General features: G+C 59.8%; 48 protein-coding genes and 1 pseudogene (1 of these 49 running past the window's edge). 30 read left to right on the plus strand and 19 right to left on the minus strand.

The window, feature by feature from the left end:
• Positions 1-358 precede the first annotated feature (358 nt).
• Positions 359-1,645 (minus strand): OprD family porin, encoded by a 1,287-nt coding sequence (locus ORL50_RS26035; protein ID WP_266019250.1) that lies wholly within the window; start codon positions 1,643-1,645, stop codon positions 359-361.
• A 382-nt stretch (positions 1,646-2,027) separates the two neighbouring features.
• Between ORL50_RS26035 and ORL50_RS26040 the strand changes: the two genes are divergently transcribed.
• Positions 2,028-4,121 carry a TonB-dependent receptor gene (locus ORL50_RS26040; RefSeq protein ID WP_266019251.1) on the plus strand — a complete coding sequence of 698 codons (2,094 nt, stop codon included), beginning with the start codon at positions 2,028-2,030 and terminating at the stop codon, positions 4,119-4,121.
• A gap of 228 nt (positions 4,122-4,349) precedes the next feature.
• Here the strand turns inward: ORL50_RS26040 and ORL50_RS26045 are convergent, their stop codons facing one another.
• From ORL50_RS26045 to ORL50_RS26060, 4 genes are all read right to left on the minus strand, one after another.
• Positions 4,350-4,562: an HAD family hydrolase gene (locus ORL50_RS26045; RefSeq protein ID WP_266019252.1), complete on the minus strand. Its 213-nt coding sequence runs from the start codon at positions 4,560-4,562 to the stop codon at positions 4,350-4,352.
• A 244-nt stretch (positions 4,563-4,806) separates the two neighbouring features.
• Entirely contained in the window at positions 4,807-5,913 is a 1,107-nt protein-coding gene (gene aguA, locus ORL50_RS26050; protein WP_266019253.1) for an agmatine deiminase, read from the minus strand.
• Between the two features lie 5 nt (positions 5,914-5,918).
• Positions 5,919-6,797, minus strand: coding sequence for an N-carbamoylputrescine amidase (gene aguB, locus ORL50_RS26055; protein WP_266019255.1), 879 nt, complete (start codon positions 6,795-6,797; stop codon positions 5,919-5,921).
• 319 nt (positions 6,798-7,116) lie between these two features.
• Positions 7,117-10,029, minus strand: a complete 2,913-nt coding sequence (locus tag ORL50_RS26060; RefSeq protein ID WP_266019257.1) for an aminotransferase — start codon at positions 10,027-10,029, stop codon at positions 7,117-7,119.
• Between the two features lie 143 nt (positions 10,030-10,172).
• Between ORL50_RS26060 and ORL50_RS26065 the strand changes: the two genes are divergently transcribed.
• Genes ORL50_RS26065 through ORL50_RS26075 form a run of 3 tightly spaced genes read left to right on the plus strand, consistent with a single transcriptional unit; the run spans position 10,173 to position 13,867 of the window.
• Complete coding sequence (locus ORL50_RS26065) at positions 10,173-11,981, plus strand: sensor histidine kinase (RefSeq protein ID WP_266019258.1); 1,809 nt, start codon at positions 10,173-10,175, stop codon at positions 11,979-11,981.
• The gene (locus tag ORL50_RS26070; protein WP_266019260.1) at positions 11,978-13,372 is read left to right on the plus strand and encodes a sigma-54-dependent transcriptional regulator; all 1,395 of its coding nucleotides are present in this window, start codon (positions 11,978-11,980) and stop codon (positions 13,370-13,372) included. Before ORL50_RS26065 ends, ORL50_RS26070 begins: the two co-directional genes overlap by 4 nt.
• A gap of 39 nt (positions 13,373-13,411) precedes the next feature.
• Positions 13,412-13,867 (plus strand): thioesterase domain-containing protein, encoded by a 456-nt coding sequence (locus ORL50_RS26075; RefSeq protein ID WP_266019262.1) that lies wholly within the window; start codon positions 13,412-13,414, stop codon positions 13,865-13,867.
• A 22-nt stretch (positions 13,868-13,889) separates the two neighbouring features.
• Here ORL50_RS26075 and cysQ read toward each other — a convergent pair whose 3' ends face one another.
• Positions 13,890-14,717, minus strand: a complete 828-nt coding sequence (gene cysQ / locus ORL50_RS26080; protein ID WP_266019263.1) for a 3'(2'),5'-bisphosphate nucleotidase CysQ — start codon at positions 14,715-14,717, stop codon at positions 13,890-13,892.
• Positions 14,714-15,280, minus strand: coding sequence for an ADP compounds hydrolase NudE (nudE, locus tag ORL50_RS26085; RefSeq protein WP_266019265.1), 567 nt, complete (start codon positions 15,278-15,280; stop codon positions 14,714-14,716). Before nudE ends, cysQ begins: the two co-directional genes overlap by 4 nt.
• A gap of 90 nt (positions 15,281-15,370) precedes the next feature.
• On the opposite strand from nudE, the gene yrfG reads away from it, so the two are divergent.
• A complete protein-coding gene (gene yrfG, locus ORL50_RS26090) occupies positions 15,371-16,033 on the plus strand; it encodes a GMP/IMP nucleotidase (RefSeq protein ID WP_266019267.1) in 663 nt (220 codons plus the stop codon).
• Between the two features lie 105 nt (positions 16,034-16,138).
• Here yrfG and lysM read toward each other — a convergent pair whose 3' ends face one another.
• Complete coding sequence (gene lysM / locus ORL50_RS26095) at positions 16,139-16,588, minus strand: peptidoglycan-binding protein LysM (protein WP_266019269.1); 450 nt, start codon at positions 16,586-16,588, stop codon at positions 16,139-16,141.
• Between the two features lie 138 nt (positions 16,589-16,726).
• Between lysM and ORL50_RS26100 the strand changes: the two genes are divergently transcribed.
• From ORL50_RS26100 to ORL50_RS26115, 4 genes are all read left to right on the plus strand, one after another.
• Entirely contained in the window at positions 16,727-17,614 is an 888-nt protein-coding gene (locus ORL50_RS26100; RefSeq protein WP_266019271.1) for a LysR family transcriptional regulator, read from the plus strand.
• Between the two features lie 91 nt (positions 17,615-17,705).
• Positions 17,706-18,545, plus strand: a complete 840-nt coding sequence (fdhD, locus tag ORL50_RS26105; protein WP_266019273.1) for a formate dehydrogenase accessory sulfurtransferase FdhD — start codon at positions 17,706-17,708, stop codon at positions 18,543-18,545.
• Positions 18,542-20,890 (plus strand): FdhF/YdeP family oxidoreductase, encoded by a 2,349-nt coding sequence (locus ORL50_RS26110; protein ID WP_266019275.1) that lies wholly within the window; start codon positions 18,542-18,544, stop codon positions 20,888-20,890. The genes fdhD and ORL50_RS26110 overlap by 4 nt, the downstream gene beginning before the upstream one ends.
• A gap of 348 nt (positions 20,891-21,238) precedes the next feature.
• Positions 21,239-21,724: a glycine zipper domain-containing protein gene (locus tag ORL50_RS26115; protein ID WP_266019276.1), complete on the plus strand. Its 486-nt coding sequence runs from the start codon at positions 21,239-21,241 to the stop codon at positions 21,722-21,724.
• A gap of 66 nt (positions 21,725-21,790) precedes the next feature.
• Here ORL50_RS26115 and ORL50_RS26120 read toward each other — a convergent pair whose 3' ends face one another.
• From ORL50_RS26120 to ORL50_RS26130, 3 genes are all read right to left on the minus strand, one after another.
• Positions 21,791-22,210: an acyl-CoA thioesterase gene (locus ORL50_RS26120; RefSeq protein ID WP_323055273.1), complete on the minus strand. Its 420-nt coding sequence runs from the start codon at positions 22,208-22,210 to the stop codon at positions 21,791-21,793.
• A gap of 90 nt (positions 22,211-22,300) precedes the next feature.
• Positions 22,301-23,527, minus strand: a complete 1,227-nt coding sequence (locus tag ORL50_RS26125; protein ID WP_266019279.1) for a 3-hydroxyacyl-CoA dehydrogenase — start codon at positions 23,525-23,527, stop codon at positions 22,301-22,303.
• A gap of 107 nt (positions 23,528-23,634) precedes the next feature.
• On the minus strand, positions 23,635-25,575 hold the full coding sequence (locus ORL50_RS26130) for a RecQ family ATP-dependent DNA helicase (RefSeq protein ID WP_266019280.1): 1,941 nt from the start codon (positions 25,573-25,575) through the stop codon (positions 23,635-23,637).
• A 251-nt stretch (positions 25,576-25,826) separates the two neighbouring features.
• Here ORL50_RS26130 and ORL50_RS26135 point away from each other — a divergent pair, with 251 nt between their 5' ends.
• Both ORL50_RS26135 and ORL50_RS29205 read left to right on the plus strand, forming a co-directional pair.
• Complete coding sequence (locus ORL50_RS26135) at positions 25,827-26,900, plus strand: S8 family peptidase (RefSeq protein ID WP_266019282.1); 1,074 nt, start codon at positions 25,827-25,829, stop codon at positions 26,898-26,900.
• A gap of 20 nt (positions 26,901-26,920) precedes the next feature.
• Positions 26,921-27,031: pseudogene (locus ORL50_RS29205) on the plus strand (EamA family transporter); the annotation flags it as partial.
• 61 nt (positions 27,032-27,092) lie between these two features.
• On the opposite strand, the gene ORL50_RS26145 reads toward ORL50_RS29205, so the two are convergent.
• From ORL50_RS26145 to ORL50_RS26155, 3 genes are all read right to left on the minus strand, one after another.
• The gene (locus ORL50_RS26145) at positions 27,093-28,634 is read right to left on the minus strand and encodes a phosphoenolpyruvate carboxykinase (RefSeq protein WP_266019284.1); all 1,542 of its coding nucleotides are present in this window, start codon (positions 28,632-28,634) and stop codon (positions 27,093-27,095) included.
• A gap of 181 nt (positions 28,635-28,815) precedes the next feature.
• The gene (gene hslO, locus ORL50_RS26150) at positions 28,816-29,718 is read right to left on the minus strand and encodes an Hsp33 family molecular chaperone HslO (protein ID WP_266019286.1); all 903 of its coding nucleotides are present in this window, start codon (positions 29,716-29,718) and stop codon (positions 28,816-28,818) included.
• A gap of 145 nt (positions 29,719-29,863) precedes the next feature.
• The gene (locus ORL50_RS26155; protein WP_266019288.1) at positions 29,864-30,271 is read right to left on the minus strand and encodes an RNA-binding S4 domain-containing protein; all 408 of its coding nucleotides are present in this window, start codon (positions 30,269-30,271) and stop codon (positions 29,864-29,866) included.
• A gap of 116 nt (positions 30,272-30,387) precedes the next feature.
• Here ORL50_RS26155 and rimA point away from each other — a divergent pair, with 116 nt between their 5' ends.
• The 3 genes from rimA to rimK are packed head-to-tail and all read left to right on the plus strand — an operon-like array spanning position 30,388 to position 32,566.
• Positions 30,388-31,167: a S6 modification regulatory phosphodiesterase RimA gene (gene rimA, locus ORL50_RS26160; RefSeq protein ID WP_266019289.1), complete on the plus strand. Its 780-nt coding sequence runs from the start codon at positions 30,388-30,390 to the stop codon at positions 31,165-31,167.
• 17 nt (positions 31,168-31,184) lie between these two features.
• A complete protein-coding gene (gene rimB / locus ORL50_RS26165) occupies positions 31,185-31,664 on the plus strand; it encodes a retropepsin-like aspartic endopeptidase RimB (RefSeq protein ID WP_045061319.1) in 480 nt (159 codons plus the stop codon).
• Positions 31,661-32,566, plus strand: coding sequence for a 30S ribosomal protein S6--L-glutamate ligase (gene rimK, locus ORL50_RS26170; RefSeq protein ID WP_045061318.1), 906 nt, complete (start codon positions 31,661-31,663; stop codon positions 32,564-32,566). The genes rimB and rimK overlap by 4 nt, the downstream gene beginning before the upstream one ends.
• A 64-nt stretch (positions 32,567-32,630) precedes the next feature.
• On the opposite strand, the gene ORL50_RS26175 is transcribed toward rimK, so the two are convergent.
• Both ORL50_RS26175 and ompR read right to left on the minus strand, forming a co-directional pair.
• Complete coding sequence (locus tag ORL50_RS26175; RefSeq protein WP_266019292.1) at positions 32,631-33,944, minus strand: ATP-binding protein; 1,314 nt, start codon at positions 33,942-33,944, stop codon at positions 32,631-32,633.
• 102 nt (positions 33,945-34,046) lie between these two features.
• On the minus strand, positions 34,047-34,787 hold the full coding sequence (gene ompR / locus ORL50_RS26180) for an osmolarity response regulator transcription factor OmpR (RefSeq protein WP_045061316.1): 741 nt from the start codon (positions 34,785-34,787) through the stop codon (positions 34,047-34,049).
• Positions 34,788-35,148: 361 nt separating this feature from the next.
• Here ompR and ORL50_RS26185 point away from each other — a divergent pair, with 361 nt between their 5' ends.
• From ORL50_RS26185 to tauD, 7 genes are all read left to right on the plus strand, one after another.
• Complete coding sequence (locus tag ORL50_RS26185) at positions 35,149-37,473, plus strand: Tex family protein (protein WP_266019296.1); 2,325 nt, start codon at positions 35,149-35,151, stop codon at positions 37,471-37,473.
• Complete coding sequence (locus ORL50_RS26190) at positions 37,473-37,856, plus strand: PaaI family thioesterase (protein WP_266019298.1); 384 nt, start codon at positions 37,473-37,475, stop codon at positions 37,854-37,856. Before ORL50_RS26185 ends, ORL50_RS26190 begins: the two co-directional genes overlap by 1 nt.
• Before the next feature lie 258 nt (positions 37,857-38,114).
• A complete protein-coding gene (gene gshA / locus ORL50_RS26195) occupies positions 38,115-39,698 on the plus strand; it encodes a glutamate--cysteine ligase (RefSeq protein WP_266019299.1) in 1,584 nt (527 codons plus the stop codon).
• Between the two features lie 198 nt (positions 39,699-39,896).
• On the plus strand, positions 39,897-40,874 hold the full coding sequence (tauA, locus tag ORL50_RS26200) for a taurine ABC transporter substrate-binding protein (protein WP_266019301.1): 978 nt from the start codon (positions 39,897-39,899) through the stop codon (positions 40,872-40,874).
• A 15-nt stretch (positions 40,875-40,889) separates the two neighbouring features.
• Positions 40,890-41,684, plus strand: coding sequence for a taurine ABC transporter ATP-binding subunit (tauB, locus tag ORL50_RS26205; RefSeq protein WP_266019302.1), 795 nt, complete (start codon positions 40,890-40,892; stop codon positions 41,682-41,684).
• Positions 41,681-42,514 (plus strand): taurine ABC transporter permease TauC, encoded by an 834-nt coding sequence (gene tauC, locus ORL50_RS26210; RefSeq protein ID WP_266019303.1) that lies wholly within the window; start codon positions 41,681-41,683, stop codon positions 42,512-42,514. The genes tauB and tauC overlap by 4 nt, the downstream gene beginning before the upstream one ends.
• 41 nt (positions 42,515-42,555) lie before the next feature.
• Positions 42,556-43,398 (plus strand): taurine dioxygenase, encoded by an 843-nt coding sequence (gene tauD / locus ORL50_RS26215; RefSeq protein ID WP_266019305.1) that lies wholly within the window; start codon positions 42,556-42,558, stop codon positions 43,396-43,398.
• A 156-nt stretch (positions 43,399-43,554) separates the two neighbouring features.
• Here the strand turns inward: tauD and mgrA are convergent, their stop codons facing one another.
• From mgrA to epsC, 3 genes are all read right to left on the minus strand, one after another.
• Positions 43,555-44,592, minus strand: coding sequence for an L-glyceraldehyde 3-phosphate reductase (gene mgrA / locus ORL50_RS26220; RefSeq protein ID WP_266019306.1), 1,038 nt, complete (start codon positions 44,590-44,592; stop codon positions 43,555-43,557).
• Between the two features lie 95 nt (positions 44,593-44,687).
• Positions 44,688-46,643, minus strand: coding sequence for a choline transporter BetT (gene betT / locus ORL50_RS26225; protein WP_266019393.1), 1,956 nt, complete (start codon positions 46,641-46,643; stop codon positions 44,688-44,690).
• 426 nt (positions 46,644-47,069) lie between these two features.
• The gene (epsC, locus tag ORL50_RS26230; RefSeq protein WP_266019307.1) at positions 47,070-47,996 is read right to left on the minus strand and encodes a serine O-acetyltransferase EpsC; all 927 of its coding nucleotides are present in this window, start codon (positions 47,994-47,996) and stop codon (positions 47,070-47,072) included.
• 189 nt (positions 47,997-48,185) lie between these two features.
• Between epsC and ORL50_RS26235 the strand changes: the two genes are divergently transcribed.
• The 9 genes from ORL50_RS26235 to ORL50_RS26275 all read left to right on the plus strand — a co-directional run.
• Positions 48,186-49,178, plus strand: coding sequence for a D-cysteine desulfhydrase (locus ORL50_RS26235; protein WP_266019309.1), 993 nt, complete (start codon positions 48,186-48,188; stop codon positions 49,176-49,178).
• A 208-nt stretch (positions 49,179-49,386) separates the two neighbouring features.
• The gene (tcyJ, locus tag ORL50_RS26240) at positions 49,387-50,181 is read left to right on the plus strand and encodes a cystine ABC transporter substrate-binding protein (protein ID WP_266019311.1); all 795 of its coding nucleotides are present in this window, start codon (positions 49,387-49,389) and stop codon (positions 50,179-50,181) included.
• Positions 50,181-50,846: a cystine ABC transporter permease gene (tcyL, locus tag ORL50_RS26245; RefSeq protein WP_266019313.1), complete on the plus strand. Its 666-nt coding sequence runs from the start codon at positions 50,181-50,183 to the stop codon at positions 50,844-50,846. The genes tcyJ and tcyL overlap by 1 nt, the downstream gene beginning before the upstream one ends.
• 4 nt (positions 50,847-50,850) lie before the next feature.
• A complete protein-coding gene (gene tcyN, locus ORL50_RS26250) occupies positions 50,851-51,606 on the plus strand; it encodes an L-cystine ABC transporter ATP-binding protein TcyN (protein WP_266019316.1) in 756 nt (251 codons plus the stop codon).
• Between the two features lie 477 nt (positions 51,607-52,083).
• Positions 52,084-52,830, plus strand: a complete 747-nt coding sequence (locus ORL50_RS26255) for a hypothetical protein (RefSeq protein WP_266019318.1) — start codon at positions 52,084-52,086, stop codon at positions 52,828-52,830.
• A gap of 216 nt (positions 52,831-53,046) precedes the next feature.
• Positions 53,047-54,294: an SfnB family sulfur acquisition oxidoreductase gene (locus ORL50_RS26260; protein ID WP_266019319.1), complete on the plus strand. Its 1,248-nt coding sequence runs from the start codon at positions 53,047-53,049 to the stop codon at positions 54,292-54,294.
• A 38-nt stretch (positions 54,295-54,332) separates the two neighbouring features.
• Positions 54,333-55,526 (plus strand): SfnB family sulfur acquisition oxidoreductase, encoded by a 1,194-nt coding sequence (locus tag ORL50_RS26265; RefSeq protein WP_266019321.1) that lies wholly within the window; start codon positions 54,333-54,335, stop codon positions 55,524-55,526.
• A complete protein-coding gene (locus ORL50_RS26270; RefSeq protein ID WP_266019323.1) occupies positions 55,526-56,884 on the plus strand; it encodes an LLM class flavin-dependent oxidoreductase in 1,359 nt (452 codons plus the stop codon). The genes ORL50_RS26265 and ORL50_RS26270 overlap by 1 nt, the downstream gene beginning before the upstream one ends.
• Positions 56,885-56,958: 74 nt before the next feature.
• Positions 56,959-57,671: the 5' portion of a MetQ/NlpA family ABC transporter substrate-binding protein gene (locus tag ORL50_RS26275; protein ID WP_266019325.1), read on the plus strand. 97 nt of this gene lie beyond the right edge of the window; 713 of the gene's 810 nt are visible here — the first part of the coding sequence; it begins with the start codon at positions 56,959-56,961; its stop codon lies off the right edge, out of view.

Here is a 57,671-nt window from a genome sequence, read left to right on the forward strand (position 1 = left end):
TCCTACTGCAATTGGCGGTAATTATGGCTGGCCAATAATTATTGCCCAGCCATAAAAATCACTAAACCTCGAAGCTCCCTTCGTAGCGTCTGAATTCATTGCTGTCACGAACCAGCAATTGCATCAGTTTTGGACGTCCTGATCATTTGTACGTTTTTTGAGCAGAAAAGGCTTCACTCATGTCGCCAGTGTAGACATGAGCCCATAACGTGTCGCCGCCGACGACATGTTGGCGAAACGTGTTCTCGAAAGCCGGTTTCGACGACATGACACTCCCCCAGACAAAAATCTCCCACCCAGAAATAAAAAAACCCCGAACCAGTCGGGGTTTTTTCACACACGAAAACTCAAATCAGCATCAGAAGATGTTGATCGGGTAATCCACAAACACACGCACTTCGTTGCCGCTGACGTTGTACTCGCTCGACTTCTGCGAGACACGCAAGATCGAGCTGCGCAGTTTCACGCTGAGGTCTTTAGCCGGGCCGCTTTGGACGACGTATTTGAACTGGTTGAAGATTTCGCGCTCGGTACCGCCTTCGCTGGTGGAAGTGGTGATGTTGTCACCGCGCACGTAGGCGAAGTTGTAGCTCAGGCCTGGCACGCCGAAGGTGCCGAAGTCGAGGCCGTAGCCCAGCTGCCAGCTGCGTTCGTCTTCAGCGTTGAAGTCGGACCAGTAGGAGTTCGCCAGGTAGATGGTGTTACCGCCGTCGCCAACACGACCTTGGCCGCGCTGATAGCCGCCGTAGGCGTAGCCCAGGTTGCTGTCGCCGGTGCTGCGCTGGTGGGCGATGGTGAACGAGTGCGGGCCGGTGGCGAAAGTCGCCGCCAGGCTCCAGATCTTGTTATCGTCGCCGGTGGCGCCGCTGTCACGGACGTAGGAATCTTCCAGCTTGGTGCGATAGCCGTTGAAGTCCAGGGTCAGGGACTGATCTTTGTCGATCGGGAATACGTAGTTGGCGTTGAGGTACTGTTTCTTCAACACGTCTTCAACGTCGGACGCGTAGACCGCTGCCTTGAATTGCTCGGTGAACTGGTAGCTACCGCCCAGGACGTTGATCGACTTCAGGCCACCGCTGTCACGACCTTCAGCGCTCTTGCGCGATTCGGCAGTAAAACGGCCGGCGTTCAGCTCGAGGCCCTTGATCTCCTTGGAGGTGATCAGGGTGCCGGTGTAGCTTTCCGGCAGCAGGCGTGAGTTGTCGTAGTTCAGCACCGGCAGGGCCGGCATCTGGTCGCCGTAAGTCAGCGTGGTGCTGGAGAGACGGAATTTGACCGCTGCGCCGCCTTTGGACAGGTCATCCGCCGCGTTGCCGCTGGCACCTTGTTTAAAGAAGTCGATACCGCCAGCGCCGCTGCGGCCTTTGCCGCCATCCAGGCGCAGTGCGTACAGACCGAAGGCGTCAACACCGACACCAATGGTGCCTTGGGTGAAGCCGGACGAGAAAGTGCCGATGGCCGCTTGGCCCCACTCGGCCTTGTCCGGGTTGCCATCTTTGTAATCACGATTGATGTAGGCATTGCGCAGCAGCACTTTGAGGCTGCTGTCTTCAACAAAACCCTTGGACTCGGCCTGGTCGTTAGCCATGGCCTGTGTAGCGCTCAACATCCCCAGAGCGATCAGGCTGATTCGCTTATTCAACATTTTGTTCTTTTCCTTATTACCGGTTGATACGCGCTGTGCCGAACGGCTGAAACGGCGCTGTTGCGCTCTTTTTTCAACGCAAAACAAAAAGGCCCGCCCACGAGAAATCGAGGCGGGCCTTTTATTATTTTGTCAGTCATGGCGGTTGGCCACAGGCGTTGGGGCGAATCCTAGCCGCGCCCATAACTATGTGTCAATTTCAAGAATCGTCTGTAAATAGGCGAAAAAAGTCTAAGGAATCATCAATGTATGATTTTTGACATGATTGGTAACAATCGGGCGTCGGAACTTATCAGGAATAAATATCGGAAGTAAATAGCACGCATTATCATTCGCGCCGTTTTAGCTCCATCCCAAAAAATCCTACGGACGCGTTCATTAAATGCCTGCCCCTCTTCGCCTTGTGCCCTTCAGCTTGGGTCTTTCAGCTGTGCTTTCTGCCGGTTTTTCCTACGCCGCACCTACCACTTTACCGGCGACTTCCATCAGCGCCGAAGCTGAAGCCGATGATCCGCGAGTGAAGGAAACCAGCACGGCGACCCGCACGGCGACACCGGTGCGTTACGTTCCCCAGGCCATCGACTCGGTAAAAACCGCGAACGTGATGGACTACGGTACCAACGACCTGGGCACTGCCCTTAGCGGCATTCCGAACGTCAGCAGTGGCGCCGACACTCGGTTCGACAGCCTGCGCATTCGGGGTTTCGACGCCAGTAACGACTTTTACCTGGACGGCATTCGCGACGACAGCCAGTACGTGCGCGACCTGCACAATATTGAAAAGATTGAGGTACTCAAGGGCCCGGCAGCGGTGCTGTATGGCCGTGGTAGCCAGGGCGGGATCGTCAATCGGGTCAGCAAGCAGCCTGAATTCGGGCGCCGCTCCACCATCGAAGCCCAGGGTGGCAGCGAAGATCTGCGCAGCCTGTACGCCGACCTGAGCACTGATCCAACCGACAACATCAGCCTGCGCCTGAACATGGGCAACATGGACGAGAACAGCTTCCGCGATGGCGTCAGCGGCAACCGTCAACTGTTCGCGCCATCGATGAGCTGGCAGCTGACGCCGGACCTCAACTGGCTGGTGCAGTACGAATACAGCCGTTACAACCGCACTCCGGATCGCGGCATTCCCGGGGTGAACGGGCGTCCGGCGGATGTAGGCCGGGATACGACCTACGGCAGTGATCACGATTTCATCGACGACAAATCGCAATCCCTACGTTCAAAACTCAGTTATGAACTGAGCGACAACTGGCAACTGCGCCACACCCTTGGCGTGTTCAAGCTCAACAGCGATTTTGATAACACCTACCAGACCGGCTACAACTCGACGACCAATCAGGTCACCCGCCAGCATTGGCAACAGGACCTGAGCACTCGTAACGTTTTCAACAACGTCGAGCTGGAAGGTGGATTCGATACTTTCGGCCTGGAGCACCGTTTGCTCACAGGTATTGAAATTGGCAGTCAGCGCCGCGATCCGACGCTGTACAACGCGGCGACTTCGGGGCCAGGAAGCTCCCCGGTGCCGGCACTCGATCTGTTTAATCCCAACCGTGAATTGCGCCATACCGGGCGCATGCAGGTGTCGAGCAACAACCACACCGAAGTCGAAAGCCGCGCGGTGTACGTGCAGGATCAGCTGCGCCTGAACGATCAATGGCAGATTCTGGCCGGTCTGCGCTACGACACCTTCGACATCGAATCGACCAACCAGCTGCGGGACATTTCCGAAGACCGTGACAGCCACAGCACCAGCCCGCGCGTTGGACTGGTGTGGACCCCGCTGCAGAATCATTCCTTCTACGCGTCCTGGAGCAAGACCTTTTCGCCAGTGGGTGGCGGGTTGATCGGCATTACTCCAGGTGCCACCGGTAACGGCAATGACCTGAGCCCGGAGCTGACCAAGCAGAAAGAGATCGGCGTGAAGTCCGATTGGCTCGACGATCGACTGAGCACCACGCTGGCGATCTACGAACTGGAACTCTACAACCGCCGCACCAGCGACCCACTGGATCCGACCATCACCCTGCTTACCGGCAAACAGCGCTCCCGCGGGATCGAGCTGACAGGCACGGGCCGGATTATCGGTAACTGGTATGTGCGCGGTGGCGTGGGCATCCAGGATGCAACGGTCGAGAAGGACAACAACGGTTTCGAAGGCAATCGCATCAGTGACGTCGCCAAGCGCAATGGCAGCCTGTTCGTGACCTGGAAACCGGAGATGGGTTGGTACGCGGAGACCGGTTTGACGTTGGTGGGTGATCGCTATGCCGACAACCTCAACACAGTGATGCTGCCAGGCTATGGCCGCTGGGATGCGTTGGCCGGGTTCCGGCAGAAGGATTGGGATTTGCGTGCGGCGTTGAACAATATTGCGGACAAGGAATATTACGAGTCGGCGACCAGTCAGTATCAGATTCAGCCGGGGGCGCCACGGAGCCTGGTTGTGACCGGAACCTACAGCTTCTGATCACCGCACAACCTTGTAGCAGCTGCCGAAGGCTGCGTTCGGCTGCGCAGCAGTCGCAAGGACCAGACCCACTGCGGTTTGTCTGAAGAATGCAGATACACGGTTTACGACTGCTTCGCAGCCGAACGCAGCCTTCGGCAGCTGCTACAGGTGGTCGGCGACCTTTGGATTTGGCAAAAAAAAGCGCCGCCATCCCGGCAGCGCTTTTATCAATCCGTTGTTTTCTTCTTATCCTTCCATCACATCCCACAACGCTTCCAGTTCCGCTTCGCTGAATAAACCAGCGGGGTAGCGCTCGATCATCATCCGGCGCGGATCAGGTTCCCTGATCTGACGCGTTCCATTGGATTTCAACCAGTGCGCCAGGAGCTGGAGCGATTCGTTATTGACTGCCAGGGGATGCGACGCCTGCTCGCTCAATACGTTTACTTCGGCGTTCATCTCCGCGCTCTCTCCCGGTTTGTGAGCGGCTAACTTATCCAAGGTTTGTGACAGAACATCGCAGTTCTCTCCTCCCTGTTTAACCCAATGATCGATACAAGAGCTGTGCCAATGTGTTGGCGTTTGCGATAAGTGGATACAAAAAGGCCCGCAGTCCTGATGGGCTGCGGGCCTCGCGTATCGGTAAACAGCGAATCCACTGAGTCAAAAAATTTTCAGTTAACTCAATCTGTTACAACCTCACTCATTCGATGTGCGGCGCCGGCTGCTGTTGGGTAAGGCAGTGAATGTTGCCGCCGCCCAGTAACAGTTCACGGCCGGGCACCATCACCACTTCATGCTGAGGGAACAGGCTCTGCAGGATTTCCCGCGCAGGACCATCCAACGGATCGTCGAAGCTCGGGGCGATGATGCCGCCGTTGACGATCAGGAAGTTCACGTAGGAACCGGCGAGCCGCACGGTAGGATTCCGTTCCTGGGTGCCGTCGACCGGATCCACGCCCGCGCACTCTTCCTCAGTCGCATACAGCGGCCCAGGAATCGGCATTTTGTGCACCGTGAATGGGCGTCCCTTGGCATCAGTGGCACTTTCCAGCACTTTCATCGCAGCCTGGCAGCGCGGGTAGTTCGGGTCCTGCGGGTCGTCGGTCCAGGCCAGCAGCACTTCACCTGGCCGGATGTAGCAGCAGAAGTTATCCACATGACCATCGGTTTCGTCGTTGAACAAACCGTCCGGCAGCCAGATGATTTTATCCACAGCCAGGTTGGCGCTGAGCACCGCTTCGATTTCAGCGCGGTCCAGGTGTGGATTACGGTTGCGATTGAGCAGGCACTCTTCAGTGGTGATCAGCGTACCTTCGCCGTCGACATGAATCGAACCGCCTTCCAGCACAAAGCCTTCGGTGCGATAGCGCGGGCTGCGCTCGATCTCGAGGATCTTGCCGCCCACCTGCGAGTCGCGGTTCCACGGGGAATAAAGGCCGCCGTCGAAGCCGCCCCAGGAATTGAAGTCCCAGTTCACTCCGCGAACTTCGCCGCTGTTATTGATCACAAAAGTAGGACCGGTGTCGCGGACCCAGGCGTCGTCGCTGGACATCTCGACCACACGGATATTCGGCACATCCAGGCGCGCACGGGCGTTTTCATACTGGCCGGCGGATACCGCCACGGTCACCGGCTCGAAACGGGCGATGGCCTTGGCCACTGCCACATGGGCGGCTTGCGCGGGTTTGCCGCCCAGACGCCAGTTGTCCGGGCGCTCTGGCCAGATCATCCAGGTTTGGGTTTGTGGCGCCCATTCGGCCGGCATGTGAAAGCCATCGGCGCGGGGCGTGCTGTTTAAAGTGGTCATGACGATCAGGACTCCAAGGCACCGTCTAAGGTTTTGATAGCACCATACAGGTTCGGGCGGCGGTCACGGAAGGAGCCCCACGCACTGCGGGTATGTTCCAGCTGGTCGAGGTCGAAACTGTGGACCAGTACGCCTTCTTCCGTTTCGTTAAGTTCCTGGACCTTTTCGCCGAACTGGTTGGCGATAAACGAAGAGCCGTAGAAGGTGATGTCGTACCCGTCCTGCTCCTCATTGCCAATGCGGTTGCTGGCGATCAGTGGCATCAGGTTGGCGCCGGCATGGCCTTGCTGCACGCGCTGCCAGTGGTCGCGCGAAGAAATGGTTTTGTCGTGCGGTTCGCTACCGATGGCCGTCGGGTAGAACAGGATTTCCGCACCCTGCAGCGCCATGCTGCGCGCGCACTCGGGGAACCACTGGTCCCAGCAGATGCCCACGCCGATTTTCGCGTAGCGGGTGTTCCACACCTTGAAGCCGGTATCGCCCGGGTTGAAGTAGTACTTTTCATGGTAGCCAGGGCCGTCCGGGATGTGGCTTTTCCGATAAATCCCGAGGTTGCTGCCGTCTGCGTCGATGATCGCGATGCTGTTGAAACGCGCGCGGCCGGCCAGTTCGTAGAAGCTGATTGGCAGCACGACTTGCAGTTCCCTGGCGACTTTCTGGAAGTGCTTGATGGCGACGTTGTCTGCAACGGTGGTAGCCAGTTGCAGGTAATCCGCGTTTGGCTTCTGACAGAAGTACGGCGCCTCGAACAGCTCCTGGATCAGGATGATCTGCGCGCCCTTGGCTGCAGCCTCGCGGACCAGCTTTTCAGCGTTTTCGAGGTTGGCCTCAAGGTCCCAGGAACAAGCCATCTGGGTAGCGGCGACGGTAACGATACGACTCATGAATCATCTCCTGGGCAAGCGGCTGGGGTCGAGTGTGACAGCGACCCGTGACAGAAATCGGAAGCCCAGGCGAAGTTGCACCATGCCGAGGCGATGGCGACTTTATAACCGATAAAAATCGGCTTTAGAAGCAGAGATTTGTAGTTCTGCCGAATTTATATCCTTTAAAGCCGATAAGAATCGGTATTACTTGCCGATCCCCAATCCCGTAGGAGCTGCCGAGTGCAACGAGGCTGCGATCTTTTGATCTTAAAAACAAAATCAAAACATCGCAGCCTCGTTGCACTCGACAGCTCCTACACAGCAATGGGCATCAGGTTCAAAGGCCCTCTGCAAGCACCTTCGAAAGCATATCCACAAAGAAATCCACACTCCTGCGCGAAGTCACCATCGGCGGCTTGATCTTCAGCACGTTCAAATAATCCCCTGTCGGCTGCATGAAAATGCCCAACTCGCGCAGTCGATCACACAGCGCCGTAGTCTCCTGCGTCGCCGGCTCCAGCGTCTCGCGGTTACGAATCAGCTCCACCCCAAGATAAAACCCGGAACCATGCACCGCCCCCACCAGCGGATGAATATCGATCAAGGCCTCAAGACGTTCCTTGAAATACCCACCCACGACCTGGGCGTTCTCCCAGAGTTTTTCCTCCTCCATCACATCCAGCACTGCCATGCCGACCTGGCAGCTCACCGGACTGCCCCCGGCGGATGAGAAGAAATAGCCCTCGGCCTCCAGCGCCTCGGCGATTTCCCGGCGAGTGATCACCGCACCCAACGGCTGCCCGTTGCCCATGCCCTTGGCCATGGTGATGATGTCCGGCACCACGCCCTGCTCTTCAAAACCCCAGAAGAAATGGCCCATGCGCCCGTAGCCAACCTGCACTTCATCGGCGATGCACACGCCCCCCTGAGCGCGCACCAGGGCGTAGACCTGTTTCAGATAACCCGGTGGCAGGGAGATCCCGCCGGCGTTGCCATAGACCGGTTCGCAAATAAACCCGGCGAGCTGGCGCTGCTGCGCAGCGATTTTCGCCAGGTTATGCTCGACGCTACGCACGTAGTCGGGAGCGCTGTCGGGACCACGGAATTCGCCACGATAGGTGTTCGGCGCAGTCACTGGGTGCACCCAGTCCGGACGGCTGCTCAGGGCTTGCGGATTGTCGGCAATCGATGTCGAAACCGCGTCCGCACCGACTGTCCAGCCGTGATAGGCCTCCAGCACGCTCAGCATGTCGCGCCCGCCGCTGTAAGCCCACGCCAGGCGGATGGCCAGGTCATTGGCCTCGCTGCCGCTGTTGACCAGGAACACCCGGTCCATGGAGTCCGGCGCCAGCTTCAGCAACCGCTCGGAAAACTCGGCGACCGCCGCGTAGTTGAATCGTGAGTTGGTATTGAGCAGCGACCACTGGCGACTGGCGACCGCTGCCATGCGCGGGTGCCCATGCCCCAGGACGGCGACATTGTTGAGCATGTCGAGATAGGAGCGGCCCTGCATGTCGATCAGGTGATTACGCCAGCCGCGCTCGATGCGCGGCGGGTCAACGTAATAGTGTTTTTGCGTGCGGGCGAAACTGGCGTCGCGACGCGCCAGCAGGGTCTGCGAGTCGAGCTCATGCTCAGCATCGCAGGCCAGCCCGAGCAGACTCGCCGGCGACGGGCATAGCGCCTGCCAGGCGGCAGCACGAGAAGGCGTACAGAACAACGGCGCATTTAACGAAGCGCCGCGGCACAGTTGCACCCGCAACGGCCCGCTCACCGAACCCAGCACCTGGCCTTTGACCAGCGCCGCGCCAGTGTGCAGCGAAGGCTTGACGCCCCACAGTCGCAGGCTCAGCTGCGGACCGTCGAGCTGCAGCACACCCGCTTCGGGTTCATGCACCATGCCGGCAAATGGCGACTCGACTGCCGTGCCCATGGGCACTCTTAACTCGACGTGCAGCGGGCAAGTGTCCGGCTCGCTGGACGAATCCGGCTGGGTGCGCGACAGGCGATATTGCCCGTAGCGACTGGCCGCCAGCTCATGCACTGCGGCGGCCTCGTCCAGCAATCGCTGATCAATCCCCGGCTGGTCCCAGTTACCGGCTTCGAAATGTGGACTCAGGACGCCCAGGTCGATCAGGGCGAATTCGCGCCCGACCAAGCCCGGCAGCAGCGGCGCAAAACCTTCACTGCCAATGCCCGGCAAGTGCTGGCCAACCGCAGACAGGATCGCCGCCTCCATCAATTCCAACGGCAAGGACGTGGCCACACGAAAGATTTCCCACTCGTGGGTCAGGTTGTCACGGCTGTAGGCATTGCCCGGGTCGATACTCACCTGCTGCTCGCCACTGAGCACCAGCACGGCGGCACGGGCGACGATCAGCGGCCACAGCGCCAGCAGTTCTTCGTGGGTCAGTGGATTCACCGAGTGATACGCCTGCACTGCCGGCAGGATATAAAACGGATCGCCAGCGGCATGGTGCAGCAACGCTGCGCAGGTCACCGACAGATCGGTGATGCGCCAGGTGCGGATCAGGTCGCCGAAGTCGATCACGCCCTGCAACTGCCAGACGCGATCGTCATCGCGTTGCCAGACCACGTTGTCGTCGGTGATGTCCATGTGGATGGCCTGCACCGGGAGCTTGTCCACCAGAGGCTGCAGGTGCCGCTCGGCGCGTTCGGCGACATCGGCGATTTGCCGACGCTGGCTGTCATCCTTGATCACCGGCAGCAAGTGCGCGATCAGCGAGTTAGCGTGACGGGCGTCCCATTGCAGCGTGCGAGTCAGGCCGGGATGCTCGAAGCCGGCCAGCGCCAGATCCATTTCGCCGCAAAGCCGCCCGAACCCGGCGACCACTGCCCCAGGCAGATGATCGAGGTCTGTCAGCGGCTGGCCTTCGATATACCCCAGCAGGCGCACATGCACGGTCTGATCGGCCACTTGCAGGGTCAGCAAATCGGCGCCGGTCCTCGCGGTTATGACCTTTGGCACCTGCACCATGGCATGTTCGGCCAGGTGCCTGAGGCCTGCATGCTGGGCTTGCAGCTCTTCTAAAGCGTAGTCGCCGCGGCAGATTTTCAGGACAAAACGGCCCTGATCGCTGTCCACGCGGTAGTTGAGATCCTGCTGGCTGCCCAGGGCGTGCAGCTTTCCAGTCAACCCGTAATGCTCTTCGAGCAGCTCGAGCGCAAGCTCGGCAGGCACTTGTGGGCTAGGTAAACTGGCGCGATGAATCAACGTGGCGAGCGGCATACAACAACCCCTGAGAATTTGATCAGGCGCTTATATCGCCACTGCTCGGGGCGATACGCAACCCCCTTGAATGACACACCCCTCGCGCCATCCGGCACTTTGCGCAAGAATGCCGACCATCAACGCTACAGGCGCTCGACCTCATGACTCCGACTCTCCCCCGCAGACCCCGCTGGCGCAGCCTTGCATTGCTCGCGCTATGCCTGGCGCCGCTGCTGTGGCCGCTGGAGCATCTGGCCGAACGCTATTACCGCAGCGAACTGGCCGGGCAGAACCGTCAGACCCTGGATCTATACGTAGCCAACCTGCTGGGTACCCTGCACCGTTATGAGGTGCTGCCGCAGATCCTCGGCGAGCTTCCCGCCCTGCGCGCCGTTCTCGGCGCGCCGGACGACGGAGTCACCCAGGGCAACGCCAACCGCCTGCTGAAAAACATCAGCGCGCAGACCGGCGCCGAAGTCATGTACCTGATGGACACCACCGGCAAAACCCTGGCGGCGTCCAACTGGGACAAACACGACAGCTTTGTCGGGCGTAATTTCTCCTTCCGGCCGTACTTCAGCGAAGCCATGGCCGGACGGCTCGGGCGTTTCTTCGGCCTGGGCACGACGTCGGCCAAGCGCGGCTATTTTTTCGCCGCGGCCGTTCGTCAAGGCGAAAAGGTCATCGGCGTGCTGGTGGTCAAGGTCGACCTGGACCACACCGAAAGCCTGTGGGGCAATACCCCGGAACAACTGCTGGCGACCGATCACAACGGCGTGGTCATCCTCACCTCACGGCCGGAATGGCGCTTTCGTTCGACTCGAACGTTGAGTGAGGCGGAGAACAAGGCCATCACGGCGATCCAACCCTATCCCACTCGTGATCCCCAGCCACTGAAGCTCAACCCCGACGCATGGCTGACTCAATCCCGACAGATCGACGAGACGGGCTGGACGGTCAACATCCTCGCACCGCGTACCCTGATCGACCGACCAGTGCGTACGGTCGTGGCCATCGGCGGCGCCACCCTGCTGGTGTTGATGCTGCTGCTCGGCCTGATGATGCAGCGTCGGCGCCATTACCTGGAGCGCATCGCGTTCGAAGCCAAAGCCCGCCGCGAACTCGAAGGCCGGGTAGCCGAGCGCACCAGTGACCTGGAAGGCCTCAACCGGCGCCTCAAGGAAGAAGTGCTGGAGCGCGAGCAGGCCCAGCAGGAGCTGGTGCGCGCCCAGGACGACCTGGTGCAGGCCGGCAAGCTGTCGGCGCTGGGCACAATGTCCGCCAGCATCAGTCACGAGTTGAACCAGCCCCTGGCGGCGATTCGCAGCTACGCGGAAAACGCCGAGGTGCTGCTTGATCACCAGCGCACCGACGACGCCCGCGGCAACCTCAAGCTGATCAGTGAGCTGACCGCGCGCATGGCCTCGATCATCGCTCACCTGCGCGCGTTCGCCCGCCGCGACCGTCATGCGCCGGAAAGTGTCGCCCTGCAACCGGCGCTGGACGACGCGCTGGCCCTGCTCGCCAAGCGTCGCCGCAGCATGGAGGTCGAACTGATCCGCGATTTGCCGGCCGCCACCTTGTGGGTCGAAGCCGGAGAAACTCGCCTGCGCCAGGTGCTGGGCAATTTACTGGCGAACGCCCTGGACGCACTCACGGAAAAAGGCCCGCCGCGTAAGCTGTGGTTGAGTGCCCAATCCACTGCTGACAGCGTCACCCTGTACATTCGCGACAACGGCCCGGGTTTTTGCATGGAAGCCCTGGGCCGCGCCAGCGAACCTTTCTACACCACCAAGACCCGCACCCAGGGCCTTGGGTTGGGGCTGGCGATCTGCGAAACATTGATGCGCGCTTTCGGTGGCGAACTGTCGTTCGCCAACCACAAGGAAGGCGGCGCCCTAATCACCTTGAAGTTGCGCGCAGGCGCACCGGGCGTAAGCCTGCAACCGTCCGAGGACCGAAGCGCATGACCATCGACAACCGCATCCAGGTGGTGTTGATCGACGACGATCCTCACTTGCGCCAGGCGCTGAGCCAGACGCTGGACCTGGCCGGGCTGAAGATCCTGCCACTGGCTGAAGCCAAGGGCTTGGCCGCACAAGTGGAGCGCGACTGGCCCGGCGTGGTGGTCAGCGACATCCGCATGCCGGGCATGGACGGCCTCGAACTGCTGACCGAGCTGCATGGCCAGGATCCAGAGCTGCCGGTGCTGTTGATCACCGGCCACGGCGACGTGCCACTGGCAGTGCAAGCAATGCGCGCCGGGGCCTACGATTTTCTGGAAAAACCTTTTGCCAGCGATGCCTTGCTCGACAGCGTGCGTCGCGCGTTGGCCCTGCGCCGGTTGGTGCTGGATAACCGCAGCCTGCGCCTGGCCCTGAGCGATCGCAACGAGCTGAGCGCCCGCCTGGTCGGGCAGTCGGCGCCAATGTCGCGCCTGCGCGAGCAGATCGGCGCCTTGGCGGCCACCCGGGCGGACGTGTTGATCCTCGGTGAAACCGGTGCGGGCAAGGAAGTGGTCGCCCGCGCGCTGCACGATCTGTCGAGTCGTCGCAACGGGCCATTCGTGGCAATCAATGCCGGCGCCCTGGCTGAATCTGTGGTGGAGAGCGAGCTGTTCGGGCACGAACCCGGCGCGTTCACCGGGGCGCAGAAGCGCCGCATCGGCAAGTTCGAATTCGCCAACGGCGGGACGCTGTTTCTTGATGAAATCGAGAGCATGAGCCTGGATGTGCAGGTCAAACTGCTGCGCCTGCTGCAAGAGCGAGTGGTTGAGCGCCTCGGCGGCAACCAGCAGATCCCGCTGGATATCCGCATCATCGCTGCAACCAAGGAAGACCTGCGCCAATCCGCCGACCAGGGGCGTTTTCGGGCTGACTTGTACTACCGCCTTAACGTAGCGCCGCTGCGCATCCCGCCTCTGCGCGAGCGCGGCGAAGACGCGCTGATGCTGTTCCAGCATTTCGCCAACGAGGCCAGCGCTCGCCACGGCCTGCCGCCCCACGAACTGCAACCGGCTCAACGCGCCCTGCTGCTGCGCCACAGCTGGCCAGGCAACGTGCGCGAACTGCAAAATGCTGCCGAGCGCTTCGCCCTGGGCCTGGAGCTGGCGCTGGACAACAGCGCACCGGATGGCACTTCAGGGACCACGGTGGAGGTGGTTGGCGGGGGGTTGAGCGAGCAGGTGGAAAACTTCGAGAAGAGCCTGATCGCCGCAGAACTCGCGCGCTCCCACAGCTCGGTTCGAAGCTTGGCGGAAGCGCTCGGCATCCCGCGCAAAACCTTGCACGACAAATTGCGCAAGCACGGGCTCAACTTTGCCGACGGTGGCGCCAGCACGGCCACTGACGATCTCGACTGAGCTACCGTTCAATCATCGCCAACCGACCAGAGAACGTTCATGAGCAGCGACAGTCGTCACCTGGAAAGCATCCTCCATCACGACATTCCCCTGACGCGGGACATGGGCCTCAAGGTGCTCGACTGGCACGACCAGCAGTTGCGTCTGCACCTGCCGTTGGAGGCCAACGTCAATCACAAGAGCACGATGTTTGGCGGCAGCCTTTATTGCGGCGCAGTACTGGCGGGTTGGGGCTGGTTGCACCTGCGTCTGCGCGAGGAAGGCATTGAAGACGGGCACATCGTGATTCAGGAGGGACAGATCAGCTATCCGCTGCCGGTAACCATGGACGCGATTGCGATTTGCCAGGCGCCGGGCGCGGCGGTGTGGAAGAAGTTTTTGGCGACGTACCGCCGGTATGGGCGGGCGAGATTGACCCTGCATTCACGGATTGTGAATGCAGGGGGTGCCGAGGATGCAGTCACGTTTACCGGGCAGTACGTGTTGCATCGGTAGCGGCCTGTGTAGGAGCCGGCTCCTACGAGGTTGCCAGCGCGAGCAGTTTTTCGCGCCACGCCGCCTTCGCCGGCAGCGCTACAAAAAACCCGTTCAACAGCGATTCACGGGCTGGATAGCTGAACGTTGCCCCGCTCAGCTCCAGCACCTCTCCCCCCGCACCTTCGAGCACGCCCTGGGCCGCCGCCGTATCCCATTGCGAAGTCGGGGCCAGGCGCGGATAACAATCCGCCGCGCCTTCGGCCAGCAGGCAAAATTTCAATGAGCTGCCGATGTTCGCCAACTCCAGCTCACCCAGGCTGGCGCTCAAGCCTGCGAGCAAGCGCTCCTGCTCCGGGCTCGAATGCCGGCGGCTGGCGACTACGGTGAACGCTTCGCCTGCAGGCGGCACATCGCGAACCTGAATCGCCAAGGGCTCGGCGCCTTTGTCACCACGCCATGACCCAAGCCCTGCGCCACCAACATAAAAGCGCCCGTTGGTCGGCATCGACACCACCCCAAACACCACGCGGCCTTGTTCAATCAGCGCGATGTTGACGGTGAACTCTTCGCTGCCCGAAATGAATTCCTTGGTCCCGTCCAACGGATCGACCAGCCACCAGCGCTGCCAGCCAGCTCGCACGCTTTGCGGGATGTTCGCGTCTTCCTCCGAGAGCACCGGAATACTCGGGTCCAGCGCTGTCAGCCCATCCAGAATCAGGTGGTGAGCCGCCAGGTCTGCGGCGGTGACCGGCGAATCGTCGGCCTTGGCAGTCACGGTCGTATCGGTGCGCCAGAACGGCAAAATGGCGTCGCCTGCCTGCAAGGCCAGTTCGATCACTGGCGCCATCAACGGGTGCGGGAAATTCATGCCAGGTACGCCCCTCGTTGAGTCAGCAGATCGCGGGCCAGATAAAGCGCGGCCAAGGCACGGCCTTCGGTGAATTGCGGATTCTGCGCCAGCGCCGACAGCTCCCGCAGGTTGACCTTGCTCACGCCCATCGGCTCGGGCTCGTCACCCTCCAGGCGCTCTTCGTATAGATCAGTTGCCAGCACTACCTGGATCTTCTGGCTCATGTAGCCGGGCGACAGGGATAACTCGGTGAGGTGCTCAAGCTGTCGCGCGCCATACCCGGCCTCTTCCTTGAGCTCGCGCTCGGCGGCCGCCAGCACGTCCTCCCCGGGCTCGATCAATCCCTTGGGCAAGGACAGTTCATATTCATCGGTGCCGCCGCAGTACTCCTCGACCAGCACCGCATGATCCGCATCCAGCATCGCCACGATCATCACCGCGCCATAGCCGGCGCCCTTGCCGACCAATCGCTCATAAGTACGCTCGACGCCATTGGAAAAGCGCAACTTCAGCTCTTCGACGCAGAACAGGCGACTGGTGGCGACAATCTCGCGGGCGAGGATGGTAGGTTTCTGGCGCATGAGCGGCTCCTGGGTGATAGCGAGTTACTATACCCGGCCTATCCTCAATGTTGACCTCGGATATCCTTTTTACCGTTGGAGAAGTTTTTTATGCCCCTGCTGCCCTGGCATGACATCGACACCGTTTTGCTGGACATGGACGGCACCTTGCTCGACCTGCATTTCGACAACCATTTCTGGCTGGAGCATCTGCCGCAACGCTACGCGCAGCTGCACGGAGTCAGCCGCGCCATGGCTGAGATGGAGTTGCAGCCGCTGTTCGAACGCCACGCCGGACAGCTGCAGTGGTATTGCCTGGACTTCTGGAGCACCGAGCTGAAATTATCGGTTCGCGAGTTGAAATTGGAGACCGCGCACCTCATCGCCCTGCGCCCGGATGCGGACACGTTCCTGGCGGCGATCAAGCGTGCTGGCAAGCGCGTGGTAATGATCACCAATGCCCACCGCGATTCGCTGTCGCTCAAACTTGAGCGAATTGAATTGGCGCCGTATTTCGAACGGCTGATCAGCTCCCACGACTACGGCTTCCCCAAGGAAAACCCACAGTTCTGGGATGCCCTGCAGGCGGACCTCGGTTTCGACCCGGCACGCAGCCTGTTTATCGATGACACCTTGCCGATCCTGCGCAGTGCGCGGGACTTTGGCGTGGCGCACTTGCTCGCGGTGCGGGAGCCCGACAGTCGCAAGGGGCCCAAGGACACTGCTGAATTTGCGGCGGTTGAGGATTATCGGGAGCTGGTTGTCGGGCTTTAGACCGAGGCGACTGCATCGCGAGCAGGCTCACTCCTACAGGGGTTTTCACAAGCTATGCATGTGGCCTGTGGGAGCAAGGCTTGCCCGCGATGACAATCTCAATCCTTACTCGGGAATGCGCAACGACTGCCCTGGATAGATCTTGTTCACATCCTTGAGCATCGGCTTGTTTGCATCAAAGATTTTCTGATACTTGTTGGCGTCGCCATACACCCGCAGGGAAATCGCGCTCAGCGTATCGCCCTTCTCCACCACGACAAACTTCGCAGCGACCATCACTGGCCCGGTCACGGTAATCTGGTCGTCAACACCACTGACGCCCGCCACGTTGCCCAGCGCCAACAGAATCTTCTCTTTCTCTTCCTGGGTGGCGGCTTCACCACTGGCAATCACCTTGTCGCCCTCGACCTTCACCTGGATCTTCGAAGTGTCGATCCCCGTCAGCGCATCCTTGACATGCTTGGTCAGCGCCTCGCTGTTGGCTTCGGCCTTGTCCGGCGTCAGTGCATCGAGGATTTTTTCACCGGCTTCTTTAAGAAAACTGAAAAGGCTCATCGTGTGCTCTCCTTGGTAGTAAAAGGGTCCAGACGCAAAAGCCTAGACCAAGGTTGCACGCTGCGGTTCAAACCCGACCAATGACGCCGCTTCCCGCCAGGGGCTAGAATCGGCCCCTTCCTGCGCCCTGGAGCGAAGATGGACATCAAGCAGCTGAAATTCCTCATCGCACTCGACGAAACTCGACATTTCGGCCAGGCCGCCGCGCGCTGCCACATCACCCAACCGACCTTGTCGATGCGTTTGCGCAGCCTTGAAGAAGAGCTCGAATTACCCTTGGTCAACCGCGGCCAACGATTCGAAGGTTTTACCGCTCCGGGCGAGCGAGTGCTGGCGTGGGCGCGCACAGTACTGGCGGCCTACGACGGACTGCAGGCCGAGGCGGCGGCCTGCCGCGGCAACCTGGTCGGCACCCTGCGCCTGGGGGTGGTGCCGTTGTCGAGTTTCGATCCATTGCCACTGATGCAGCGCCTGCATGCCGAACACCCGAATCTGCGCTTCGAGTTGTCGGCCCTCAGCTCCGAGCAAATCCTTGAACAACTGGCAAACAATCGCCTGGACCTCGGCGTGTCTTACCTTGAACGCCTCGACGGTGAACGCTTCGACTCCCTGGCCTTCAGCGAAACCCGCATGGGCCTGCTCTATGATCAGCGCTTCTACAATTTCGGCGAGGCACCGCTGAGTTGGGAGTCGTTGGTCGAACTGCCCCTGGGCATGCTCACCAGTGGCATGCACTTTCGCCAGTCCATCGACCACAATTTCCACAGTCGCGGCCTGAGCCCGCGACCTCTGCTGCAGACCGACGCCGTTCATCAACTGTTACAAGCTGTGCACGGTGGTTTGTGTTGCGCCGTGATGCCGCTGGACGGCGGCCTGGAAAACCTCACTGACCATTTGCGCCTGCAACCCATTGAAAACGCCCAGACTCTGGCGCGCCTGGGGTTGATCATGCGGCGTACCGCGCCTCGGTCGGCCCTGGCCGAAGCGTGTTTTGCGATCTATCAGAAATCATCCAGCGACGCTTGATCGACGCCATCTATCGGTAGATCAGTAATAGCGATTAGACGCGACCGTTTGACGCGCCTAGGCTTAAAGCTGATCAAACCGTGGTGATGCCATGAACGCCAAGCGCCCAGCCTGCGCGGCGCCTGCCCTCGAAACGCCCGCGCCTGCTGCGAGTCAGACCTACAGCTATAGCAACCTCGATGAGTCCGGATCGGCCAATACCGAGCTGGCCGAGGAAGTCGCGCTGGCGATTGCCTACAACGGCATCAGCCAGGCCGTGATGCTGGTGACCCCTACCGACCTGGAAGACTTCATCGTCGGCTTCAGCCTCGGCAGCGGCATCATCAAGGACCCTGCCGACATCTACGACCTGCAGCTCAGCGGCTCGGGTTCGGCGCAGTACGCACAAGTCACCATCGCCAACCGCGCATTCTGGAACCTCAAGCAGCAACGCCGGCAACTGGCTGGAACCAGCGGTTGCGGGCTGTGCGGAGTGGAGGCGGTCGAGCAGGCACTGCCCGACCTGAAGGTATTACCAGGCGCCCCACTGCCTCCGGTTGCATGGCTAGACGGCCTGCGCCAGCGCATCGGCGCATTCCAGCCGCTTGGCCAACATTGCGGCGCGGTCCATGCAGCAGTGTTCATGAATGATCGGGGAGAGTTGCTGCTGGGCCGCGAAGACATTGGCCGGCATAACGCCCTCGACAAGCTGATTGGCGGACTGATTCGCCAGAACATCCCGATCGGCGCAGGACTGGCGATAGTCACCAGCCGTTGCAGCCTCGAATTGATCCAGAAAGTGTTGCGCGCAGGTATCCAGACCCTGGTCAGCCTGTCCTCGCCTACGGGCCTTGCCGTGCAGTGGGCGCGCCGCCACAACCTCAATCTCATCCACCTGCCGCAGAAAAGTGCGCCGCGGGTCTACAGCCCTGCGATGGAGAACCTAGCGTGAGCCAACATCATCAAGCCGACCAGAAACCCGTCCCCCGCTACAAGCCTTACAAAGGCCCGGCCGGTGGCTGGGGCGCGCTGATCAGTGTGGCCCAGGCGTGGCTGACCAGCGACAACGCGCTGAAGAACCTGCGCATGATGCTCAAGACCAACCAAAACGGTGGATTCGATTGCCCAGGTTGCGCCTGGGGCGATTCGCCAGAAAGCGGCATGGTGAAGTTCTGCGAGAACGGCGCCAAGGCGGTGAACTGGGAAGCGACCAAACGCCGGGTGGATGCCGGCTTCTTCGCCAAGCACAGCGTCAGTTCGCTGCTGGAGCAGAGCGACTACTGGCTGGAGTATCAAGGCCGCCTGACCGAACCGATGAGCTACAACGCCGAAACCGATCGCTACCAGCCCATTAGCTGGGAAGCTGCGTTCGCCCTGATCGGCAAACATCTACAGGGCCTGTCGACCCCGGATCAAGCCGAGTTCTATACCTCGGGCCGCGCCAGCAACGAGGCCGCCTACCTGTATCAATTGTTCGTGCGCGCCTATGGCACCAATAACTTCCCAGATTGTTCGAACATGTGCCACGAGGCCAGTGGCGTGGCGTTGGCACAGAGTGTCGGCGTGGGTAAAGGCACGGTGACTTTCGACGATTTCGAACACGCCGATGCGATATTCGTCTGGGGCCAGAACCCTGGCACCAACCATCCGCGGATGCTTGAGCCGTTGCGTGAAGCGGTCAAGCGCGGCGCCCAGGTGGTGTGCGTCAACCCATTAAAAGAGCGCGGGCTGGAACGCTTCCAGCACCCGCAACACCCGATCGAAATGCTCACCAATGGCGACAAGCCGACCAACACCGCGTACTTCCGTCCGGCACTCGGTGGCGACATGGCCTTGCTGCGCGGCATGGCCAAATTCCTCCTGCAGTGGGAGCGTGACGCGCAGAAGAGTGGCGGGCCAGCGGTGTTCGACCACGACTTCCTGAATGAACACAGCGTCAACGTGCTGGAATATCTCGGCGCCATCGACGACACCCCATGGGAGCAGATCGTCGAGCAATCCGGCCTCGCGCTGGTAGAGATCGAGCAAGCGGCGCGCATGTACGCTTCGGGCAAGAACGTCATCATGTGCTGGGCGATGGGCATTACCCAGCACCGTCACTCGGTGCCGACTATCCAGGAAATCGCCAACCTGATGCTGCTGCGCGGCAACATCGGCCGCCCAGGCGCAGGCCTGTGCCCGGTGCGCGGCCACAGCAACGTGCAAGGCGACCGGACCATGGGCATCAACGAACGTCCGCCGGTGACGTTCCTCGACTCCCTCGAGCGCCGCTTCCAATTCAAGGTGCCGCGCGAGAACGGCCACAACGTGGTCGAGGCGATCCACGCGATGGCCGAAGGTCGCGCCAAGGTCTTCATCGGCCTGGGCGGCAACTTTGCCCAGGCGACGCCGGACAGCCCGCGTACTTTCAAGGCCCTGAGCAACTGCGACCTGACTGTGCAGATCAGCACCAAGCTCAACCGCAGCCATCTGGCGCACGGCAAGGAAGCACTGATCCTGCCGTGCCTGGGTCGCACCGATATCGATATCCAGACTGAAGGCCCGCAGGCGGTCACTGTTGAAGATTCGTTCAGCATGGTCCACGCCTCCAACGGCCAGCTGCAACCGTTGTCGAACCAGATGCGCTCGGAGCCATCGATTATCGCTGGTATCGCCGCCGCTACCTTGGGCAGCCAGCCGGTGGACTGGAACTGGCTGGTGGCCGACTACGACCGCATTCGCGACCTGATCGCCGACACTATCCCAGGCTTCAAGGACTTCAACGAAAAAGTGAAGAATCCGGGCGGTTTCTACTTGGGCAACAGCGCCGGTGCGCGTAAATGGAATACTCCGTCGGGCCGGGCCAACTTCCGACCGAATATCCTGCCCAAGGACCTGGTCCACGAACGCACCCGCGCCACAGGCGTGTTGCCAGACCTGATCATGCAGTCGATGCGGTCCCACGATCAGTACAACACCACGATCTACGGGCTTGATGACCGGTATCGCGGGGTCAAGGGCCAGCGTGACGTGCTGTTCGTCAACGAAGCGGACATCATCCGCCTGGGCTTCAAGCCAGGGCAGAAAGCTGACATTGTGTCGATCTGGGACGATGGGCGTGAGCGTCGGGTGAAGGGCTTTACGCTGCTGGCGTTTGATATTCCGGCGGGGCAGGCAGCCGCTTATTATCCAGAGGTGAATCCACTGGTGCCGTTGGAGAGCACCGGGGATGGCAGTCACACTCCGACTTCGAAGTTCGTGGCGATTCGGTTGGAAGCGGCGAGCGATACCGGCTTGATCATGGCCAAGTCTGCGTAGCCGTCGTCGACACGCCTGACGCCATCGCGGGCAAGCCTTGCTCCCACAGTTTCATGCGTTCAGACGATTTTTGCGCAATGCAGGGCCTTGTGGGAGCAAGGCTTGCCCGCGATGGCGTCAGAACGGCCAAGCCCATCTCGGACACTTTCCAATCACCCACAAAAAAGGCCGTTTCGGTGAAGAAACGGCCTGTCTTAAGTAGATAAAGACCAGCGAAAAAGCATTAAGTTCCGCCCAAAAAACAGTAACTTACGCAATTGTGTACAAGTCGTGTCACTCGTCGGATTTCGATTGTCACCACCACCTCCCAGCCTCAGGATCGCGCCGTCATCCCCTTGAGGTTCCTCTATGAAGTTCTCCTCGATTCTCTTGTTGTCCCTTGGCCTGGTCAGTGGCTTCGCTTCTGCCGGAGGCACCACCGAAGCAGGTGTGGGCGGCGCATTGGGCGGGGTTTTGGGCTCGGTCGTCGGTCAATCGTTAGGCGGCAATACAGGTTCAACCATTGGCGCGGCCCTTGGCGGCGCGGGTGGTAGTGCAGTCGGCGCAGACAAACGCAGCCGTGGCGAAGCGGCCATCGGTGGTGCGCTGGGCGCAGCCGGCGGTAACGTGGTCGGCCGCAGCATGGGCGGCACCACAGGCAGCCTGATCGGCTCCGCAGCTGGCGGTGGCGCCGGCGGCGCACTCGGCAACTACATGGGCAACAAAAGTGATGAGGACGATGATCGTCGCTCCCATCGCAGTGGCCGTGATGATCGTCGCTACTACCGCGATGGCCATCCAGGTCGTGGTCATGCCTACGGCCACCGCAAGCACAAACATCGCTATCGCGACTGAGGCAGCGCCTCGGTTACCGCTAGAACAAAAAAATCGCAGCCCTTGGGCTGCGATTTTTTTTGCCGGTCAAACCACCAACCGCTCAAGCGCCTCGCGCAACCCGCCAGGAATCGCCACCGGCTGATTCGACCCTCGATCCACAAACACATGCACGAAGCGCCCCGCCGCACAGGCCTCGTCTTCACCGGCCTTGAATACCGCCAGTTCGTATTGCACCGAACTGGTCCCCAGCTTGCCCACGCGAAGGCCGATTTCGATGCGGTCCGGGAAAGCAATCGAAGCAAAATAATCACAGGCTGAACTCACCACAAAACCCACTACCTCACCGTCATGGATATCCAGGCCGCCGACTTCGATCAGGTAGGTATTCACCGCCGTATCGAAGAAGCTGTAGTAAGTCACGTTGTTGACGTGACCGTAGGCATCGTTGTCATGCCAGCGGGTGGTGATGGGCTGGAAATGCGGGTAGTCGCAGCGCTGGTGCATCTGAGTAGATTCCTTGAATTTGAGTTGCATCGGCAATCCATTGTGGGAGCCAGCCTGCTGGCGATGACACCCGCAGGGGCACGGCAATAGTCACCTGTCAGCAAACCCCTTGCCGGTCGCCGCCAACTCCCCGATTAACCGAGCCGGATTCCAATGATCGCCTTGGCGGGTTTCCAATGCCAATAGCCGCTGATGAATATCCGCCAGCCCCTGCTGATCCGCCCAGGCCATCGGACCGCCCTTGTCCGCAGGGAAGCCGTAGCCGTTGAGGTAGACCAGGTCGATGTCACGGGCCGATTCGGCAATGCCTTCCTGGAGAATTTTCGCACCTTCATTCACCAGTGCCAGCAGGCAGCGCTCCAGGATCTCCTCAGGCGAGATCTCCCGGCGTTGAAAGCCCAATCCTTCGCTGACCTCCAGCACCAGCGCATCGACCTCTACGTCGTGCTCAGCCTGACGACTGCCCGCTTCATAGTGATAGTAACCATTGCCGCTCTTCTGGCCGAAGCGACCCAATTCACACAAGCGGTTATCGACCTGTACCTCCGGCGCATCCTGGCCAACGCCGGCCAGCTCCCTGGCGCGCCACCCCAGATCGACGCCCACTACGTCGTACATGCGGAAGGGCCCCATGGCAAAACCAAAACCTTGCAGCGCCGCATCGACCTGATAGGGATATGCGCCTTCCAGCAACATCTTGCGTGCTTCAAGCACGTAGGTATTGAGCATGCGATTACCGATGAAACCCTCGCAGTTGCCTGAAACTACGCTGACCTTGCCCATGCGTTGACCCAGCGCCAGCGCAGCTTCCAGAACCGCCGGTGCGGTGTGCGCGCCGCGGACGATTTCGAGCAACTTCATGATGTGCGCCGGGCTGAAGAAATGCAGGCCCAGTACCTGCTCGGGGCGGCCAGTGACCGCAGCGATGGCGTCGATATCCAGCGCTGAAGTGTTACTTGCCAGAATCGCTTCCGGCTTGAGCAGAGCGTCCAGCTCGCGGAAGATCTTCTGCTTGAGTTCGAGGTTCTCGTATACCGCTTCAATCACCAGATCCACATCCGCGATGGCCGCATAATCGGCAGCCGTCGTCACCCGCGCAACGCGCGCATCCGCTTCAGCCTGATCGATACGGCCCTGGCGAACATTGTGCGCGCAGGTGTCAGCCACGCTGGCCAGGGCTTGCTCGAGCATCTGCGGATTATTATCCACCCACTGCACTGGCACCCCGGCGTTCGCCAGGCACATCACAATGCCCCGGCCCATGGTGCCCGCGCCAATTACGGCGGCGCGCTGAATGTTGAACGGTGTCTGGCTCATGGTTGTTCTCTTGTTGGCGATCCAAAGACAGCCCTCACCATAGTCAGCCATCGATCATTTTTGAAATTTATTCCTGTGATGGGGGACATTCAGCAGATGGATGCGCTTCAGCCAGCCGTTGGGAGGTGAGTTTCGACCCACCCGCGCACTTCGCCATACGGATACGCCTCCAGCACCGCGTACCCGGTAATGCCCCGCGCCTTGAGCTTGGTAAACAACGGCACGCTGATTCCGCACAGGAAACGTGTCACCCGCTCGGTGGTAGGAATGCTGCCGGTGTGTTGCTCGTGCTTGTGGATAAAATCACCGCACAACGCCGCGAAATTTTTATCCACCAGCGCCGGCAACGCTGGAGGCGCTGGCAGTCGCGTGACCTGCCCGTGACACACTGAACAATGGCCGCACTGCCGTGGGGCGTTTTCATCCCCGAAGTACTCGGCCAACCGAAAACCCAGGCAGCGGTCGGTGGCAAACAAGTCCAGCATCGCGTGAATCCGCGCGACCTCGGTTTGCTCATGCCGGGTGAAATACGAATGCAGCTCCGTGGCGAGTGCCTGGCTATCGAAGCCCGCGTCCAGGACGCTGTATACCTCGGTCATCTGCTTGCTTTCGAGCTCGATCCAGCCCTTCTCCTGGAAATAATCCAGTGCCTTGACCACACGATTACGCTCGGCCTGATACTGCTGGTAAAGCGCGTCAAAATTTACCGTAGCCCAGGATCGCGCACGTGAAGAGGTCTGAATGATCGCCGCCACGAAATCCCTGCGCTCGCCTTCGAAATGAGCCAGCAACTCTTCGGGCTCCTGCAAATACTTGAACCGATACTCGGCGTAGTAGGCGTAGCGCGGAGCGATGATCCGGCGCAGCTCCAGCTGCACCAGCAAAGTCTTGAGCGGCAGTTGCCGGATGTTGCTCTGGTCCGCCAGCGGGCCTAGCAGAAACTCCCATTGCCCATCGGGCGCGCAAAGTTTCAACTCATCCAGCACATGGCGGATTCCATCCAGCTCCGGAGTGTCGCCGTAGACGAAGTTTTCCAGCACGTTGAGGCTGTCGCGATTGGCCAGTACCAGACAGTCCGAGGGTTGCCCGTCGCGCCCAGCCCGGCCGATCTCCTGACTGTAGTTCTCGATCGATTTGGGCAGGTCGAAATGCACCACGTTGCGAATGTCGCTCTTGTCGATACCCATCCCAAACGCGATGGTGGCGACGATGCAATTGGATTGCCCGCCCATGAAACGCTTCTGGATTCCTTCGCGCTTATCGTGGGCCAATCCCGCATGATAAGCCTCGGCCTGAATGCCGTTACGACCCAGGTGTTCGGCGATGTGCTCGGCAGTTTTCTGCAGGGTGACGTAGACAATGCTCGGTTGGCCCGGACGCTGGCTCATCCACTCCACCAAGCGCCGTCGCTTGTCCTGCCCAGGCACCGGCTCCACGAGCAAATTGAGATTGGGCCGGTAGAAACCTGTAGTCACCACATCCCCTGGCGCGATGGCGAACTTGGCCTGCATATCCGCGATCACCTTAGGTGTTGCAGTCGCGGTCAGCAGCAGTGCCTGGGGGATATTGAACTGGCGTTGGTAGTCCGGAAGCTTGAGGTAATCGGGGCGAAAATTATGCCCCCACTCGGAAATACAGTGCGCTTCGTCCACTACCAGCAGCGAGATCGGCACTTGCTGGAGGAAGTTGCGAAAACGCTCGTTCTTCAGCCGTTCCACGGAAACCATCAGGATCTTCAGCTCACCTGATTTTGCCCGAGCCATCACATCGGCAGCGGCGTCGCGGCTTTGCGCCGAGTCGATACTGCCTGCCGAGATCCCGTGACGCTGCAGGAAAGCCAGCTGGTCCTGCATCAGTGCCAGCAATGGCGAGACCACCAGCGTCACATGCGGCAGCAATGTGGCCGGGAGCTGGTAGCACAACGACTTGCCCGATCCCGTAGGGAAAATCGCCGCCGCCGAGCGCCCGGCCAGCACTGCACTAATCGCAGCCTCCTGGCCTGGACGAAATTGTGGATAACCGAAAACCTGTTCCAGGGCGTTGTGCATAAGCTGTCACTCCGTTGACCGCTGGCGAAGCCCAAAGCCTAGCTGGCGATCGCCGCGAGTCGAGAAAAGGTCGGGGGTAAAAAGATACGGGATGATACCGCGTCCATCCCGTAATCCTCGGCCATAGCCTGAAACAAACAGAGCACTTTGCCCTCATTGCTGCTCGCGCATTCACCGGTAAGGTTGTTGTTCTCTCGCGAATCATCAGGGCAAGTCGTCCGTTGCGCGCGGTCACTTTTCAAGGAACGAACATGCTTCAACCACCCATGCCTTTATCTCTCTGCACGCTTGCACTGACGTTGCTGCTAAGCGGCTGCCTGACAGCACCCAAGCAACCCCCGATTGACCCCTCGCCATTTGAAACACTGGAATACCAGGGCCAAAAGGGGCTTGCAGTCATTCACGCCTCCAGTCTGTATGCTCGTGGCGGCACCGGCCAGGGCGTAGCTGTCGCACTGGTCGACTCAGGCCTGAATAGCGACCTGCCGGAGTTTCAGGGGAGAGTGGCTAACCCCGGTTTCGATTTTGTGGACAACAAGATTGGCACTACAGATCGAGTCGGTCATGGCACCCAGATGGCCGGTATCCTGGCGGCCAACAAAAATGGCGTGGGCATGCATGGGGTAGCATTCTCTGCACAACTGATTCCCTTTCGTTTCGGGGACGACAATGAGCCATTTTTCTTCGACACCGAAATCTCCAAATCCTGGCAAAGTGGCTTCGACAAAGGTGCACGTATCCTGAACAACTCCTGGGCCAACGCCATCCCGGCCACGGAACTTACCGAGGCTCGCTACAACCAGGTCATGCCCGAGTCGCTGGCAACCGCCCGCAAGCTGGTGCAGGAAGGTGCGGTATTTGTCTTCCCGACCGGCAACGAACTGAAACGTGAACCCCTCGCTGAACCTGGGTTACCGCTGGCTCTGCCAGAACTGGAGAAAGGCTGGATAGCCGTAGTTGCTTTGAAAAATGACGGCAGCGTTATCAATGCCAAATCCAACTATTGCGGCGTGGCCGCTGCCTGGTGCATTGCTGTGCCAGGTGGAGACTCTGGTGCAGAGCAAGGCCTGCTGACCACCGGCAAGGACGGCACCTACGTACAAACCGCAGGCACTTCTCCGGCTGCCGCAATGGTCAGCGGTGCCCTCGCAGCACTGCAGAGCCGCTACCCTGAGCTCACTGCGCAACAAGTACGCGAGCGCCTACTGGCATCGGCGAACCGGAGTGGCATCTACGCCAACACCGAGGCGTATGGCAGGGGCTTGATGGATCTTGAGGCGGCATCCCGTCAGGAGCCGCAGACCGGACGAGAAGTGACCTTCTAAAATTTGCCGCCATTAGTGTTTTGGCCGCCATTCTGGGGTATGTATTCTTCAAGGAGCGCTTGGCGAAGATCCAAGTGCTCGGCGTGGTTCTGGTGCTGCTCGCAGCGTTTGTCCTGCACCTCAAGACCTGAAGCTCACGCGCATAAAAAAGCCGCCCCGGAGGGCGGCTTTTTCGTTACATCAGACCAGCCGTTACAGCTTTGGACCAGCAGCCTTGATGGCATCGCTCACGTCGAACTTCTTGAAGTTCTCGACGAACAGACCAGCCAGTGCTTTGGCCGACTCATCGTAGGCAGCCTTGTCAGCCCAGGTATTACGTGGGTTCAACAGGCCAGTCTCAACGCCCGGCACAGCCAATGGCACGTCGAGGTTGATGGTGTCGAGGTGTTCGGTTTCAGCACCGATCAACGCGCCGCTCTGGATCGCTGCAATGACCGCACGAGTGGTCGGGATGTTGAAGCGTTTGCCAACGCCGTAGCCGCCGCCGGTCCAGCCGGTGTTGACCAGGTAGACCTTGGAGCCGAAGCCACGGATGCGCTTGATCAGCAGCTCAGCGTATTCACCGGCCGGCCGCGGGAAGAACGGAGCGCCGAAGCAGGTGGAGAAAGTCGACTTGATGCCGCTGCCGGAACCCATTTCAGTCGAGCCCACCAGAGCGGTGTAGCCGGACAGGAAGTGGTAGGCCGCTTGTTCTTCGCTGAGGATCGACACTGGCGGCAGTACGCCGGTCAGGTCGCAGGTCAGGAAGATCACCGCGTTTGGCTCGCCACCAAGGTTCTTCTCGGAACGCTTGGCAACGTGCTCCAGCGGGTAGGCCGCGCGGCTGTTCTGGGTCAGGCTGACATCAGCATAGTCAGCGTGCTTGGCGTCATCGATGACGACGTTTTCCAGAACTGCACCGTGCTGGATGGCTTTCCAGATGACGGGCTCGTTCTTCTCGGACAGGTCGATGCACTTGGCGTAGCAGCCGCCTTCGATGTTGAAGACAACGCCTTCGCCCCAGCCGTGCTCGTCGTCACCGATCAGGTAACGGCTTTCGTCGGCGGACAAGGTGGTTTTACCAGTGCCGGACAGACCGAAGAACAGGGTCACGTCGCCTGCTTCACCAATGTTGGCAGCGCAGTGCATTGGCAGCACGTCAGCGGCCGGCAGCAGGAAGTTCTGCACCGAGAACATGGCTTTCTTCATTTCACCGGCGTAGCGCATGCCAGCGATCAAGACCTTCTTCTGGGCGAAGTTGAGAATTACGCAGCCGTCGGAGTTGGTGCCATCACGCTCTGGAACGCACTCGAAGTTGGCCACGTTCAGAACTTGCCACTCTTCACGACCTGCCGGGTTGTACTGAGCAGGATTGATGAACAGGCAACGACCGAACAGGTTCTGCCAGGCGGTCTGGGTAGTCATCTTGACGGCCAGGTAGTGGTCGCTGGACGCACCTACATGCACATGGGAAACAAAATGCTCTTGCGCGTTGTTGAACGCCTCGACGCGGTCCCACAGGGCATCGAACTTGTCGGCCGGGAACTTGCGGTTGATAGGGCCCCAGGCGATGGCGTCCTGGGTGGTTGGCTCTTCAACGATGAAGCGATCGACTGGCGAGCGACCGGTACGGTGACCGGTGTGAACAACCAGCGCGCCGGTATCGGCAAGCTCGCCTTCACCGCGATTCAGGGCTTCTTTTACCAGATCATCAACACTCAGATCGGTGTACACGGCGTTATTGGCTTGCGTCATGAGGTTCCCCGTCGGCCAGTGGCCGAGTGTGCTCCAAACGTTTTGTAGTAGAAAGTCGTGCACTACTACCGCGAAAAAAGTGGGCCGGATTATGCCAGAAAAGCCCAAAAATAGTAGGGCCCTCCCGTCGTAACGGCGTTATTCCGGCACTTACCAGTGAATTTACCTGCGCTGAACCGTTTTAGTGACGGGTATCTGACGGGGTATCGACACCGGCTCCAGCGAACAATTGAGTGATATCGGCAGCATCAAACAGGTAACGCTGGTTACAAAACTGGCAGTCGATCTCGATGTTGCCACCGTGTTCGACGACCAGTTCCTGAGCATCTTCCAGACCCAGACTGACCAGCGCATTGGCCGAACGTTCGCGCGAACAGCTGCAACGGAAGCGCAGGCGCTGGACATCGAACAGGCGCACCTGCTCCTCGTGGTACAGGCGATGAAGCACGGTTTCGTTGTCCAGGCTGAGCAGCTCATCGGCAGTCAGCGTGCTACCGAGGGCAGTGATGTGCTGCCAGCTGGCGGCGCGTTCTTCCTCATCTTTCAGGCGATCAGCCGGCAGTTGCTGCAGCAGCAGACCACGGGCACGGCGGCCGTCGGCGTACAGCCAGAAGCGCGTGCCGACCTGTTGGGACATGACGAAATAGTTGGTGAAGCACTCCGACAGGGTTTCGCCATCGAGGTCGACAATGCCCTGGTAGCGCTGGCCTTGGGTCGGATCGACAGTCAGCGCGAGGACGCCGTTGGGCATCAGGTCGGCGAGCGTCGCATCAGGCGCGATGCGATCGGCTTCGTAACGAGCCAGGCCGCGGATTTCCCGCTCGCTGGAGCACTCGATCATCAGAAGCGGAATCGGACCATCGGAACGGGCCTGGAGGATCAACAGGCCATCGAATTTAAGGGTGCCCACCAGCAACGACGCCGCAGCCATCAACTCGCCGAGCAATTGCGCGACCGGTTCCGGATACGCATGTTTAGCCAGGACTTCGGCGTAGCTGAGCTCCAACGAAACCAGTTCGCCGCGGGTATCGCTGTCATCGAAGATGAAGCGTTGGGTGTAGTCGGTATCCGTTAGATCGGTCATAAGTCTGGGTATCTGAATTAATGTCAAAAGATTTCAAAGATTAAGTTGCACAGCCTTCGCGCAAGCAAAGTGTATTCGACGAGCGGTTCCCCCGGCGATTACCCGATATGGCTGCGCGCCTGCCTGATTACAAGTCTGCGCTGCTTCACTCGTCGTTGCTGCTACCACGGAATTTAAACAGATCGCGTCGCTGTTTTTTGCTCGGCTTGCCGTCGGTGGTCATGCCCAGCGAACCCGCCTTGCGCATTTCGGCGGCGGCTTCGCGCTTGGCGATGCTGGCTTCGGTCTCGGCATATAGCGCCTGCGCCTCGGGAGCACCACGACGCACAATCGACAGAGCCTGAACTATCACCGTCCGCTCTTCGAACCCCTGGCGAATCTGAAATTCATCGCCAATGCGCGGCTCCTTGCCGGGTTTGCAGCGCTCACCGCGACAATGCACCTTGCCACTTTCGATCGCCGTCTTGGCCAAGGCACGTGTTTTGTAGAAGCGCGCAGCCCACAGCCATTTATCGAGACGGACCTTGTCGTCCTCTTCCTTTTTTTGTGTCACTGGAATTCCTCTTTTAACCCATAGTCGGAACTGTACTACCGTTTCTGTCGGGCGCAACAAACTGGCCCTCCAGATAGAATGTGATCCTGGTCGGCTCATCGCAGTGGAGTGTTCGAGTGACAATATTTCCGTCTTCATTGACTTCATCCAGTGGCGGTTGCCAGGGATGCCAGCAAAGCGAACCTCTGGGCTTTGATTTTGCTTTTGCCTATCAACCCATAGTCGACCTGCGAGACCGCTCGGTCTTTGCGCACGAAGCGCTGGTGCGCGGCACAGCCGGTGAAGGCGCGATGTCGGTGCTCGACCAGGTGACCGAAGCCAATCGCTACCGATTTGACCAGCTCTGCCGAACCCGGGCGATCGAGGGAGCAGCGCAACTGGGCATGCAAACCAATCTGTCGATCAATTTCATGCCCAATGCCGTTTACCGTCCGGAGCTGTGCATTCGCAGCACGCTGGAGGCTGCAAAAAAGCACAATTTTCCTATTAACCGCCTCATTTTCGAGACCCTGGAAAGCCAGCACGTAGATAACTATCGCCATTTGACCAATATTCTGCGTGAATACCGCGAATTCGGCTTCAAGACCGCCATCGATGATTTCGGTGCGGGGTACTCGGGGCTCAATCTGCTCGCTGACTTCCAACCAGACCTGATCAAACTCGACATGGCACTGATCCGTGATGTCGATCGCGATCGTGTTCGTCAGGCTATCGTGCGAGGGGTTGTCACAATCTGTGCGGATCTGGACGTTACAGTCATCGCCGAAGGCATCGAAAGCGCTGGGGAACGGGATTTCCTGGCGGACTGTGGAATTTTTCTGATGCAGGGCTACTGGTTCGCCAAGCCTGCATTCAAAGCGTTGGCCCAAGTGCCGGAAGGTACCTGGACGCGTTAATCGCCGGTTTATACCTATTGAAGACATTTGACCATTTGACCGTTGTCGGTCTGCGCGAGTGGGTGGCGCTTCCGGATTTGGGAGTGGCGGGCCTGCGGGCAAAAATCGACACCGGTGCCAGCACCTCAAGCCTGCATGCCACCGACATCGAGCCGTTTGAGCGCGATGGCGAAAAGTGGGTGCGTTTTACTGCGCATCTGGGCACGGTAGTGCAGCTGCGTCACCGACGTTGCGAAGCGCCGCTGGTGACGATGAAAACCATCAAGAGCTCCAATGGCCACGCGCAGAAGCGCTATGTGGTCAGCACCACCCTGGCCCTCGGTGATCGGGTCTGGCGGGTCGAGTTCACCCTTGCCTGCCGTAAATCCATGCGATATCGCCTGCTACTCGGCTCCAAAGCCCTTATCGACGGCCAATTGGTGGTCAATCCGGGCATCAAATACGTACAAGACAAGCCGGTGTTCCCGGTATCTACCCTTTCCACAGGTGTTGCATGAAGATCGCTGTGCTGTCGCGGAACCCGCGTCTGTATTCCACTCGTCGTCTGGTCGAAGCCGGAACCGAGCGTGGCCACGAAATGGTCGTGGTCGACACCCTGCGCGCCTACATGAACATCGCCAGCCACAAGCCGCAGATTCATTATCGAGGCCGGCCTCTGGAAGGTTTCGATGCGGTCATCCCGCGTATCGGGGCATCGGTGACGTTTTACGGCTGCGCAGTCCTGCGTCAGTTCGAGATGATGGGAGTATTTCCACTCAACGAATCGGTGGCCATTGCGCGCTCGCGGGACAAACTGCGTTCGCTGCAGCTGCTCTCGCGCCGGGGCATCGGCTTGCCGGTCACCGGGTTTGCGCACTCCCCGGACGACATTCCCGACTTGATCGAAATGGTCAACGGCGCCCCTCTTGTCATCAAGGTACTGGAAGGTACCCAGGGCATCGGCGTAGTGCTGTGTGAGACCGCGACTGCGGCGGAATCGGTGATCGAGGCGTTCATGGGCCTCAAGCAGAACATCATGGTCCAGGAGTACATCAAGGAAGCCGGGGGTGCAGACATTCGCTGCTTCGTGGTGGGTGACAAGGTCATTGCCGCGATGAAACGCCAGGCCAAACCCGGCGAGTTCCGCTCCAACCTGCACCGGGGCGGCAGTGCAAGCCTGATCAAGATCACCCCGGAAGAACGCATGACGGCCTTGCGTGCAGCCAAGGTGATGGGGCTGGCCGTGGCAGGCGTGGATATCCTGCGTTCCAATCACGGGCCGCTGGTGATGGAGGTCAATTCGTCGCCGGGGCTGGAAGGGATCGAGACCACCACCGGGAAGAACGTGGCGGGGATCATCATTGAGCATCTGGAGAAAAATGGCGGGCCGAACATGACGCGCACCAAAGGAAAAGGCTAAAGCGCGTAGATCAAAAGATCGTCCGAAGGCTCGGGCCGCGTTCGGACGATCTTTTTTTCAGCCGTTAAACCGCATCGCGCGGCAACATCAACCCCAACGGCAAGCGCACTCGCGCTTCCAGCCCGCCACCATCACGGTTGCGCAGCTCGACATTGCCACCATGCATCGAAGCAATCCGCTTGACGATCGCCAGGCCCAATCCGGTTCCCTTGCCGCCCCGGGCACGATCACCGCGAGTGAACGGATTGAAGATCGCCTCCAGCTCCGCCGGATCGATCCCTGCCCCACGGTCCATCACGCTCAGCACCACATAAGGCGCGCTGGTATCTCCGGAAACGTAAGCCGCGACCTCCACTCCGCTGCCTGCGTGATGCAACGCATTGCCAATCAGGTTGTTCAACAGTCGTTTCATCGATACGCGACGTAACGGGAATGGCTGGATCGGCTCCAGGCGCAAACGCACTTTTTCTTCATTCTGGTTATACGGAGCAGCGACTTCGGTCACCAGATCGATCAGGTCGACTTCTTCCACGGATTCATCGCGACCATCGCGGATGAATGCCAGGAACTGGTCGAGAATTGCATCCATGTCCTCGATGTCACGCACCATATCGTCCGTCAGATCGCTGTGGTCGCCCATCAGCTCCAGGGACAGGCGCAATCGGGTCAGCGGTGTTCGCAGGTCATGGGATACCCCGGCCAGCATCAGCTCACGCTCGCGGCCGGCTTGCTCCACGTCCTCGGCCATCTGGTTGAAGGCGCGGTACACCTCGGTCATTTCGCTCGGCGTGTCGCTGATTGGCAGGCGCACGCTGCGCCCTTGGCCGAGCTGCCGGGCCGCGTAGACCAGGCGTTTCAACGGTTGGTTGAGCTGACTGACGAAAATCCATGCCGAAGCGGTGGATAACAACCCGATGGCGAGGAACCAGCCCAGCACATTCCAGATTTTCTGGCCGCGCAGCGGATGCGGATAGAGCGGCACCTTCAGCCAGCCGTCACCCAGGCTCGGGGCCCGAACCCAGAGGGCTGGAGGCGAATGCATGCGCAGCCGAACCTCGGTATCCGCGCCCAGCTCTGCCCGCATTTGCCGCTGATAGATTGCGCTGTAGGGCCAGTGCTGCTCACCCTCCGGCACACCGGTACCTACGACTCGAATCAGCGTTGCGGCTTCGGCGATTTTGTCACGATTGTTTTCGTCGGCCGCCCAATAGGCGCGCAGCGTCAAGGCGACGCCGTGGCTGTACTGGCGATCCACAAGCACGTCTTCGTTCATCAACAGATAAACGAGGGTCAATGCCTTGGAAAACAGCACGACGATCAGCACCAGCCACAGGGTGCGAGAGAAGAAACTTTGGGGGAACCACACGGGCGTTTTCATGGATAACCGCTAAACACTTACAGAGCGAGCGATGCTCGCATATTGCGGTTCGCGAGTCTGCGGACAACCTCGTCCGCATGACCCGCTCCTACAAATCGCCAATCACTTGGTAGCTGCGCCATCGGGCACGAATACGTAACCCACGCCCCATACCGTCTGGATGTAACGGGGTTTGGATGGATCAGGCTCAATCATCCGGCGCAGACGGGAAATCTGCACATCGATGGAGCGCTCGAGAGCGTCCCACTCACGACCCCGCGCCAGGTTCATCAGCTTGTCGCGAGTCAATGGCTGACGCGCGTTCATTACCAAGGCCTTGAGTACGGCGAACTCACCGGTGGTGAGCATGTGCACTTCTTCGCCGCGCTTGAGCTCGCGGGTGGCCAGCGACAGTTCGTAGTCACCGAACGTCACGCTCTCATCTTCGCTGCCCGGAGCGCCGGGTACTGGAGTCGACTGACGACGCAACACGGCCTTGACCCGTGCCATCAGCTCATCCGGATTGAACGGTTTGGCCAGGTAATCGTCGGCGCCCAGCTCCAGACCCTTGATCCGGCTCAGCTCGTCGCCCTTGGCGGTCAGCATGATGATCGGAATCTGATTGTTCGCGGTACGCAGTCGTCGGCAGGCGGTCAGGCCGTCTTCGCCTGGCAGCATCAGGTCGAGAACGACCAGGTTGAACACCTCACGCGCCAGCAGGCGGTCCATTTGTTCAGTGTTCGGTACCGTGCGGGCACGGTAGCCCTTGCTGACGAAAAAGCGCTCCAGCAGGCTGCTCAGCCCCGGATCGTCATCAACAATAAGAATTTTTTCGCCTTCAGCAATGTTTGCAGTGCTGCTCATTAGATGCTCCTTTTAGCTCGGCGCGCATTATGGCGTAGCTGCCGTTATACGCACCGTGTGCATTGTTAGCAGATTTTTCCTCGACCGCCAGTAAACCGGGGTGGGTGCCTGGAGCCTGCGATGTCCCCGAATGACCGATCGCTGGTTATAATGCGCGGCCTTTTGTGTCAGGCAACGTCTGATCGTTTACAGCAGCAGCCATTTTTTATTTTCATGGCGCTGGCAGTAATTGTTCGATTTCACGGGTCAACGGGATGCCTGTTGATCCAGGTAGCGGCGCAGGCCAGGCCGCTCAACCAGACTCGCCGAGCCTTTAATCCTGTGCCTGCGAGCCTGCTTTCACAATTTGTCAGGTGGTTCTATGGACAGCATCAACAGCCGCATCGCCGAGGAACTCGGTGTACGCCCACAACAGGTCGAAGCGGCCGTCGCGCTACTCGATGAAGGCTCTACCGTGCCCTTCATCGCCCGCTACCGGAAAGAAGTGACCGGCAGCCTCGATGACATCCAGTTGCGGCATCTGGAAGAGCGCCTGCGCTACCTGCGAGAACTCGACGAACGGCGCATCAGCATCCTGGCCAGCATCCAGGAGCAAGGCAAGCTGACCCCACAGCTGGAGCGCGACATCAAGCTCGCCGACACCAAGACCCGCCTCGAAGACTTGTACCTGCCGTACAAGCAGAAGCGCCGCACCAAGGGCCAGATCGCCCTGGAAGCCGGCCTCGGCGAGCTGGCCGACGGCCTGTTCAACGACCCGAGCCTGACGCCGGACGTCGAAGCCGCGCGCTTCATCAACGCTGAAAAAGGTGTGGCCGATGTGAAGGCGGCCCTCGAAGGTGCCAAGTACATCCTGATGGAGCGCTTCGCCGAAGACGCCGGCCTGCTGGACAAGCTGCGCAGCTACCTCAAGCAGGAAGCCACCCTCAGTGCCCGCGTGATCGCCGGCAAGGAAGAGGAAGGCGCCAAGTTCCGCGATTACTTCGAACACGATGAACCGCTGAAAAGCATGCCGTCGCACCGCGCCCTGGCGATTTTCCGTGGTCGCAACGAAGGCATTCTCAGCTCGGCGCTGAAAGTCGGCGACGAACTGCCGGGCACCATGCACCCATGCGAAGGCATGATCGGCCAGCAGTTCGGCATCCAGAACCAGAACCGCGCCGCCGACAAGTGGCTGGGCGAAGTAGTGCGCTGGACCTGGAAGGTCAAGCTCTACACCCACCTGGAAACCGATCTGTTGGGCGAGCTGCGCGACGGCGCGGAAACCGAAGCGATCAACGTCTTCGCGCACAACCTGCACGACTTGCTGCTATCGGCCCCGGCCGGCCCGCGTGCCACATTGGGCCTCGACCCGGGCCTGCGCACCGGTTGCAAGGTTGCCGTGGTCGATTCCACCGGCAAGCTGCTGGATCACGCCACGGTTTATCCGCACGTGCCGCACAACAAATGGGACCAGACCATCGCGATTCTGGCGGCCCTGTGCGCCAAGCACTCGGTTGACCTGATCGCCATCGGCAACGGCACTGCCAGCCGCGAAACCGACAAGCTGGCCGCCGAGCTGATCAAAAAATACCCAGCCATGAAAATGACCAAAGTCATGGTCTCCGAGGCCGGCGCATCGGTTTACTCGGCATCGGAGCTGGCTTCGAAAGAATTCCCTGACCTCGACGTTTCGATCCGTGGCGCGGTGTCGATTGCCCGTCGTCTGCAGGATCCTCTGGCCGAACTGGTGAAGATCGATCCGAAATCCATCGGCGTCGGCCAGTACCAGCACGACGTGTCGCAGCTGAAACTGGCGCGCGGCCTGGACGCTGTGGTCGAGGACTGCGTGAACGCCGTGGGCGTGGACGTGAATACGGCCTCCGTGGCCCTTTTGGCGCGCATCTCCGGCCTCAACGCGACCCTGGCGCAGAACATCGTCAGCCACCGCGACGAGCACGGCGCCTTCAAAACTCGTGCGGCGTTGAAGAAGGTCGCCCGCCTGGGTGAAAAAACCTTCGAACAGGCCGCTGGTTTCCTGCGAGTCATGAACGGCGACAACCCGCTGGATTCGTCTGCGGTTCACCCGGAAGCCTATCCACTGGTGCAGCGCATTGCCGCTGAAACCGATCGCGATATCCGTTCGCTGATCGGCGACGCCAGCTTCCTCAAGCGCCTCGATCCGAAGAAGTACACCGACGAAACCTTCGGTCTGCCAACGGTCACCGACATTCTGCAGGAGCTGGAAAAACCTGGGCGCGACCCGCGTCCCGAGTTCAAGACAGCCGAGTTCCAGGAAGGCGTCGAAGACCTCAAGGACCTGCAGCTGGGCATGATCCTCGAAGGCGTCGTCACCAACGTGACCAACTTCGGTGCTTTCGTCGACATCGGCGTGCATCAGGACGGTTTGGTGCACATCTCTGCTCTTTCAGAGAAGTTCATCAAGGATCCCCGTGAGGCGGTGAAAGCCGGTGACGTGGTCAAAGTGAAGGTCATGGAAGTCGATATCCCGCGCAAACGCGTCGGTCTGTCGATGCGCATGAGCGACACTCCGGGCGAGAAAATCGACGGTGCCCGTGGTGCGCGTCCAGGTTCGGCCCCGCGCCAGTCGCAGAACACCGCACCGCGCAAGGAAACCACGGCAGCGGCTCCGGCCAACAATGCCATGGCTTCGCTGTTCGCCAACGCCAAGCAGTTGAAGAAGCGTTGATGGAACTCCCTGCCGGGCTGACCGAAAGCGCGTTTTTCAAGCTGTTGGGCTGCCGCCTGCACAGCCTGGAGACCGGGGTGGCGCAAGTCGCCCTCGGGCTTGCGCCAGAATTGCGCAATCGCGGTGGCAAGCTGCACGGTGGCGCGTTGTTCAGCCTGGTGGACATTGCCATGGGGCTGGCCTGCTCCAGCACCCATGGCTTCGACCAGCAAAGTGCGACCATCGAGTGCAAGATCAACTACATTCGCGCAGTTTCTGACGGCGAAGTCATGTGCACCGCTCGGGTGATCCACCCCGGCCGGCGGACGTTGGTGGTTGAGGCCGAAGTGATGCAAGGCGAAAAATTGGTCGCAAAAGCGCAAGGCACGTTCGCTGTCCTGTAGCTAGATGTCATCGATTTGAGTTAATTTCAGCGCTGTGACCGCAGCGCCGAAATCCCCTGTGGGAGCGGGCTTGCTCGCGAAGGCGGTGTATCAGGCAATTTATGGGTTGACTGACACTCCCTCTTCGCGAGCAAGCCCGCTCCCACATTGATTGCGGCTAGTTCCAAAACCAGGCGAAAACGCCAGTTTCAACTTCACCCTTGTAGACCGTCCTGCCCACCCCCATATTGGGGCGACTGACGCGTGAAGGAATCCAACTTGAGCGAAATTCTCAACCGCCGCCTGGCTCTGCTTGGCGAGCGCGCTAACCTCTCTCTGCTCGAACAGTGCCTTCACGGCATCGAACGTGAATGCCTGCGCGTGACCAGTGAAGGTCGCCTGGCGCAAACGCCACACCCCGAAGAATTGGGTTCCGCGCTGACCAATGAACAAATCACCACCGACTATTCCGAGTCGCTGCTGGAGTTCATCACGCCCGCCCTGCCCGACCCGGCCGACACCCTGGCGAGCCTGGACAGCATTCATCGCTTCGCCTACAGCAAGCTCGGCAGCGAGTACCTGTGGAGCCCTTCGATGCCGTGCCCGTTGCCGGCCGAGGAAGACATCCCGATCGCCTATTACGGCACCTCGAACATCGGACAGCTCAAGTACGTCTACCGCAAGGGCCTGGCCCTGCGTTACGGCAAGACGATGCAATGCATCGCCGGGATCCACTACAATTTTTCCCTGCCGGAGCAACTCTGGCCGCTGCTCAAGGAAGCCGAAGGCTTCGTCGGCACCGACCGCGACTACCAGTCCTCGGCCTACATCGCGCTGATCCGTAACTTCCGGCGCTACAGCTGGCTGCTGATGTACCTGTTCGGTGCCTCGCCGGCGCTGGATGCCGGCTTCCTGCGGGGTCGTTCCCATCAGCTTGAACAGCTCGATCCTGACACGCTGTACCTGCCTTACGCCACCAGCCTGCGCATGAGTGACCTCGGGTACCAGAGCAATGCCCAGGCCGGCCTTACGCCTTGCTACAACGACCTGGCCAGCTACACCGACAGCCTGCGTAAAGCGGTGGCCACCCCCTATGCGCCGTACGTGGAGATCGGTACCCATCAGGACGGTGAGTGGGTTCAGCTCAACACCAACATCCTGCAGATCGAAAACGAGTATTACTCCAACATTCGCCCCAAGCGCGTGACCTACACTGGCGAGCGTCCGATCCAGGCGCTGGTGGCGCGTGGTATCCAGTATGTCGAAGTTCGCTGCCTGGACATCAACCCGTTCCTGCCGATGGGCATCGACCTCACCGAGTCGCGCTTCCTCGACGCGTTCCTGCTGTTCTGCGCGCTCAACGAAAGCCCGCTGCTGACCAACAACTCGTGCGGCAACGCCACCTCGAACTTCCTCAGCGTAGTGAAGGAAGGTCGCCGCCCGGGCCTGCAACTGCAGCGCGACGGTGAGCCGGTAGATCTCAAGGAATGGGCCAGCGAGCTGCTCGAACGCATTGCGCCTCTGGCGGCATTGCTGGACCAGAGCCATGGCGGCGATGCGCACAGCAAGGCGCTGGATGCCCAGCTGGCCAAGGTCAAGGACCCGTCCCTGACGCCCTCGGCCCAGGTATTGGCGGCGATGGCAGAGCACAAGGAAAGCTTCAGCCAGTTCTCGCTGCGCCAGAGCCAAGTGCATGCCGAGTACTTCCGCAGTGAACCGCTTTCTGCTGAAGACCAGGGGAAATTCGAAGCGCGCGCGCGTTCGTCGCTGGCTGAGCAAGTGGAGCTCGAGCAGAACGAAGTCGGCGATTTTGATGTGTTTGTCGGGTCGTACCAGGCGAGCATTCTGGCGATCAGTAACTAAGCGGCGCCTTTTGAAGGATCGCAGCCTGCGGCAGCTCCTACTGTAGGAGCTGTCGAGTGCAACGAGGCTGCGATCTTTTAAAATCTCCAACTGACTTCCACACATAAGCTAATTCGAAAAAGTTATTTATTTTCGGATTCTTAGATCATTTAGTCTCCTCACACGCCAACTCTCGGCCGCCTGTTGAGGAGCTTCTCGATGAAATTGCACTTCCCCCTTCGCCTCCTGGCGGCCGCATCCCTGGCTGCGGCAAGCTTCTTTGCCCAGGCCGCCGATGTTACCGTCGCCTACCAGACCACCGTGGACCCGGCGAAAGTCGCCCAGGCCGACGGCGCCTACGAAAAAGCCACCAACGCCAAGATCGACTGGCGCAAATTCGACAACGGCGCCGACATCATCGCCGCCATTGCTTCCGGCGACGTGCAGATCGGCTACCTCGGTTCCAGCCCCCTGACTGCCGCGATCACTCGCAAAGTGCCAGTGGAAACGTTCCTGATTGCCACCCAGATCGGCGCCGCCGAAGCCTTGGTCGCCCGTGACGGTTCCGGTATCAAGACTCCGCAAGACCTGATCGGCAAGAAAATCGCCGTGCCGTTCGTTTCCACTGGCCACTACAGCCTGCTGGCTGCGCTCAAGCACTGGAACATCGACCCGTCGAAAGTCACCGTGCTCAACCTCGCACCACCAGCGATCATCGCTGCGTGGAAACGCGGCGATATCGACGCCACTTACGTATGGGACCCTGCCCTGGGCGTTGCCAAGGAAAATGGCAAAGTACTGATCACTTCCGGTGAACTGGCCAAGTTCGGCGCACCCACTTTCGATGCCTGGATCGTGCGCAAGGACTTCGCCGAGAAGCACCCGGAAATCGTCACCGCCTTTGCCAAAGTCACTCTCGATGCCTATGCCGAATACCGCAAGGACCCACAGGCCTGGCTGGCCAATCAGGGCAACGTCGACAAGCTGGTGAAGCTTTCCGGAGCCAAGGCCAGCGACATCCCTCTGCTGCTGCAGGGCAACGTCTACCCGTTGGCGGCTGACCAGGTCATCACCCTCGGCGCGCCGACTACCAAGGCCATCACCGACACCGCCGTGTTCCTCAAGGAGCAAGGCAAGGTCGAAGCGGTTCTGCCGGACTACGCGCCGTACGTCAGCGCCAAGTTCATCACCAACTGATCGGGAGTTATTGCGATGGCCTTGCTACAGCTGGAGCGCATCAGCGCACAGTACCCCGGTAGCCCCGAACCGGTACTGGCGGATATTTCCCTGAACCTGGGGCCTCAGCAATTGCTGGTAGCACTCGGCCCTTCCGGCAGTGGCAAGACCTCGCTGTTGAACCTGATTGCCGGTTTCGTCGAACCCAGTGCCGGGCGCATCACCCTCGATGGCGTGCCCGTCAAGGGGCCGAGCGCCGAGCGCGGTGTGGTGTTCCAGGACGACGCCCTGCTGCCCTGGCAAGACGTGCTGGCGAATGTCGGCTTCGGCCTGGAACTGGCAGGAATATCCAAAGAGAAACGCGAAAGCCGTGCACGGGAAATGCTCGCACTGGTAGACCTGTCCGGTTTCGAACACCGGCGCATCTGGCAACTCTCGGGCGGCCAGAAACAGCGTGTCGGCCTCGCCCGAGCGCTGGCGGCCGACCCCCGCGTGTTGCTGATGGACGAACCGTTTGGCGCCCTTGATGCGTTCACCCGCGAACAGATGCAAGAGCTGTTGCTGCAAGTCTGGCAACGTACCGCCAAGCCGGTATTCCTGATTACCCACGACATCGAGGAAGCCGTGTTCCTTGCCACTGACTTGATTCTACTGGCGCCTAATCCAGGACAAATCGTCGAACGCCTGAGCCTGGATTTCGGCAAGCGTTACGCCGCCGGCGAGTCGGCTCGGGCGATCAAGTCCGACCCGCGCTTTATCGAAACCCGCGAACATGTGCTCGGCAAAGTGTTTAACCAACGCAGCGCCGCCACGCGGCAGGAGCGCGCATGAGCAGCTATGAAATTCCAGCTGTGACGGCGAAACCCGGCTCGACGTCGATTCCGCTTCGTCGCAGTTTAAGCACCCGCTGGATCAGCGTATTAACCCTGATTGCATTGGTGACACTGTGGTGGGCCGTGACCGCCACCGGCATGATCGAGCCACTGTTCCTGCCGCCGCCGGGTGCCGTGCTGCAGAAGGGCTGGTTACTGGTGACCAGCGGCTACATGGACTCGACGCTGTGGCAGCACTTGGGCGCGAGCCTCAGCCGTATCGGCCTGGGCCTGGGCTTTGCAGTGCTGACAGCCGTTCCGGTGGGTATCGCCATCGGCCACAACCGCATCGCCCGCGGCATTCTCGACCCGCTGATCGAGTTCTACCGCCCCATCCCGCCGCTGGCGTATCTGCCGCTGATCGTGATCTGGTGCGGCATCGGTGAGCTGTCGAAAGTCCTGCTGATCTACCTGGCGATCTTCGCCCCGATTGCCATCGCGACCGCAACCGGCGTGCGCACCGTCGACCCGGCCAAATTGCGCGCCGCGCAGTCTTTGGGGGCTACCCGGGCGCAGCTGATTCGCCATGTGATTTTGCCCAGCGCTTTGCCGGACATCCTGACCGGTGTGCGCATTGGCCTGGGCGTCGGCTGGTCGACGCTGGTCGCCGCCGAACTGATTGCCGCCACCAGCGGTTTGGGTTTCATGGTGCAGTCGGCCGCGCAGTTCCTGGTCACGGACGTTGTCGTGCTCGGAATCCTGGTGATCGCGCTGATTGCCTTCGCCATGGAAATGGGCCTGCGCGCCCTGCAACGCAAACTGGTGCCGTGGCACGGCCAGGCTCACTGAACAACCAAACAACCTGGCGATCCAGGTTGAAGAGAACCACCATGACTGACTTGATCATCACCCCCTTAAGCTCGGCCCTCGGCGCCCAAATCAGCGGCATCGACATCAGCCAGCCGCTCGCCCCGCAACAGCATGCCGCCATCGAACAGGCGCTGCTCAAGCACCAGGTGCTGTTCTTCCGCGACCAGCCCATCACGCCACAGCAACAAGCACGGTTCGCCGCCTACTTCGGCGACCTGCATATCCACCCGATCTACCCCAACGTGCCGGAACAACCGGAAGTGCTAATCCTCGACACCGCCGTCACCGACGTGCGCGACAACGCGATCTGGCACACCGACGTGACTTTCCTGCCGACCCCGGCGATGGGTGCGGTGCTCAGTGCCAAGCTGCTCCCGGAGTTCGGCGGCGATACGCTGTGGGCCAGTGGCATTGCGGCCTATGAGGCGCTTTCTGCGCCAATGAAAGCCCTGCTGGAAGGGCTGACGGCCACCCACGATTTCACCCGTTCGTTTCCTCTGGAGCGTTATGGCAATACACCTGAGGCACTGGCGCAATGGGAAGAAGCCCGGCGCAAGAACCCGCCGTTGTCGCACCCGGTGATCCGCACGCATCCGGTCAGCGGGCGGCGCTCGTTGTTCGTCAACGAAGGCTTCACTTCCAAGATCAACGAGCTGTCGGAAACCGAGAGCGAAGCGGTTCTGAAACTGCTGTTCGCCCACACCACTCGGCCGGAATTCACCATTCGCTGGCGCTGGCAGAAGGACGATGTGGCGTTCTGGGATAACCGCGTCACGCAGCATTACGCAGTTGATGATTACCGTCCGGCGCGGCGGGTGATGCAGCGGGCGACGGTGTTGGGGGATGTTCCGTTCTTCAGGTAACAACCCAGCCTTTGTGCTGGATTTGATGGCCCCATCGCGAGCAGGCTCACTCCTACAGGGATCTGTGTCATTCCCAAAAGGATCTGGGAATACACAGATCCCTGTAGGAGTGAGCCTGCTCGCGATGAGGTCGCGCCGACATCGAGCCTCGACTGCCTACTCAGCCGTCGAAGGCTTCTCCCAAAGATTAATCCCGCCCTCTTGGGCAAACCGGTCAATCTCCGCCAGCTCCTCTGCACTGAAGCTCAAATTCTGCAACGCCCCGACGTTCTCGACAATCTGCTCCGGCCGGCTCGCACCGATCAGCGCCGAAGTCACCCGGGGATCACGCAGCGTCCAGGCCAGCGCCAACTGGGCGAGGCTCTGCCCGCGGCGCTGGGCAATTTCGTTCAGCGCCCGCACATGCGCAATGTTGGCTTCGGACAGGTGTGACGCCTGCAAAGAACCACCACCCGGACGATTGACCCGGGCATCTTGCGGAATGCCGTTGAGGTACTTGTCGGTCAACAGGCCCTGGGCCAGAGGGGTGAACGCAATCACGCCGGTACCGAGCTCATCGGTGACATCCAGCAGATCCTTTTCAACCCAACGATTAAGCAGGTTATAGGCCGGTTGATGGATCAGCAGCGGCACTTTCCATTCCTTCAAAAGCGCAGCCATTTCGCGGGTTTTGACCCCCGAATATGACGAAATCCCGATGTACAGCGCCTTGCCTTGCTGCACCGCCGTGGCCAGCGCGCTGGCGGTTTCTTCCAGCGGAGTGTCCGGGTCGAAGCGGTGGGAGTAGAAGATGTCGACGTAGTCCAGTCCCAGGCGCTGCAGGCTCTGGTCAAGACTGGCCAGCACGTACTTGCGCGACCCGCCGCCCTGGCCGTAAGGACCGGGCCACATATCCCAACCAGCCTTGCTGGAAATGATCAGCTCATCGCGATACTGCTTGAAATCTTCACGCAGCAAACGACCGAAGTTGATTTCCGCACTGCCGTAAGGCGGGCCGTAGTTGTTCGCCAGGTCAAAATGGTTGATGCCGAGGTCGAATGCCGTGCGCAACAACGCGCGCTGGGTGTCGATCGGCGTGCTATCGCCAAAGTTGTGCCACAGCCCCAGTGACAGCGCTGGCAGCACCAGGCCGCTGCGGCCTACGCGGCGGTAAGGGATGGAGTCGTAGCGGTTTTCGGCAGCGGTATAAGTCATCGAATCCTCTCTCGTTGGTTGTAGGAGCAAAGCCTGCTCGCGATGAGGCCCTCAAAGCCAACCGCACTTTGAGGGGTGAATCCCACCTCGGCCAATCAACGCACCAAATGCAGAAACTGCATATGCCGCTCGTACTGGTCGAGGATGTCGTTGATGATCTGTTCCTTGGTGTAGCCGACCAGATCGTAGTCCTGGCTACCCTCGCTCAGATGCACCTCGGCCCGATAATAGCGGCGATTGTTCAGCTGCTTGGACCCCATGCCACCTCGAGCAAAGGACGGCGTGAAGTAACCGCGCATCTGCACCTGATAGATGAATGGATGCTGCTCGCCATGACCGATCTCCAGGCTGACGCTGTCATTCGCCGGGTCGGGCTGAGTGACCACATTTAAGCCCTTCTCGACAAACACCGCCGTCACTTCTTCAATCGCCGGACGCACCGTCGTTTCGAGGAAGCGATAAACCTCATCTCGCGACGGGAAATGCACCGCTTGGCTAAGGCGCTGACGCCAACCACCACGGCGTGAACCGGAGACCGGGGCCAAGGAGTGCATCTGCGCGATCTGTTTCTGCGACTCCAGGTAAAACGCCTTGTGCAGGCCCCACATCATCAACAGCAGAATCAGCGAAAACGGCAACGAGGTGAGTACTACCGCAGACTTCAGCGCATCGATACTGCCGGAGAACAGCAGCGCACTGGTCACCAGCGCAGTCATCGCGCCCCAGAACACTCGCAGCCATTTCGGGCCATCCTCATCAGGATTGCCCCCCTTGGCCGACAGCGTCGATAGCACCACTGTGCCGGAGTCGGCAGAAGTGACGAAGAATACGAAGCTGATGAACACAGTGACGGCGATCACCGTCTTGCTCCACGGATAGGTTTCCAGCAGCAGGTACAACGTCATCGAGGGGTTATCGATGGCAGACATGCCGAGTGCACTCATGCCGTGGTTGAGCACCTGGTCAATCGCGCTGTTACCGAAGATCGACATCCACGCCAGGGTGAAACCCAGCGGGATCAGCAACACGCCGAAGACGAACTCGCGGATGGTTCGACCTCGGGAAATCCGTGCGATGAACAGTCCTACGAACGGCGACCATGCAATCCACCAGGCCCAGTAGAACACCGTCCAGCCACCCAGCCAGTCGCTGGGTTTATCATAGGCGTACAGGTCAAAACTCTTCATCGGCAAGGCGCCGAGGTAGTCGCCGATGTTCTGGATCAGCGTATTGAGCAAGTGCTGGGTCGGGCCGGCGAACAACACAAACAGCAGCAGCGCGCAGGCCAGCAGCATGTTGATGTCGGACATCACCCGCACGCCCTTGTCGACGCCGGACACTGCGACAATGATCGCTGCGCCCATCATCAGGGTGATCAAGCCCACCTGAATCCATTGGGTATGAGCGATGCCGAACAGATAGTCGAGGCCCGAGTTGAGGTGCAAGACCCCAAAGCCCATGTCGGCACCCAGGCCGAAGACCGTGGCGATGATGCCGAAGCCGTCCACCGCGTAGCCGATCGGGCCATTGATCCGCTTGCCAATCAAAGGGTACAGCGCCGAACGCAAGGCCAGCGGCAGGTTATGCCGGTAGGCAAAGTAGGCCAGCGCCATGCCGACGAAGGCGAATACGCCCCAGCCGTGCAGGCCCCAGTGCAGAAAAAGAATCTGCATTGCCTGACGTGCCGCATCCGCCGTGCCCGCTTCCCCTTGGGGCGGTTGCGCCAAGTGGGTCAGCGGTTCGGACACACAAAAGAAGAACAGCGTGATGCTGATCCCGGCGGCGAATAGCATGCCGGCCCAGGACAGGTAACTGAATTCGGGTTCGTCGTGGTCGGCACCGAGCTTGATCTTGCCGTAGCCGGACAAGGCGGTGACCACCACGAAGACCAGATACAGGGTCATCGCGAGCATGTAATACCAGCCGACCGTATTGGCCGCCCAGTTTTGCGCTTCCAGAAGCCAGGCACCGGCCTGCTCGGGCATGGCGATAACCACAATGCCGAACAGCAGAATAAACGTCGCCGCGAAATAGAACACCGGCGGATTCATGCGGACCTGGCCGCTTGGAGGAAGGGACGATGCACTCATGAAACGTGCACCTCGAGCGTTGCGGGTAGGGCAGTGAAAATCAGACTCAGCAAAGGCAAGCCTCCTGTTGTGAGCGGGCAGCGAACCAAGGTTTAACTTGAATGAGCGTTCAAGTTAAACATGGATAGGGCGCTAAGGACTAATCGCAAGGCTCGGCGGTACTGTCTGTACGCTAGCTCAAGGAAGGGTATGAGGTGGGATTTGATCGATTGGTTCAGTGCGGAGTTGGCTGAAATGCCGTTATCGGGGAGAGGCTTGAAGAGCATCGCGAGCAGGCTCACTCCTACAGAGAAAAATGTCGGTCACAAATGTGGGGGCCGACATCCATGCCCTGTAGGAGTGAGCCTGCTCGCGATGGCGTCAGATCAGCCAACTCAGACCTGAAACTTACTTCTGCGTCCCATCATCATGTTGCAGATTCGCCTGCGTCAGGTTGCACCCCGCCGGTACACTGCGAGTCAGCCAGACATTGCCGCCAATGGTCGAACCTTTACCGATGGTAATCCGCCCCAGGATCGTCGCACCGGCATAAATCACCACGTCATCCTCGACAATCGGATGCCGGGCATGGCCCTTTTGCAACTGGCCGTCCTCATCCGCCGGGAACCGCTTGGCGCCCAAGGTCACGGCCTGATAAATCCGCACGCGCTCGCCGATGATGGCCGTTTCGCCAATCACCACGCCTGTCCCGTGATCGATGAAGAAACTGCGGCCAATCTGCGCGCCGGGGTGGATATCGATGCCGGTGGCCGAGTGCGCGATTTCCGCGCTGATGCGCGCCAGCAAGGGCAAGCCCGCGCGATACAGATGGTGCGCCAGGCGATGGTGGATCACCGCCAGGATACCGGGATAGCACAGCAGCACTTCATCAACACTACGGGCTGCCGGGTCGCCGTGATAAGCCGCCAACACGTCGGTGTCCAGCAAGCTGCGCAAGCCCGGTAAAGCCAGGGCGAAATCCTGGATGATCTGGATAGTCCGGGCTTCGACCTCGGTGTCGGCCTGGGCACTGTGGCGTGCGGCGTAGCGCAATTCCAGTCGCGCCTGGGCGAGCAAAGCGTTCAGGGCAACATCCAGGGTATGGCCGACGTAAAAGTCTTCGCTCTCCTCGCGCAGGTCCACCGGGCCCAGGCGCATCGGGAACAGCGCCCCGCAAAGGGCTTCCAGAATCTCTGCCATGGCGGCCCGCGAAGGCAATTCGCGACCACCCTGCTCGCCACTCACGCGGCCATTCTGGGTGCGCCACTGATCACGCGCTGTACGCAGTTGGCTGACGATGGATTGCAATTGCCAATGGCTGGAACGCTCGCTCACGGTAGAAACTCCTTACGGGCAGCCGGACTGTCTGGCCACCTGACGGCAAATACTTTACGGCAAGGGCTCAAAGTCGAATTAAGAACCAATAGTGCTGTACTCAGCACTTTCAGCTATATGCGATTCACGGTTGCCCAAGGTTTTGGCGCTGCCTATAGTCCTGACACCTTCCTCCGCCAGTACGGAATCATGATTAAACAACAGCTCGCCCGTTTTGACCGCCTCGATCTGCTCAGCCATCCGACTCCCCTGGAAAAACTCGAACGCCTTTCGACCTGGCTGGGCCGAGACGTATACGTCAAGCGCGATGACCTGACACCGCTGGCCATGGGCGGCAACAAGTTGCGCAAGCTTGAATACCTGGCGGCCGATGCCCTGGCCCAAGGCGCCGACACCCTCATTACCGCTGGGGCATTGCAATCCAATCATGTGCGCCAGACCGCGGCCCTGGCAGCCAAACTGGGCCTGGGTTGCGTCGCCCTGCTGGAAAATCCCCTGGGCACTGAGGACAGCAATTACCTCGGCAACGGCAATCGCCTGTTGCTGGACCTGTTCGACACCAAGGTTGAATTGGTGGAGAACCTCGACAACGCCGACGAACAATTGCAGGCCCTGGCTGATCGTCTGCGCAACAACGGCAAGAACCCTTACGTGGTGCCCATCGGCGGTTCAAACGCTTTGGGCGCATTGGGCTACGTGCGCGCCGGCCTCGAGTTGGCCGAGCAAATCAAGGACACCGGCCTGACCTTCGCCGCTGTAGTGCTTGCCTCCGGCAGTGCCGGAACCCACAGCGGCCTGGCCCTGGCCTTGAGCGAAGCACTGCCGGATCTGCCTGTGATCGGCGTGACCGTATCGCGCAGCGATGAAGATCAGCGCCCGAAGGTACAGGGCCTGGCTGAGCGAACGGCCGAGCTCTTGGGCGTGAGCCTGCCGGCAGCTTTCAACGTGCAATTGTGGGACGAGTATTTCGGCCCGCGTTATGGCGAGCCTAACGCCGGGACTTTGTCGGCAGTGAAACTGTTGGCGAGCCAGGAAGGCTTGTTGCTGGACCCGGTTTACACCGGTAAGGCCATGGCGGGCATGCTCGACGGGATAGGCCGTCAGCGTTTTGATGAAGGGCCGCTAGTGTTCCTGCATACCGGCGGCGCGCCGGCGTTGTTTGCCTACAAAGATTTTCTGTAAGCCCTACTTAATCTCATATATCCAAAAAGAATAAGAAAATCGATATTTATTATTTTCTTATCTATTAACATCATCATATAGTCGCGCCGCAGGCGAATTTGTCACAAAACGCATATGCTGCTTCATTGCAGCATATTGCAGTGGCTTCAATCCCGAATTTGCCAACTTTCCTAAAGCGTCTTCCCATAAGAAACCACAGGGGCTTGTCATGAATTTTTCCGCACTACGTCGAAATCTGCTGGTAGGTTCGCTGGGCCTGGCGCTGAGCGCCGGCCTGATCGGCCAAGCCGTTGCCGGTGAGCAGCTGCAAAAAATCAAGGACGCTGGCGTGATCAACGTCGGCCTGGAAGGCACTTACCCACCCTTCAGTTTCGTCGACGCTGACGGCAAACTGGCCGGCTTCGAAGTTGAATTCTCCGAAGCCCTGGCCAAAGAGCTGGGCGTGAAAGTGAAACTGCAGCCGACCAAATGGGACGGCATCCTTGCGGCCCTGGAATCCAAGCGCCTGGACGCTGTGATCAACCAGGTGACCATTTCCGAAGAGCGCAAGAAAAAGTACGACTTCTCCGAGCCCTACACCGTTTCCGGGATTCAGGCGCTGGTCCTGACCAAGAACAAAGACACCATCAAGACCGCTAATGACTTGGCCGGCAAGAAAGTCGGGGTTGGCCTCGGTACCAACTACGAGCAATGGGTAAAAGCCAACGTACCGGGCGCCGACGTGCGCACTTACGAAGATGACCCGACCAAGTTCCAAGACCTGCGAGTGGGTCGTATCGACGCCATCCTGATCGACCGCCTGGCTGCGCTGGAATACGCGAAAAAGGCCAAGGACACCACTGCTGCCGGCGAAGCGTTCTCCCGTCAGGAAGCTGGTATCGCCCTGCGCAAAGGCGAGCCTGAACTGCTGGCTGCAGTGAACAAGGCGATCGACAAGCTGCGTGCCGACGGTACGCTGACCAAGCTTTCGGAAAAATATTTCAACGCTGACGTCACTAAATAATGGAAGAGGCTTTCCAACTCGCGCTGGATTCCGCGCCCTTCCTGCTCAAGGGCGCGTACTACACGGTAATCTTGAGCCTGGGGGGCATGTTCTTCGGCCTGCTGATGGGCTTTGGCCTGGCGTTGATGCGTTTGTCACGCTTCAAGCTGGTGAGCTGGATCGCCCGCATCTACGTGTCGTTCTTTCGCGGCACGCCGTTGCTGGTGCAGCTGTTCGTGATCTATTACGGCCTGCCGCAATTGGGTATCGAACTTGACCCGCTGCCAGCGGCCCTGATCGGCTTCTCGCTGAACATGGCCGCCTACGCCTGCGAAATCCTGCGTGCCGCGATCAGTTCCATCGAACGCGGCCAATGGGAAGCCGCCGCGAGTATCGGCATGACCCGCGCGCAAACCCTGCGCCGGGCCATTTTGCCGCAAGCGATGCGTACGGCTCTGCCACCACTGGGGAACAGCTTCATTTCGCTGGTCAAGGACACTGCCCTGGCAGCCACTATCCAGGTGCCGGAACTGTTCCGCCAAGCGCAGCTGATCACCGCTCGCACCTTCGAAATCTTCACCATGTATCTTGCCGCCGCGCTGATCTACTGGATTCTGGCCACGGTGCTGTCGCACCTGCAGAACAAGTTGGAAGAGCGGGTCAATCGGCACGACCAGGAGACCTGACCCAATGATTGTCGTGGAAAAACTGACAAAGCAGTTCAAGGGTCAAGTGGTGCTAAATGGCATCGACCTGCAAGTGCAGGCCGGCGAGGTGGTAGCGATCATAGGGCCTAGCGGTTCGGGCAAGACCACCTTCCTGCGCTGCCTGAATTTTCTGGAAGAACCTACCAGCGGCCGAATCAAGGTTGGCGACATCGAAATCGATGGCAGTCGCCCCCTGAACCAGCAGCAAAGCCTGGTGCGTCGTCTGCGCCAGCACGTGGGTTTCGTGTTTCAGAACTTCAACCTGTTCCCCCATCGCACCGCCCTGGAAAATGTCATCGAAGGGCCAATCGTGGTGAAAAAAATTCCCCACGCCGATGCTGTTGCCCTGGGCAAGAAGCTTCTGGCCAAGGTTGGCCTGGCCGGCAAGGAAGACGCCTACCCAAGGCGCCTCTCCGGTGGTCAGCAACAGCGAGTGGCAATTGCCCGGGCGTTGGCGATGGAACCGGAAGTGATCCTGTTCGATGAACCGACTTCAGCGCTGGACCCGGAGTTGGTGGGTGAAGTATTGGCGACCATCCGCGGCCTGGCCGAGGAGAAACGTACGATGGTCATCGTCACTCATGAAATGGGATTCGCCCGGGATGTCGCCAACCGCGTAGTGTTTTTCGATAAGGGCGTGATCGTGGAACAAGGCGAGGCAAAAGCATTGTTTGCCAACCCTAAGGAAGAACGAACCAAACAATTCCTCAGCAAGTTTCTGAACAACGCCCACGCCTAACTCTCTGCAACATTCTTTAACTTCCAAGGACGGAAGTACTCCTCCCGCAACAAATAACTCATTTAATCTCCGCCACCTCTAAAGCAACTCGTTTGTGCCCGCGCGCGGTACATATCTATGGGCTGTGGCGAAATATCCTGCGCCTGTAATCTTCTCATCGCCCCGAGTCTGCTGGACGATACCTCAACGAAGCGTGACCAGTGAACACGCACTCAACGCGTAGTGATGTTCGACTAAGCCGTGCAGCTTAACGCCTGCCAAACGTAGGATATTTCTGAATAGCCTTCGATAACGCGATTGGCCAATTTGCTCTATTGACAGTTAATCGCCCGAACTTTTATCTAGCGCTCGCTCGACGGCACTTATCACGTTCAATCATTAGTTGAATTCAAAATTAATGAACGGTTTTGCTGCTCGAACATTCGCGTTCTTTATGTTTCAGAAACGGACTTCGCTGCAAAACTCCAAGGAGAACCCATGAAAAGCATCTCGAACATATCTGGACTGACAGCGCCTACGCCGGCGCAATCCCACAAGGGCGGTATCAACATTCACCTGGCGGCTCACCTGATGATGGATATAGCGCCTTATCCCGGCATGAGCGAGGGTGACCTGATCGAGCTGTATTGGGATGAGTGCTTCGTGGCTTCCAGAACCTTGGGCGCTGATGAGCTCGGTACCCCTGTCAGCCTGCGCGTACCGGAGAGCTTTATCGTCAATGGCACCTCAAGTGTGCATTACCGCCTGATGCAAATCGGCGTGGAGCCGGTTTTGTCAGCCGTCGAGCAGGTACAGGTCAAACTCGACTGTCCCGGAGGACAACCCCCACCTCTGTGCGGTGATGAAAATCAGAACCTGGCACCCGTGCAGATCCCCGAGACCATTTGCCGCAAGGGCGTTAATACCAGCCAGATCAAGCGTGGCGTTCCCCTGACCATCGAGCCCTATCTGAACATGGCCGTTGACGACGAAATCACCCTGCGTTGGGGTGATGTGCGCATGGACCTGCCCAGACTCGACTGCACGGATATCGGCCAGCCCATCCAGGTCTGGGTACCCCCAGCGATCATCGAGGAAGCCGGAGAAGACCTGCGCCTGGAGGTCACCTATTGCGTGCTCGACCGCCTGGGCAACAACTCCCGGTGGGCACCGCCGCGCAGGCTGAAAATCGGCTGTGGCAAAACCTGCATCAAGCTCAAACCAAAACGCTTACGCGTGAATTGAGATTCAGACATACCTTCTATGCATATTCCTAAAAGTTAGTTTATTTATTATTTATACACGTTTACGGTATATGCACCGGACCACCGGACATTCTTGATTTCAATCGTCGCCATTTCTCGCGGCGTTTCCATGAAGATGTGAGGTAGGTATGGTCCGGAACACAATCACCCCAGTGCAGAACGCCAGGGCATTGCGTGCAGCCAAGGAGTGGCGCTGATGTCCAGTCTGGCAGATGCACTAGTCCAGAGTGATCTGGACATCGCCATCGCCCCCTTGGTATTGCCAGCACAGGTCTTGCGCAACGATGCGCAAGCCATCAAGGCCGCCCATGAACTCGCGCAATCTGCGCGACTGCAAGCGGCCCGGCGTGACCAGCAGCGCAAGTTGCCCTGGTCGGAAATCGAACAGTTCACCCGCAGCGGCCTGGGCAGTATTTCGATTCCCCGCGAGTACGGCGGCCCACAGGTTTCGTTCGTGACCCTGGCCGAGGTGTTCGCAATCATTTCTGCGGCCGATCCGGCATTGGGTCAGATCCCGCAGAACCAGTTCGGCATCCTTCACCTGCTGCTGGGTAGCGCCACCCAAGCGCAGAAAAAACAGCTGTTCGCAAACGTGCTCGAAGGCTGGCGAATCGGTAACGCCGGCCCCGAACGCGGCACCAAAAACACCCTCGAACTCAAGGCGCGAATAACCCCCAACGGCGACGATTTCGTCATCAATGGGCAAAAATTCTATTCCACAGGCGCACTGTTCGCCCATTGGGTCGCGGTCAAGGCGCTTAACGACGACGGCAAGCAGGTGCTGGCCTTCGTCCGTCGTGGCACCCCGGGTTTGCGCATCGTCGACGACTGGTCGGGTTTCGGCCAGCGCACCACCGCCAGCGGCACCATCCTGCTGAACAACGTGCAGGTTGAAGCAGAACTGGTGGTGGACAACTGGAAGATCAACGACAAGCCCAATATCCAGGGCGCCGTCTCGCAGCTGATCCAGGCCGCAATTGACGCCGGGATCGCCCGGGGCGCCATCGACGACGCCATCGAATTTGTGAAAACCCGCGCCCGGCCGTGGATCGACGCCAATGTCGAGCGAGCCAGCGACGACCTCTATGTAATCGCCGACATCGGCAAGCTGAAAATCGAACTGCACGCCGCCGAAGCGCTGCTGCGCAAGGCCGGCAAAGTCCTCGATCAGGTCAGCGCCGCACCGCTCACTGCCGAATCCGCAGCCCGCGCCTCCATTGCCGTGGCTGAAGCTAAGGTGCTGACCACCGAGATCTCGCTGCAGGCCAGCGAAAAACTCTTCGAGCTGGCCGGCAGCCGCGCCACCCTCGCCGAATTCAATCTCGACCGTCACTGGCGTAACGCCCGGGTGCACACGCTGCACGATCCGGTGCGCTGGAAGTACCACGCCGTCGGCGCCTACCAGTTGAACGGCACCTTGCCGGCTCGTCACTCCTGGATTTGACGACCAGAACACTTTTGACCAGATCTCTGGAGAAGCACATGCCTCTTTCTCACCACGTCGCGGTCTTAACCAGCGATGAGCAAGCCTTGGTCGTCGCTAGTGACCTGGCCGATGATTTCAAACGCGACAGCGCCCTGCGCGACCGCGAACGCCGTTTACCGCACCCTGAACTCGAAGTGTTTTCCCGCTCTGGCCTGTGGGGCATCAGCGTGCCGAAAGAGTATGGCGGCGCCGGCGTTTCCAACGTCACGCTGGCCAAGGTCATTGCCCTGATTGCACAGGCAGACGGCTCCCTCGGACAAATTCCGCAGAACCATTTCTACGCCCTCGAAGTACTGCGGGTGAACGGCAGCGCCGAGCAGAAAAAACGCCTGTACACCGAAGTCTTGGCCGGCCAGCGCTTCGGCAATGCACTTGCCGAACTGGGGACTAAAACCGCCCATGACCGCGTCACCAGGCTGACTCGGGAAGGTGACGGCTATCGCATCAATGGCCGCAAGTTCTACGCCACCGGGGCGATCTATGCCCAGCGCATCCCCACTTCGGTGGTAGATGAGCACGGAGTTCAGCAGCTGGCATTCGTGCCGCGTGACAGTAAAGGCCTGACGGTAATCGACGACTGGAGCGGCTTTGGCCAGCGCACTACCGGCAGCGGCTCGGTGGTATTTGAGGATGTGTTTGTCGCAGCCGAGGACGTGATCCCGTTTCAAAGCGCTTTCGAACGACCAACAACGGTCGGCCCCCTGGCACAGATTCTCCACGCCGCCATCGACACCGGCATCGCCCGTGCCGCCTATGAAGATGCGCTGCACTTCGTGCGCACCAAGACCCGGCCGTGGATTGACGCCACCCACGAAAAAGCCACTGACGACCCGCTGACCCTCAAGAGTTTCGGCCACTTGAGCATCCGCCTGCATGCGACCGAAGCACTGCTGGAACGCGCTGGCGAATATCTCGACAAGGCCCAGGCCGACAGCAACGCCGAGACCGTCGCCGCAGCGTCCATCGCCGTCGCCGAAGCCCGCGCCATCAGCACCGAAATTTCCCTCGCGGCGGGCAGCACGCTATTCGAATTGGCCGGCAGCCAGGCGACCCTGATCGAACATGGTCTGGATCGCCACTGGCGCAACGCGCGGGTACACACCCTGCACGACCCGGTGCGCTGGAAATATCACGCCGTGGGCAATTACTACCTCAACAATGAAAACCCGCCACTGCGGGGGACCATCTGATGACCGTCGGCAAAAAGAAAATCCTGCTCAATGCGTTCAACATGAACTGCATCGGGCACATCAATCATGGCCTGTGGACCCATCCACGGGACAACTCGACCCAATACAAAACCATTGAATACTGGACCGAACTGGCGCAGCTGCTAGAGCGCGGACTGTTTGATGGTTTGTTCATCGCCGACATCGTCGGCGTGTATGACGTCTACCAGAACTCGGTAGACGTGTCCCTCAAAGAGTCGATCCAGTTGCCGGTCAACGATCCATTGCTGCTGGTTTCAGCCATGGCCGCCGTCACCCGCAATCTTGGCTTCGGCCTGACAGCCAACCTGACATATGAGCCGCCGTACCTGTTCGCCCGGCGCATGTCGACGCTCGACCACCTGAGCCGCGGCCGGGTCGGCTGGAACATCGTCACCGGCTACCTGGACAGTGCCGCCAAGGCCATGGGTTTGAGCGAACAGGTCGAGCACGACCGCCGCTATGACCAGGCTGATGAGTACCTGCAAGTGCTCTACAAACTCTGGGAAGGCAGCTGGGAAAACGGTGCGGTGGTCAACGATCCCGAGCAGCGCATCTATGCGCAGCCCGACAAAGTGCACAAGGTCGAGCACAAGGGCGAGTTCTATCAGGTCGAGGGCTATCACCTCTGCGAACCGTCACCGCAGCGCACCCCGGTACTGTTCCAGGCGGGCAGTTCGGATCGCGGCTTGCTGTTTGCCGGGCGTCACGCCGAGTGCGTATTCATCAGCGGGCAGAACAAGCCGTCGACCAGGGCCCAGGTGGACAAAGTCCGCGCCAGCGCGGTCGAGGCGGGGCGCAATCCCGAGGATATCAAGGTGTTCATGGGCCTGAACGTGATCGTTAGCGAGACATCGGAACTGGCCTGGGCCAAGCACGCCGAGTACCTGAGCTATGCCAGTGCCGAAGCTGGCGTCGCGCATTTTTCGGCCTCCACGGGCATCGATTTTTCCGATTACGAGCTCGATGAGCCGATCCAGTACGTGAAGAGCAACGCCATCCAGTCGGCGACCAAAAACCTGCAAAACAACGACTGGACCCGACGCAAATTGCTCGAGCAACACGCCCTGGGTGGCCGCTACATCACAGTGGTGGGTTCGCCTGCGGAGGTTGCGGATGAACTGGAATCCTGGATCGCCGAGACCGGGCTCGATGGCTTCAACCTCACGCGCATTGTCACGCCGGAAAGCTACGTGGATTTCATCGACCTGGTGATTCCGGAGTTGCAGCGGCGTGGGTCGTACAAGACCGCGTATGACGACGGCAGCCTGCGGGAAAAGCTGTTTCACGCGCAGGCGCATTTGCCTGAGCAACACATCGGCTCCGAGTTCCGACGCTAAAAGCATCGCGAGCCGGCTCGCGATGAGGCCCTACCTGACAACCTGAATTCAATGCCCTGACTGGAAAAACCATCATGACCAAGAAAACACTCTCTCACCCAGTCAAAGCACTGGCCCTAGCCCTCGGCCTGTTCAGCTCGGTGACCTTCGCCGCTGAAGCACCGCTGAAAGTCGGCACCACCGCCGCCTTCGCCATTCCCCTGGAAGCCGCAGTAGAAGAAGCCAACAAACAAGGCCTGAAAGTCGAACTGGTCGAGTTCAGCGACTGGATCGCCCCCAACGTTAGCCTCGCCGCCGGCGACATCGACGTGAACTACTTCCAACACATCCCGTTCCTGGAAAACGCCAAGACCGCCGCAGGTTTTGACCTGGTGCCATTCGCCCCGGGGATCATCAACAACGTTGGTCTGTACTCGAAAAAATACAAAAGCTTCGATGAGCTGCCGGAAGGCGCCACCGTCGCTATCGCCAACGACCCAATCAACAGCGGTCGCGGCCTGCAACTGCTGGCCAAAGCCGGCCTGATCACCCTCAAACAGGGCGTCGGCTACAAAGCTACCGAAGAAGACATCGTCGCCAATCCGAAGAACATCAAGATTCTGCAGGTCGAGGCGGTGCAGTTGGTACGCGCTTACGATGACGCCGATCTGGTGCAGGGCTACCCGGCCTACATCCGCCTGTCCAAGACCTTCGATGCCGGCTCCGCCTTGCTGTTCGACGGCCTCGATCACAAGGAATACGTGATCCAGTTCGTGATCCAGCCAAAGAGCAAGACCGACCCGCGCCT

It is taken from the genome of Pseudomonas sp. RIT-562, assembly GCF_026241895.1.
Lineage (GTDB): Bacteria > Pseudomonadota > Gammaproteobacteria > Pseudomonadales > Pseudomonadaceae > Aquipseudomonas > Aquipseudomonas mandelii_F.

Excerpts from the sequence above, each read along its gene's own strand:
- ORL50_RS26120 (WP_323055273.1), bottom strand. The coding sequence starts at position 22,210 with ATGCACCAGCGCTGCGACTACCCGCATTTCCAGCCCATCACCACCCGC.
- tcyL (WP_266019313.1), top strand. The coding sequence starts at position 50,181 with ATGGAAGAGGCTTTCCAACTCGCGCTGGATTCCGCGCCCTTCCTGCTC.
- nudE (WP_266019265.1), bottom strand. The coding sequence starts at position 15,280 with ATGCGCCAGAAACCTACCATCCTCGCCCGCGAGATTGTCGCCACCAGT.
- ORL50_RS26060 (WP_266019257.1), bottom strand. The coding sequence starts at position 10,029 with ATGCCGCTCGCCACGTTGATTCATCGCGCCAGTTTACCTAGCCCACAA.
- mgrA (WP_266019306.1), bottom strand. The coding sequence starts at position 44,592 with ATGACTTATACCGCTGCCGAAAACCGCTACGACTCCATCCCTTACCGC.
- ORL50_RS26045 (WP_266019252.1), bottom strand. The coding sequence starts at position 4,562 with ATGAACGCCGAAGTAAACGTATTGAGCGAGCAGGCGTCGCATCCCCTG.
- aguA (WP_266019253.1), bottom strand. The coding sequence starts at position 5,913 with ATGACCACTTTAAACAGCACGCCCCGCGCCGATGGCTTTCACATGCCG.
- aguB (WP_266019255.1), bottom strand. The coding sequence starts at position 6,797 with ATGAGTCGTATCGTTACCGTCGCCGCTACCCAGATGGCTTGTTCCTGG.
- ORL50_RS26075 (WP_266019262.1), top strand. The coding sequence starts at position 13,412 with ATGAGCAGCGACAGTCGTCACCTGGAAAGCATCCTCCATCACGACATT.
- ORL50_RS26145 (WP_266019284.1), bottom strand. The coding sequence starts at position 28,634 with ATGACGCAAGCCAATAACGCCGTGTACACCGATCTGAGTGTTGATGAT.
- betT (WP_266019393.1), bottom strand. The coding sequence starts at position 46,643 with ATGAATCCGCCGGTGTTCTATTTCGCGGCGACGTTTATTCTGCTGTTC.
- ORL50_RS26255 (WP_266019318.1), top strand. The coding sequence starts at position 52,084 with ATGAAAAGCATCTCGAACATATCTGGACTGACAGCGCCTACGCCGGCG.
- ORL50_RS26190 (WP_266019298.1), top strand. The coding sequence starts at position 37,473 with ATGGAACTCCCTGCCGGGCTGACCGAAAGCGCGTTTTTCAAGCTGTTG.
- tcyJ (WP_266019311.1), top strand. The coding sequence starts at position 49,387 with ATGAATTTTTCCGCACTACGTCGAAATCTGCTGGTAGGTTCGCTGGGC.
- ORL50_RS26270 (WP_266019323.1), top strand. The coding sequence starts at position 55,526 with ATGACCGTCGGCAAAAAGAAAATCCTGCTCAATGCGTTCAACATGAAC.
- ORL50_RS26070 (WP_266019260.1), top strand. The coding sequence starts at position 11,978 with ATGACCATCGACAACCGCATCCAGGTGGTGTTGATCGACGACGATCCT.
- ORL50_RS26235 (WP_266019309.1), top strand. The coding sequence starts at position 48,186 with ATGATTAAACAACAGCTCGCCCGTTTTGACCGCCTCGATCTGCTCAGC.
- rimK (WP_045061318.1), top strand. The coding sequence starts at position 31,661 with ATGAAGATCGCTGTGCTGTCGCGGAACCCGCGTCTGTATTCCACTCGT.
- ORL50_RS26130 (WP_266019280.1), bottom strand. The coding sequence starts at position 25,575 with ATGCACAACGCCCTGGAACAGGTTTTCGGTTATCCACAATTTCGTCCA.
- tauC (WP_266019303.1), top strand. The coding sequence starts at position 41,681 with ATGAGCAGCTATGAAATTCCAGCTGTGACGGCGAAACCCGGCTCGACG.
- tauB (WP_266019302.1), top strand. The coding sequence starts at position 40,890 with ATGGCCTTGCTACAGCTGGAGCGCATCAGCGCACAGTACCCCGGTAGC.
- tcyN (WP_266019316.1), top strand. The coding sequence starts at position 50,851 with ATGATTGTCGTGGAAAAACTGACAAAGCAGTTCAAGGGTCAAGTGGTG.
- ORL50_RS26185 (WP_266019296.1), top strand. The coding sequence starts at position 35,149 with ATGGACAGCATCAACAGCCGCATCGCCGAGGAACTCGGTGTACGCCCA.
- ORL50_RS26115 (WP_266019276.1), top strand. The coding sequence starts at position 21,239 with ATGAAGTTCTCCTCGATTCTCTTGTTGTCCCTTGGCCTGGTCAGTGGC.
- tauD (WP_266019305.1), top strand. The coding sequence starts at position 42,556 with ATGACTGACTTGATCATCACCCCCTTAAGCTCGGCCCTCGGCGCCCAA.
- ORL50_RS26125 (WP_266019279.1), bottom strand. The coding sequence starts at position 23,527 with ATGAGCCAGACACCGTTCAACATTCAGCGCGCCGCCGTAATTGGCGCG.
- cysQ (WP_266019263.1), bottom strand. The coding sequence starts at position 14,717 with ATGAATTTCCCGCACCCGTTGATGGCGCCAGTGATCGAACTGGCCTTG.
- ORL50_RS26260 (WP_266019319.1), top strand. The coding sequence starts at position 53,047 with ATGTCCAGTCTGGCAGATGCACTAGTCCAGAGTGATCTGGACATCGCC.
- lysM (WP_266019269.1), bottom strand. The coding sequence starts at position 16,588 with ATGAGCCTTTTCAGTTTTCTTAAAGAAGCCGGTGAAAAAATCCTCGAT.
- ORL50_RS26100 (WP_266019271.1), top strand. The coding sequence starts at position 16,727 with ATGGACATCAAGCAGCTGAAATTCCTCATCGCACTCGACGAAACTCGA.
- ORL50_RS26040 (WP_266019251.1), top strand. The coding sequence starts at position 2,028 with ATGCCTGCCCCTCTTCGCCTTGTGCCCTTCAGCTTGGGTCTTTCAGCT.
- hslO (WP_266019286.1), bottom strand. The coding sequence starts at position 29,718 with ATGACCGATCTAACGGATACCGACTACACCCAACGCTTCATCTTCGAT.
- ompR (WP_045061316.1), bottom strand. The coding sequence starts at position 34,787 with ATGAGCAGCACTGCAAACATTGCTGAAGGCGAAAAAATTCTTATTGTT.
- ORL50_RS26035 (WP_266019250.1), bottom strand. The coding sequence starts at position 1,645 with ATGTTGAATAAGCGAATCAGCCTGATCGCTCTGGGGATGTTGAGCGCT.
- ORL50_RS26135 (WP_266019282.1), top strand. The coding sequence starts at position 25,827 with ATGCTTCAACCACCCATGCCTTTATCTCTCTGCACGCTTGCACTGACG.
- fdhD (WP_266019273.1), top strand. The coding sequence starts at position 17,706 with ATGAACGCCAAGCGCCCAGCCTGCGCGGCGCCTGCCCTCGAAACGCCC.
- yrfG (WP_266019267.1), top strand. The coding sequence starts at position 15,371 with ATGCCCCTGCTGCCCTGGCATGACATCGACACCGTTTTGCTGGACATG.
- ORL50_RS26065 (WP_266019258.1), top strand. The coding sequence starts at position 10,173 with ATGACTCCGACTCTCCCCCGCAGACCCCGCTGGCGCAGCCTTGCATTG.
- ORL50_RS26265 (WP_266019321.1), top strand. The coding sequence starts at position 54,333 with ATGCCTCTTTCTCACCACGTCGCGGTCTTAACCAGCGATGAGCAAGCC.
- tauA (WP_266019301.1), top strand. The coding sequence starts at position 39,897 with ATGAAATTGCACTTCCCCCTTCGCCTCCTGGCGGCCGCATCCCTGGCT.
- ORL50_RS26175 (WP_266019292.1), bottom strand. The coding sequence starts at position 33,944 with ATGAAAACGCCCGTGTGGTTCCCCCAAAGTTTCTTCTCTCGCACCCTG.